Raw genomic sequence first — 52,252 nt, 5'->3', positions numbered from 1 at the left:
GTGGCGCAGCGTCTGGGCGCCGCCTATCGCGAGCTCGGCGATGCTGGTGAAGTCGTTAGCCTGGCCCAGCGCCACATTGCCGCTGCTGGTGAGCGACAGGGCGCCGCCGTGCAGCGCCGCGCCGCTCGCCTGGTTGATCGCGGAGGCGCCGCTCAGCTTGATGATGTCGCCGGTGATCGTGCCCGAATTCTGCAGGATGCTCCCGCGCGAGGTCAGGCTGACGGTATTGCCCGTGCCGCCTGCGGTGACGTCGCCGGCAAGCTTGATGTCGCCGTTGAGGTCGATGCTGATCAGGCCGTCATCGGTGCCGAGATGGCTGAAGCTGCCGATATCGACCGTGAAACCCGTGTTGACCAGGCCAATCCCGGTGCCCGCGGTGATCGACACCGAACTCGCGATCACGTCACCGGTGTTGCTCGCCTGCCCGCTGGTCTCGACGGTGAGGGTGCCGGTGGTGTTGGCCGCGAAGCCGAGATCGTTGTCGCTGCTGAGATGGATGGCGCCGCCACCGCTCGAGGTTGCCCAGAAATTGGCGAAGCCGGAGCCGACGAGCGTGATCGCGCCGGTGGCGTCCGCCGTCGTCGAAAAGGCCTTGATCGAGCCGCCATTGCTGGTGATCGCGCCGTTGGTGGTGGACAGCGTCAGGTTGCTGGTGCCGGTGTCGACCAGGCCGGTCAGCTCGATATTGCCGTTGCTGCCCAGGTAGAAATTGCCGCCGGAGACGGTCACCGCCCCCAGTTTGATGTTGCCCAGCACATCGAAGCCGGCACCGCCGCCCGCAGTCACTTCCAGCGTGCCGGCGGAAAGGTGGCCGGAGTTGGTGTTGATCGCCCCGCTAGTGCCAAGCTGGACCAAGCCAGGCGCACTGATGTCGCCGGCGATATCGAAGCCATTGCCTTCGACGAACATGATGTCGCCGCTGGCGGTGCTGAGCCCGCCCACGGTGGTGACGGTGTTGCCGACGCCGCCGCCATCGAGCCGCAGCCCGGTCGCCGCCTGCGCGATCAGCGTGTCGGCATAGATGCCGCTGCCCTGGCGGATGCTGCCGGCGTCGGAGATCAGCGTCAGCGTGCCGACGGTGATACCGTAGCTGTTATAGCGGAAGTCGCCGATCGCGCGGATCGTGACGTCCTTGCCGGTGCCCGCGGTGAGGTACGGGTCCTGGTAGCCCAGGTTGTTCGCACCACGCAGCAGCAGGTCGGTGGTCGCATGCGCTTCGAGATAATTGCTGGTGCTGATGCTGCCGCTGGCATGCTGGTCGATCGCTCCAGCCGTGGCATTGAGCGTGACGTCGTTGCCGGAGATCGTCGTGCCGGCACCCTGGCCGATCGACGTCCCGGACAGGCTGACATTGGTTCCGGCGACGACGTCGCCCGTCACCGAGAGCGCGCGGTTGGACGTGATTCCAATCATACCGCCGGCGGCCACGGCGCCCAGCGAGTCGATCGCGCCCGAAAGGCCTATCGATCCCCAGGCCGAAGCGGTGATGCGCGATGCGGCGATGGCATTGGGGCTGATGATATCGCCGTTATCGGACGTCAGGTTGAGCTGGCCACCCGCGGTGTAGCCACCGCTCGACACTGGGGTGAGGTTGATCGTGCCGGCATTGCGCAGCGTCAGGTCGCCGCCGACGTGCAGGTCCTGGAGGCTGGTGAAGCTGTTCGCGCTGCCCAGCGTCGCGGTACCGCCGCTGGTGAGCGACAGGCCACCCGTCTGGACGAAGGCGCCGTTGGTCTGGGTGATCGTGCTGTCGGCGTCGAATATGATCGCGCTTGCGGTAATGCTGCCGGAGGACTGCTGGATCGCGCCGCTCCGCGAAGTGAAGCTCGCGGTGCCGCCATTCGCCTGCACGACGCCGCCGAGCCGGAGCACGCCGTCCATCGCGAGCATGATGTTGCCGTTGGCCTGCAAGTCCCCGAACGCGGCGTCACCGCCGTCGGAGCTGAGGTTGATCGCGCCGCCCGCGGTCACGTGCAGACCTCCGGCGATCAGAGCGTTCGTGCCCGAAGACGTCGCATCGCCCCCGACGGTGAACCGCGCGCTCGAGAAGGTGTTCACCTTGAAGTCGAGATTGCCGGTCGCGTTGACCGTGATGTTCTCGCCATCGGCGGAATTGGCCGTAAGGCTGGTGAAGCTGTTGGCCCCACGCAGGTCGATCTCACCAGCGGCATTGGCGACGACGGCGCCCCCGCCCGAGATGAAGCCACCGGTCTCGCGGATCGCGCCGGTGTCCGCAGTCAGCGAGAGCTGGTTGCCGAGCAGCATCCCGAACTCGTTCGACAGCGTGATGCCGCCGGTCGCGTGGACCGTCACCGCCCCTTGGGACTGGCCGTAGCCGATATTGGCGTCGCCATTGACCTTGAACGACCCGCCGCCGCCCAGGGACAGCTCCAGGCTGCCGGCGGTGATCGAGCCAGTCGTAGTATCCATGAAACCGCGCGCGCCGAGCGTGACCTTGCCGGGCGCGCTGATCGCGCCGGTGAGGATGACCCCGTCCTCATCGCCGATATAGGCGAGATCGCCCGTGACGGTGCTGAGCGCGCCGAGCTTGTCGACCCGGTTTGCACTGAACGAATTGAAGTTGATGCCCGTCTGCGCGCTGGCGGTGAGCGTGTCCGCCGTGATCACACCGGCGAACTGCCGGACATCACCATTGTCGCTGCGCAGATCGACAGTGCCGCCCGTCGCAGTCACATCGCCGCGCAACAGGACGCCGTCAGTGCCGAGCACGCTGACCGACGGCGCGACGAGCGCGCCGCCAGAGATCCCGACGAAGCCCGAGCCGGTGCCGGAAACCGGGGCCGCCACCGCGGCGGCGCCCACGATATTGTGGTTCGCGCTAAGCACGATCGCACCGGTTTCGTCGGTTACGGCAGTCGTGGCGGTGATTGTGCCGGTGCTGAGAATATTGGCTTGCAGCCCGGACTTCGAGACCGCCGCGACGAACACGCGGTTGCCGCTGATGTCGCCGGCCAGCGAGATTGCATCGGTGCTCGAAGTGCCGGCGCCGTCCGCCACTTCGAAGCTCAGCAGGTCCATGTCGTCGGTCGAGGTCGGCCGGAAGCTGATCTGGTATTTGGACGCCGAGCCGACGAGCACGTTGCCGCCATCCTGCGCCGAGATGCTCGATCCGGCCTCGGCGGTGACCACCGGCGCCACCAGCGCGATCGCACCACCGTGGCTGGTGATCTGCGCGCCGTTCTGCACGGTGATGTTGCCGGTCCCCGCCCCGGTGAAGCCGAAGCTGGTCGAGCTGCCGTCGAGGAAGCCGCCCGCGCTGCTGTCGGTCGCACGGTCCAGCCCCGCCGTCGTGACGAGCAGGCCGCCGGTGCTCACCCGGGCATTGGCACCGATCACCACGCCATTGGCGTTGTAGATCCAGATATTGCCGCCCACCGCCCCGCCGGTGGAGCCGATCGTACCGTTCAGATTGCCATTGATCGTGCTGCCCGCGCCGCCCACGCGGTTGAGCACGATGTCGCTGCGATTGGCAAAGACGAAGTTGGCGGTGTCGCCCGAATTGATGTCGAACTTGTCCCAGTCGATCACCGTGCGCGATCCGCCCAGCGTCACCGTGGTGGTGTTGGGCACCGACTGGTCGATCGTCGGCGTCGTGCCGTTGCTCTGCGCGGGCGTGGCCCCCTGGACGAGCTGCGCTTGCGCGGGTGCCGCCCAGACCGCGGCGAGCGCGAGCGCGCCGAATGCCGAGGTGGTGAACAGGCGGCGATTGGAGCGGCGGCGGGGAGCGGACATCTATCTATTCCTCAGAAGATCGAGGCGGTGAGGCTGACGAGGAAGCGGTCGCCGGGCTTGGGCGCGCCGGGGGCCACCCGGTCGAAGGGATGCGCCCAGGCGGCATCGACCGAGAACCACGGGCCGATCTGGGCGCGGACGCCGTAGCCGGCGGAACGCAGCGTCACCTGATCGGCGCCCGGCCCGATATTGGTCAGGCGCACGGCGTCGAGGAACGCATAGGGCCGGAACACCGATCGCTTGGCGAACTGTAAGGGCGCGGTACTGATTTCGAGCGAGGAGCCCAGCGCCCGGTCGCCCGAGGCGGCCGAGGGGTCATAGCCCCGGCCGATCGAAAGCCCGCCGGCGGCGAACTCCTCATAGGAGAGCAACGGCGTGTCGGTGTACTGCCAGCTGGTCGAGAGGCTGGCGGTGATCGGGCCGAACAGCCGGGCGCCGACCGACAGGTCCGCGCGTACCACCGTCGCATCCGGACGCCCGCCGAAGCGCGAGGCGACCTTGTTGCCGAACGGCGTCGCGCCCAGGCCGTTTATGCCCTTGCGGATTTCGAGGGAGCCGGTCGCCGCTACCGAGTGCGACGCCAACTCACGCGGGGCGAGATGGCCGTCGAGCTTGGCGAAGAACACGCGCAGCTTGTCGTCGGTCAGCGTGGCGACGCCCCCCCCGAACTCGACCTTCTGGTCGATCCATTCCAAGCCGCCCGACAGGCTCAAATTGTAGCGGCGATGGCGCAGCAGCGGATAGGTCAGCCTGGCATTGCCGGCGAAGCTGTTGCCGAGCAGGTTCAACGGCTTGAGCGCCGCGCCCGGCCGCGTCCGCGCGAACGAGCCGGACAGGTCGAGCTGCAGCCCCTCCCCGCCCAACTTCACGCTCTCGGTCAGCTGGATGACGCGTTGCTCGGGGCTTGTGATCGTGCCGTAGCCGACGATGGTCGTGCGCTCGCCGAACGGGGTGAAGCTGTTGTAATCCACCCGCGCGGTAGCGAGGTCGCGCCCGATCGATTCCGAGCCGCCATTGTTCACGGAGAAGCTGGCGGTGACCGGCGTGCGCGAGATCGCGATGTCGAGGTCGACAGCTCCCTTGCCGCCCGACGCCTGCTTGAGCGAGGCCTGGACGATCACGCCGGGAATATCCGAGGCAAGCAGCAGGTAGCGCTGGGCGACGTTCAGGTCGAACGGCGTCATGCCCTTCAGCTTGTCGAGATAGCGCTCGACCTGACGCTGCGCCGGGCCGACATCGCCGTGATAACTGACCGAGGAAACATGCGCCTCGGTGACCAGCAGGACCAGCTTGCCGTCGGCGATGCGCTGCTCGGGGATCTCCACCGACGCGAGCACGCCGCGCCGCAGGTAGAGCGAGGCCACCCGGTCGCGGATGGTGCAGATCGTGGCGAGCGGCACCTGCTTGCCGATCAGGTCGGCGTAGGCGAGACGCAGCCGGTCGTCGGAGAGCGCGAGCTTGCCGTTATTGCCCTGGAACACGACGTCGGTCAGCGTCACCTGGAGGTCGCTGCCGGCAAAGGGACAAGGCCCAGCTTCCATGTCGCGGAACAACTCGCCGCGCGGCGCCGCCGGGATCGGCGTCTGCTGGGCGGGGTTGAGCTGCTGGCGGTTGGGCAGCACCTGCGCGGCCGCCGGCATGGCGAGGACCGCCGCGCCAAGTAGTAGGGATGTGGCGAGCGCCTTCCGCCCGTAAGGGAGATGCTGCACGGCAACCTTCGGCATCGCTCGGCCTTTTTTTGTCTTGAACTGGAGAACCGGGAGGCCGCTCCACCCCACGACCCGGGCGAGCGATCCTGCGCGTGAATGGTACCGCAGGGCGGATTCGGCGTCTGTCGCTACAACTAGTGACAGCAGCGGAACGACGTCGCGGAACGTCGGACTCCGCGGCCTGGACCTGCGCATCGGCTGCAGTTCCGGGCCTAAGCCACGGTGAAGAAACTCCAATTCCATCGACGCCATCCCCCCGACGCGATCCCGCGCGCACGATCCCGAGGGTGGTTGGTTAAGGAGGCCGATAGGGAGCGAATAGCTCCCATATGGGAGTATCCCTCAGACGAGTCGGAGAGTGGGGACCGACATGGCGAGGCGCACCAGATCCATCTGGCGGTGGCAGTCCGTCTTGGCCTGGATAGTCTTCAGGCGGGTGCGGGCGGTGGAGAGCTGGATGCCCAGTCGCTCCGCCGCTTCGCTCAGCGGCACGCCCGCGATGACCGCCTCTGCCAGCCTCTCTTCCGATGGCGACAAGCCGAACCGGCGCGCGATCCAGGCGACCGCGCCCGGCGGGGTATCGTCCGGATCGGAGACCACGAGGAGAACCTGCCCGGGAAGGCTGGGCAGGTTGAATTCGGCCGCACTGGAAATCGGCCACAGCATCGCGTGCAGCGCGCTTGCCCCGGCGCGGCGCGGCAACATCACCCCGCCTGGATCGTCCACCGCCCGAATCGGCGCATCCGCGCTCGCCCGGCAGGCAGCAAAGGCGGTTTCGAGCGCCCGGCTGCACTTGTCGTCGAAGCTGCGCGGTTGGCCGAACCGGTTGAGCACCAGGCAGTCGCCCCGAATGACCAACGCATCGGCGCGGCGGTTCATCGTCATCACCCGGCCGTCACGATCGAGCACGAAGGCGGCATGCATCCAGCCATCGAATACCGCCTGCTGGGCCTGGCCGGCCATGCGGCTGTCCATCAGCGTGCGCCGCAGCTTGAACGCGCGACCGAAATGCGGCGCGAGCAGGCGGAGCAGCTGCATCTGGTGGTCGCGCCGGTCCACATCATTACGGCGGTCGGCGAGGGAAAGCGAAGCCCAGCCGCCGGGGTCCCGCTCCAGCACCATGCCGGTGCCATATCGGCCAACGCCATGCGGCAGCATGAAGTCGTTATAGTGCTCGGTCCGGAACAGCTCCTCGTCGCTGATGATCGCCTCGGTCCGCACCGGCTGGCCCACGCCGTTGCGGGGCACGAAGTCGACATAGGGGCTGGTCGAGAAATGATAGGCCGAATAGTCGCGCAGCGCCGCTTCGGAGAAGTTCGCCCGGATGTTCAGCGCCGCCGAGGGAACATGGCTCTCATGGCTGAACAGCGCGACCGTGATTTCGGGATAGATCGCCTCGATACGATCGACGAGGCTCTGCCACAGGCACGGGTCGAGCGCGGCCTCGTAGATACCGCCTACCAGTTCCGCGACGAGCATCGGCGTCAGAGGGGCCGGGCTTGGCATGGACGACTCATTCTCTTGCCTGACCTGGGAAACGGAAGGTTAACCCAGCCAGGGTTCCGGAACAAATTGTAACGAGCCCGAAATATTGAGTATGTCGCTATTTATAGGGACAAGGTCGGGGCGTATCCGATGGTACAATCGCGAAAGCCGGGCGTGGCGACACGCCCATCCGATCGCCGCTCTGGCCGCGCCGCTGGAGGCGGGCCGCTTCAGGATGCCCGAATGGCCGATTCCACTCCGCCGCTGCTCAAGGTCGCGCTGGTGGAGGACGACATCGCCTTCCAGAATAGCTTCGCGGCAGCGGTGCGCAGCTCCGGTGACATGCATCTGGTCGGCATGGCGCATAATGTCGCCCAGGCGCGCAGGATGATTGCCGGCGATCCGCTCGACGTGCTGGTCGTCGATCTCGGCCTGCCCGACGGGTCCGGGATCGAGGTGATCCGTGCCGCTCATGATGCCTGGCCCGATTGCGGGATCATGGTCAGCACCACCTTCGCCGACGAGAAGCACGTCATTGCCTCGATCGAGGCGGGTGCCGCCGGCTATCTGCTCAAGGATAGCTCGGCCGAGAAGATCGCCGACGAGATCCGCGCGCTCCATGCAGGCGGCAGCCCGATCAGCCCGCGCATCGCCCGCCAGATCCTGCTGCGCTTCCGCCCCGCCGAGCCGGTACCGGCGGCTGCGGCACTGGCGGAAGTCACGCCGATCGCGAACCCGCTTTCTCCGCGCGAGCGCGAGGCCCTGGAACTGATCACCAAGGGCTTCAGCTATGACGAGATCGCCGAACTGATGCAGGTCTCGCGCAACACGGTGATGACCTTCGTCCGGCGCATCTATCAGAAGCTGGAGGTCACCTCGAAGGCCGAAGCCATCTTCGAGGCCCGCAACCATGGTATCCTCTAGGACCCTACGCGCTATCCTCGTCTATACCGGGATAGCGCTGCTGGTGCTGCTCGCCTGTTACTACGGATCGCGCCCCCGGGGAATCCACCTGACCAGTGCCGATCTGCTGGTGCAGGACACGCTGGGCTATCCGCCACCCTCGCGCACCCAGGACTGGCGCGCGCTGCCCGGCCAGTGGCAACAGGTCCCCCTCCCCCATGCCCCGCGCCCGAGGATGGTGCCGGGCTCGGGCGATGCCGGCCTGCTGCCCACCCAGACGAGCTGGTATCACTTTACCCTCGGCCCGGAGCAGGCCGCACCGGCCGGCGCCTATATCTATGTCCCACGCTGGAAGACCGATGGCGAGCTGGCCATCTATATCGACGGACGGCTCTTCTATCAGACCCACGCCAATCTCCAGTGGAATGGCTCGAATCGCCCGCTGTGGATTCCCCTCGAGGAAGCGGCCGAGAGCACGCCGCCCAAGGACATATTGATCCGCATCCGCCATGTCCGCGGCATCGGCGGAGCACTCTCCACCCTGTGGATCGGCGACTATCGCCAGCTCGGCGCCGCTTACTACATGCGCGCCTTCTTCCAGGCCGAGCTGCCCTATATCAGCTCGGCGCTGTTCCTTGCGACTGGGGTGTTCGCCTTCCTGATCTGGCTGCGTTCGCGGCGCGAAACGCTCTACCTGCTCTATGCGGTGATGACGGTCGCGACCTTCCTGCGCGTGATGCACGCCTATATGGGGGCGGACCGCCTGCCGGTGTCCGACGCGTGGTTCGGCTGGATCACGGTCAACTCCGTGGGCTGGACGGTGCTGATCACCCACCTCTTCCTGACGGCCCTCCATCACCACCATGTCCGCGTGCTGACCTGGATCATCGCCCTGATGTGCGTGGGCTTCGGCGGGATCACCCTGCCGCTGTTCGAAGGCACGACCGACGCCACGATCATCTCGCCGCTTATGTACATCACCATGGTGGCGGTCGGCTCCGTCACCTTCGCCCTTCACATCCTCTGGAGCCGCCGGGCCGGTACGCTCGAGGGTGCCGGGCTGGCGATCTGCGGCCTGCTCTCGTTCATCCTCGGCGCGCGCGACATGCTGCTCCAGAACAACATCATCAACATCGAGAGCCTGTTCGTCTCCTTCTACGCCCAGATCTCGCTGATCATCGTCTTCTGCCAGATCATGCTGAGCCGCTATCTCAAGGCGATGAAGGCGGTGGGGGAAGCGAATGTCGTGCTCGTCCGCAGCCTGGCCGAGCGCGAGGCGGAGCTCACCGCCAGCCACCAGAAACTGCGCGAGGTCGAGCGCCGCGAAGTGCTGTTCCAGGAGCGCCAGCGGCTGATGCAGGACATGCACGACGGGCTGGGCTCGTCGCTCGTCAGCACGCTGCGCATGGTCGAGCATGGCCATATCGACGAGGCCGACATCGCCCAGCTGCTCAAGGGCTGCATCGACGACCTCAAGCTCACCATCGACTCGATGGAGCCGGTGGAGACCGATCTTCTCCTCCTGCTCGGCACGCTGCGCTTCCGCCTCCAGCCTCGTCTGGAATCGACCGGCATCCGCCTGCGCTGGGACGTACGTGACGTGCCGCCGCTCGGCTGGCTCGACCAGCGCCACTCGCTCCACATCCTGCGCATCCTGCAGGAGGCCTTCACCAACGTAATCAAGCATGCCGGGGCCAGCGAGATCATCGTCACCACCGGCGTACGGGACGGATGTGTATGCGTGGGCGTGACCGACAATGGCCAGGGCTTCGACGTGGCGGCAACGGGCGCGGGCCGCGGCCTGGGTAACCAGGCGCGCCGCGCCGAGGTGATCGGCGGCCGGGTGGAGCTGCTGTCCGGACCGCAGGGTACCCGCTTTACGCTGCTGCTGCCGGTAGAGGGAGCGGCGCCGCAGCAAAGTGCCGCCGACTAAACGGAAGAAGGGGTTCCGGGCCGCAACCGCCGCTGATACCTCTGCCCCATGACCCAGACGGGATATGAAAGCCGATCGCTCCTGCGCATCGCCCGCGCCGGCGAACAGGGCCCGGCGGACCGGGACATCGCGGAGGAATGCCCGGTCGCGCTCGAATATCAGGGCATCGGCTATGCGGTGCTGATGGCGACGCCGGCCGACCTGGTCGACCTTGCCTATGGCTTCTCCCTCTCGGAGCGGCTGATCGACCGGGCCGAGCAGATCCTCGATGTCGACAGCTTCCGGGCCGAGAAAGGCTTCATCCTGCGCATCCAGCTGGCGCCAGAAGTGGCGGGCCGGATCACCGATCGCGTCCGCCACCGCGCGAGCGATTCCTCCTGCGGGCTCTGCGGAATCGAGAATCTCGAACAGGCGCTGCGCCCGCTCCCACAGGTGTCGCAGCCCTGCCTGGCGGAAGACGCCGCATGCTTCGCCGCGCTTGCGGCGCTGCCCAAGCATCAGGTGCTCAACCACGCCACCGGCTCGGCCCATGCCGCGGCCGCCTGCTCGGCGGACGGAGAGCCCTGGCTGGTCCGCGAGGATGTCGGGCGCCACAATGCCTTCGATAAGCTGATCGGCGCGATGGCCCGCGCCGGGCGCGGCTGGAACAGCGGCTTCGCCTTGCTCAGTTCACGCTGCTCCTATGAGCTGGTCGAGAAGGCTGCGCTGGCGAACTGCCCGATGCTGGCGACCATATCCGCCCCCACGACTCTGGCGATCGATCGCGCCGCCGGGGCGAGGCTGCGCCTGCGGGTGCTGGTCCGCAGCGACGCCCTGCTGGCGGCCCATCCCTAGAGTAGCGGCAGCTTGGGATAGGCCAGGAAGCGCGGCGCATCCGGCGAGACGCGGAGCCAGTGATCGGCATGCACCACACTGCTCAGGACATGCGAGCGCTGGTCGAGGCCGGTATCGATCCGCACGCGCCCTTCCGCATCGAGCATGCGCCGGCCGCGCAGGAACAGGGTGGTGCCTTCGCGCGGTTCCGCATTCGCCGAGACCAACTCAGCCGCCTCACGCGGCAAGCCGAGCATCCGCCGGACCGCCGCCATCACAAAGAAGCGGAAAGCGACGAATGCCGCCACCGGATTGCCTGGCAGGCCGAAATAGGGCCGCCCGTCAGGCAGTTTCGCGAACAGCAGCGGCTTGCCCGGGCGCATCTGGACACCGTGGAAGCATAGGATCGCGCGCCGCGCCTCCAGTCCGGCGCGGACCAGGTCGAAGTCTCCAACGGACACCCCGCCTGTCGAGATCAGGATGTCCGCGTCGCCGGATGCGAAGACCGTGTCGAGCATCGCCGTCACCGCCTCATGCGTATCTGCCATCCGCCCCTGGAATCGCACCGGCAGGCCTAGGCTTCTCGCGGTGGCAAGGATCATCGGCGCGTTGCTGTCGATGACCTTGGCCTCGCCGGAGAGCGCCGCGGAGCTTGTGGCCAATTCGCTGCCGGAGGAGACAAGCACGATCCGGGGCATGCGCCGGACCGCGAGCCGTTCGATCCCACAGGCTGCCAGCGCGCCAATCGCGTCGGCGGTAATCAGATGGCCGGCACCGATCAGTTGGCCTCCGCGTGCCATGTCCTCGCCCCGGGTACGTACGTTGCGCCATTTGTCGATCGCCCCGCGAACCCGAAGGCGCGCACCTTCTTCGCTTCGTACAATCTCGCCGAGCTCCCGCACGAGGACTGCATCGGCCCCTTCCGGAAGCGGCGCACCGGTGCTGATCGGCACCGCGTGTCCCGCCGCCAAGGCACCCGCCGCGCTGCCGGCGGGCACGGGCGCTCCCAGCGGGAGATCGACGGGGAACTCCCGGGTCGCGGCCAGGACATCGACGCTGCGTACCGCAAACCCGTCCATCGCAGAGGCTGCGAACCGGGGTACGTCCAGCGCGGCAATCGCGGGCTCGGCGGTGATACGGCCCAACGCGTCCGCTGCCGCGACGGTCTCCGAACCAAGCGGCGATACCATCCTCTCTATCATGTCCAGCGCGGCATCGACGCTCGGCCGCGGGCGCCGTTCAGCCATTGCGCCCGGCCAGTCGCGCCAGGTCTTCCGGCGTGTTCACGTTGAGGATCGGCCGCTCGAGGCTGATGCCCCGCGCGCCGAGCCGCCGCGCCCAGCCGCGCATCGAGCGATCCTCGCCGGTCAGGTGTTCGTCCAGCATCTCGGCCATCGCGACCGGCCACAGCCCGATCACCGGCGCATCCTCGACAAAGGCAGGCGCGCCCGCCGCTTCCAGCCGCGCGCGCAAGTCGGGCGGCAGCAACGGCGCATCGCACGGCACACTAAGCACTGCGTCGAAGCCCTGCGCCGCGTGCAGTGCCGCGTTGATCCCCGCCAGCGGCCCAAGCCGACCGAGGGGGCGGTCCGCCAATCCCTCCGGCCCGCACAGCAGCAGGGCATCGACCTGCGGGGCCAGCGCCTCCCGCACCCAGTCGATCAGCGCGCGCCCCTCCAGCACTGCCGCTGCCTTGTTCGATCCAAAGCGCCGCGATTCGCCCCCGGCCAGGATGGCACCCAATATCCGCACGGCTAACCCGTAACGACGCGAACCGGGATCGACTTGGCGGCGGGCGTGCCGCTGATCCTGTCGTAATGATCCAGCGGCAGCAGCGGGTTGAGCTCGGGATAATAGCCCGCCACCGCACCACGCGGCATCGCATAGTCGAGCACGGTCAGCCCCTCCACCCGCCGGGCCAAGCCGTCGCTGCTGATCGTCTCCAGCGCGATCTTCGCGCCCGCCTCGAGCCCGCGCGCGGCACGATCCTCGGCGTTCATGAACAGCACCATCCGGTCGTTGTAGACCCCGCGATAGCGGTCGGAATAGCTGTAGATCGTCGTGTTGAACTGGTCGTGCGAACGCACCGTCGCCAGCCGCAGCATCTGCGGATCGTCCACCGGCGAATCCACTTCCAGTCCCGGCAGGATGAGCATGTTCGCCTTGCCGTTCGGCGTCTTCCAGACGAGCCGGCGCGGCGCGACGTCGAGGTGGAAGCCCTTGGGATTGCGGATCTTCTCCGAGAAGGCCGCATAGATCTCCGGATAGACCTCGGCGATCTTGTCGCGGATCGCTCCATAGTCATGGATATAGCTCGCCCAGTCGACCTTCGAGGCCGGCAGCGTCGCCATCGCCATGCGGCAGACGATCTCCACCTCGGGCATGCAGTCCGGGCTCGCCGGATCGAGCACCCCGCGCGACGCGGTGACGTTCGACATCGAATCCTCGATCGTCACGAACTGCTCGCCGGCCTCGGTCTCGATACGCTCGGAACGCGCGACCACCGGCAGGATCAGCGCATCCTTGCCGTGGATCAGGTGCCCGCGATTGAGCTTGGTCGCGATCCCCACGGTCAGGTCGAGCTTGCGCATCGCGGCATAGGCGCGGTCGGTATCGGGCACCGCGCGGACGAAGTTGCCGCCCAGCCCGATGAACACCCGGGCGGTGCCGTCCAGCATTGCCTCCATCGTCTCGACGGTGTGATGGCCATGCTCGCGCGGCGGCTCGAAGCCGAACACCTCGCGCACCCGGTCGAGATAGGCCTGGCTCGGCTTCTCGTCGATGCCGACGGTGCGATCGCCCTGGACGTTGGAATGGCCGCGAATCGGAGAGATACCGGCGCCGGGCTTGCCGAAATTGCCCTTGAGCAGCAGGACATTGGCGACCTGCTGGAGCAGGCGCGACGACAGCTGATGCTGGGTCAGCCCCATGCCGTAGCAGATCATCGTCGCCTTCGACCGGATATAGACCTCGGCGCAGCGCCGGATCTGCGCTTCCTCGATCCCCGAGACGCGGACAATCTCGTCCCAGTCCTGCGCCATCACATCGGCGCGCAGTTCGTCGAGCCCGACCACATGCTCGGCCAGGAAGGCGCGGTCGAGGATCGGTTCGCCCGCATCCTCGCGCTCGAACATCACCTTCATCATGCCCTTGAGGAAGGCGAGGTCACCGCCGATGCGGATATGGACGAACTCGCTGGCGATCGGCGTCGAGCCGAAGGTCGCCATCTGCACCACGTCCTGCGGCTCGGTGAACTTGATCAGCGCGCGCTCGGGCATCGGGTTGACCACCACGATCGGCACACCGCGCTTCCGCGCCTCGACCAGGTTGGTCATCATCCGCGGCGAATTGGTGCCGGTATTCTGCCCGATGATGAAGATCGCCTCGGTATGCTCGAAATCCTCGAGGATCACCGTGCCCTTGCCCACCCCGATCGCCGGCGGCAGGCCGCGGCTGGTCGGCTCGTGGCACATGTTCGAGCAGTCCGGGAAATTGTTGGTTCCGAATTCGCGCACGAAGATCGAATAGAGGAACGCCGCCTCGTTCGGGGTGCGGCCCGAGGTATAGAATTCCGCGTGGTGCGGGCTGTCGAGCCGGCGCAGGTGATCGCCGATCAGCGCGAAGGCATCGTCCCACGATACCGGCACATAATGATCCGTCGCCGAATCATAGCGCATCGGCTCGGTCAGCCGGCCCTGCATCTCCAGCCAGTAATCGGACTGTTCGTTGAGCGCGGTGACGCTGTGCTGCGCGAAGAAATCGCGGGTGACCCGGAATTTGGTCGCCTCGTGGGCCAGCGCCTTGGCGCCGTTCTCGCAGAATTCGAGCGTCTTCTTGCACTCAGGATCGGGAAAGGCGCAGCTCGGGCATTTGAAGCCCCCGGGCTGGTTCATCGAGAGCAGCGCACGCGATCCCTTGGTGACGACACTCTGTTCGAGCAGCACCTTGGCGGTGGCCGCCGCCGCGCCCCAGCCGCCCGCGGGATGGTCGTAGCGCTTGTACCGTGGCTTGCTCTCGCCCATTCGCTTCACTCCGTCCCGCCCGGCATCGATGCTCTAGCACAGCTAGCCGATCGTGCGCGACGGAGCAGGAGAAACAAAGGTATGGGAATGTCGCGAGGAAGGAACGCGAGCCCAGCATCGCTGCGCCGGCCGCCCGGCGCGGGGCGCCTCGCGGCGCGATCACATCATGCTGGAAAACAAGGAGGGAATGGTGGAGCCGAGGGGGATCGAACCCCTGACCTTCGCAATGCCATTGCGACGCTCTCCCAGCTGAGCTACGGCCCCATTTCCTCGGGAGACGGGCCCTCTAGATGGGCCCTTCGGGTCTGGCAAGGGCCTTTTTTCGACCCTTGCCATTTTCCCGGAAATTACTGCTCTTCGTCGTCGCCGCCGGTCTCGACGCCCAGGTCGTCGTCGCCGCCCAGATCAACGTCGTCGTCCGCCGAGGGCTCCTCGTCGTCGTCGCCGATGTCCAGATCCTCGTCGCCGAGATCACCGTCCTCGGTCTCGGGCTTCTCGCCGTCCTTCTTGACCATCTCGAAGGGAAGCGGCTGCTTCGACTTCAGGATGGGCTCCGGATCCCATGCAAAGCCGCAGTTGATGCAGGTGACGGGTTCGTCCTTGGTCAGATCATAGAAGCGCGTACCGCACTTCGGGCACGCGCGCTTGGTGCCCCATTCCGGCTTCACCATGTGTTGCCTCTTCGCCTTTCAAAATCTCGGATTTCGGGATGTTGTCCCGGAAAGTGGGGCGCGCCTTGCCATGCCGCAAGGGCGCTGTCAAAGCCGCGCGTTATGTCTACCGCCACGCCCCGCCCGCTCGCCGTCTCCTCCCGTGGTCCGCTGAAGGGCCGAGTCACCGTTCCCGGCGACAAGTCGATCAGCCATCGCTCGCTGATGTTCTCGGCGCTCGCGGTCGGCGAAAGCAGGGTCGAAGGGCTGCTCGAGGGCGAGGATGTGCTGGCCACCGCGGCGGCGATGCGCGCGATGGGCGCGACGATCACGCGCGGCGAAGACGGCGTGTGGACGGTCAACGGAGTCGGAGTCGGCGGACTGCTCCAGCCCGAGGGTGCGCTCGACATGGGCAATTCGGGCACCTCGACGCGCCTGCTGATGGGGCTCGTGGCCAGCCATCCGATCACCGTGACCTTCACCGGCGACGCATCGCTCTCCAGCCGCCCGATGGGTCGCGCGATCGAGCCGCTCAGCCAGATGGGCGCCGAGATCACGGCCAGCCCGGGCGGCCGGCTCCCCTTGATGTTGCGGGGCATCAATCCCGCGGTGCCGATCACCTACACCCTTCCCGTCGCCTCCGCCCAGGTGAAGTCGGCCGTGCTGCTCGCCGGCCTCAACACCCCGGGCATCACCCGCGTCATCGAGCCGGTGCCGACTCGCGACCATAGCGAGCGCATGCTCAAGGGCTTCGGCGCCGAGCTGACCGTCGAGGACAGCCCCGAGGGCAAGATCATCTCGATTCGCGGCGAGGCGGAACTCAAGCCGCAGCACATCGTCGTGCCGGGGGATCCTTCCTCGGCAGGCTTCTGGATGGTCGCCGCCTCGATCGTGCCGGGCTCGGACATCACCATCGCCAATGTCTGCATGAACCCGACGCGCACCGGCCTGATCCAGGCCCTGCGCATGATGGGCGCGTCGATCGAGGCGGTCGATTCGCGCGAAGTCGGCGGCGAGCCGGTCGCCGACCTGCGTGTCCGCCATGCCCCGCTCAAGGCCATCGAGGTCCCGCCCGAGCTCGCCCCGAGCATGATCGACGAATATCCGATCCTGTTCGTCGCCGCCTCGGTCGCGGAGGGCCGCACCGTGGCGCGCGGCGCGCATGAGCTGCGCGTCAAGGAATCGGACCGGATCGCGACGATGCGCGCCGCGCTCGAAGCCAATGGCGTGGTGCTCGAGGAGTTTGACGACGGCCTGGCGATCACCGGCACCGGCGGCGCGCCGATCCCGGGTGGCGGCGCGGCGGTCTCGAAGCTCGACCACCGCATCGCGATGAGCATGACCGTCGCTGGCCTGGCCGCCGCCGCGCCGATCGCCATCGACGATGTCGCGCCGGTCCAGACCAGCTATCCCGCATTCTTCGACGTGCTGGACAGCCTGACCGCATGACCCCGATCGGCCGCCGCGCTTTCCTCGGCGGCCTCGCCGCCGGCGCGATCACCCTGCCCGCCTGGGCACGGATTGCCGGCAGCGATATCCGGTTCACGCCGGACCGGGAGCTGATGGTCCCGGTCGAGGGCGGCAGCGTCTATGTCCGGATCAACGGTGACCCCAAGGGCCCGCGCCCGCCGCTGATCTACGCGCATGGCGGCCCCGGCGGCGACCATTCGGGGCTCCTGCCCCTCACCGCGCTCGCCGGCGAGCGTGCGGTGATCCTGTGGGACCAGCTCGACAGCGGCCGCTCGGACGCCCCGCTCGATCCGAAGAACTGGCGGGTCGAGCGCTTCGTCGACGAGATCGACCGGATCCGCGACGCGCTCGGCATCACCCGCTGGCATGTCGGCGGCGGCAGCTGGGGCGGCACGCTCGCGATCGAATATGGCGCCCGCCGGCGGCCCGGCACCGCCAGCCTGATCGTCCAGTCCCCACTGGTCTCGACAAGAAGCTGGATCGCCGACGCCAATCTGCTCCGCGCGCGGATGCCGGCCGAAGTCCGCTCCACGCTGGAGAAGTGCGACACCGCCGCCCCGCCCCCGGAAGCGACCTGCGAGGCCGCGACCTGGGACTTCTACCGCCGCCACGTGATCCGCTCGAAGCGCGCCGACGGCATCGCCGAATACCGTGCCAGGGCACCGCGCGACGCCGGCGATACGCTCTACAACCGGATGTGGGGCAAGGCCGAGTTCGTCTCGACCGGCACGCTGCGCGACTATGACGGCGAGCCGCTGCTCGGGAAGCTGGATGGCCCCAGGACATTGTTCGTCTGCGGCGAATATGACGAGGCCCGGCCCGAGACCGTCGCGAAGTTCGCCGCGCGGGCGCCCGGCGCCACCTTCAAGGAAGTGATGGGGTCGGCCCATTCGATCCTGTCGGATCAACCCGAGGCCTATCTTGCCCTGCTGCGCGACTGGATGTCGCGTCACGACGGTATTTGATGCCGATTCATGTCCGAATCGCTTGACGCCGCGCCCGCGTGCCGCGAACGCTCGGGCATATGATCATCGCAGTCGACGGACCGGCAGCCTCTGGTAAGGGCACCATCGCGCGCGCCCTCGCGCAGCATTACGGGCTGCCGCATCTCGATACCGGGCTGCTCTATCGCGCCGTCGCCGCCACCGTGCTGCGCGAGGATCTCGATCCGTCGAAGGAAGCCGATGCCGTCTCGGCCTGCAGCTTCGAGGATTATCTGCTCGACGATCCCTGGCTGCGCACCGACGAGGTGGGCAAGGTCGCCTCGGTCGTGTCGGCGCACCCGCTGGTCCGCGCCGCGCTGCTCAATCGGCAGAAGAAATTCGCCCGCCAGCCCGGCGGCGCGGTGCTCGACGGGCGCGACATCGGCACGGTGATCGCACCGGACGCCAATGTGAAGCTGTTCGTCAAGGCGACCCCGATGATCCGCGCCCAGCGCCGCCATCTCGAGCTGCGCAAGAACGGCGTGCTCACCAGCCTCGACAAGGTGCTCAGCGACATCCGCGCCCGTGACGAGCGCGATTCCAAGCGTAGCGAGGCGCCGATGCTCCAGGCGCCGGACGCGGCCCTGCTCGACACCAGCTTCCTCTCGATCGACGCCGCCGTGCAGCGCGCGATCGCGATCGTCGAGAGCAAGACCAACTCGACCGCCTGAGACCGCGCGATTCTGGTTAACGCCTTTATAACCATGACTGCTCAGTATTGTCCCGGAGGAACCCCGGGGGATTACCATGCAGATGACGGTGCGCGCGTTCGAGATCGCAGAGCTGCTCGACCAGGCGCCTGACGGGATCGAAGTCCTGTCGCTCGATTGCTTCGACACGCTGATCTGGCGCAACACCCATGCGCCGACCGACGTGTTCGCCGATATCGAGTTCACCGGCGGCGGCGTCGAGCCGCGCATGTGGGCGGAATCGCATGCCCGCAAGCGCGCCTATCTGCGTACCGGCGCCCGCGAAGTGGGCCTCACCGACATCTATCGCGAAATGCTGGGCAATGCCGACGACGCCGAGATCGAGGCCGCGATCGGCCGCGAGCTGGCGATCGAGGCCAATCACGCCTTCGCCTTCGCTCCCACCGTCGCGCTGATGCGCGAGGCCAAGCGCCGTGGGCTCAAGCTGATCCTCGTCTCCGACATGTACCTGACCGAGGCCCAGCTGCGTGCGCACGTCGCCGGTGCCGCGGGCGACGATGTGCTGGCGCTGGTCGACCAGGTTTTCGTCTCCAATGCCTATGGCGAGGGCAAGCGCGACGGGCTGTTCCCGCACGTGCTCGAGGCGCTCGGCGTCTCGCCCGACAAGATCCTGCATGTCGGCGACAATCGCGCCGCCGATTATGATTCCGCGATCGAGCATGGCCTGCATGCCGCGCATCTCGTCCAGTTCGACGCCGATGCCGCCGCGCGGCTGCGCATGGAGGCGGCGACCGCGCTGATGCTCGATCCGCAATGCGGCATCACTCGCCCCGTCGCCCAGCCCCACCGCGCCCAGATCGCGATGCGCCGCTCGGACGATCCTGCCTATATGCTCGGGCACGACATTGTCGGCCCGGGCCTCGCCACCTTCGCGCACTGGCTCAAGAACGAACTGGACGAAGCCAGCGCCAAGGCCGGCAAGCCCGTCCGCCCGCTGTTCGTGATGCGCGACGGCTATCTGCCCTGGAAGGTATTCGACGCGCTCTATCCGGAGATGGGCGCCAGCACGGTCGAGATCAGCCGCTTCGTCGCGCTGCGCGGCAGCATCGCCGACGAGAAGTTCCTCGACCATTATCTCGAGGAATGGACCGAGCGCCTGCCGGTCCGCTCGCTGGCGCGCCAGCTGATGCTGTTCAGCCACGAATATGCCAAATACGACAAGGCGACGGATGCCGACGCGGCCAAGGTGGAGCGCGAGGCGTTCGTGAAGTGGGTGCGCAAGGATCGCGACATCCAGCGCAAGATCTTCACCCGCCGCAACGCCTTCCTCAAGAAGATCGTCGCGCATCTCTCCGCCGCCGGCGTCGAGCGGGGCGATGCGGTGATGCTGGTCGATATCGGCTATAACGGCACGGTCCAGAACCTGCTGACCCCGATCCTCGCCGAGGCGATGAACGTCAGCGTCAGTGGCCGCTACATCTTCCTGCGCGAGAAGCGCCAGTCGGGCCTCGACAAGCGCGGCATGATCGATGTCCGCAACTTCGACTATCGCACGCTGCATGCGCTGTCGCGCTCGATCGTGGTGCTCGAGCAGCTCTGCAATGTCGAACAGGGCTCGACGATCGACTTCGATGCCGATGGCACGCCGGTGCGCGAGAAGACCGATGCCAAGGCCGCGAGCAACGCCACCCGCGGCGTGGTCCAGGCCGCGTGTCTCGACTTCGTCTCGGAAGCCGCCGGCCCCAGCCGCGTGCGCGCGCCCCGCGCCGACGACCTGGACAGCCGCTGCCGCGCCGCCGCCGCCAGCTTCGCGCGCCTGTTCTTCCTGCCCAATGCCGGCGAAGTCGGCGTCTTCGAGAGCTTCGATTTCGACTATAACATGGGCAGCGCCGCGTCGGTGACCCTGGTCGACAAGGGGCGCGGCCGGCATGGCCTGCGCCGTCGCGGCCTCACCTTCTACAACGATCAGCTGCCCCAGTTCATGTCGGCGGAGCTTCAGGCCCAGGGCCTGCCGGTCAGCCTCGCCAACTTCACCGCCTCGCGCTTCAAGCTCGATCTGCGCTCCACCGATTTCGAGGTCGGCGGCATCAAGGTGCCGGTGATCCTGGCCGGTGCCGCGCAGCAGGGGGTGATGGACTTCACGGCCTGGCCGACGGCCGAAGGCTATTATCACGTCCGCGTGCCGGTCGGCCCGCAGCGGCCGGTGGTCGCGGTGCAGCTCGGCCAGATCTGCGAATGGGTCCAGGTCGAGGAGTTCGGCTTCATGCCGCTCGAGGACATGTGGGACGGCAAGACCGCGTCCACCGTTCCCGCCCAGGCGACCGCGGACGCGATGGAGCAGATGAGCCCGGGCCTGTTCCGCGCTGGTCCCACCGGCGTGCTGATCGCAGCCCCGCCGGCGGGCACCGAGCCCATGGTATTGTCGCTGGTGTTCCGCCCCGTCGTCGCCCGCAAGGCAGCAGCGGAGCTGCGCGTGGCGGCCTGACCGGCCGCCCTCGCACTAGCGCCGGAGTTCCACCTCGCCTTCGCCCGGCTCGGTGAAGCCGCGCAGGATCTGCAGCATGCCTTCGGTGCCGAACAGCTGGTAGAGCGTGTTCAATCCCTGGGCGAGATCGCCGCCGAACTGGAAGGAGAAGCGGTCCATCCCGCACTCCGCCATTTCCACCGGTCCGCCGGAATAGTGCAGCCGAACGTCCTTGAAGCTGCAATTCCGGTAGGTATTGCCGTCCAGCGTTACCGTAACCCCTTCAAAATGCTCGTTCTCGTATACCATCTCGAATCCTTGCAACCTGGCCCCAAAGCCCGCACGTCGCATCCCGGCCGCTTCTCCGCAATGCTTGCGGATAAGGGCTGTTTCCGCTAAGGCGCGCGCGTCCGGCGGGCAGTGCCCGCGGAGGAAGGCGCGGAGAGTTGACTCTCACGCGCCCTTTTCGCTTTCACCGGCGGCTAGTCCTTCCTCCGCTTGCTCCTGCGCGACGGATGCCGCGATCGGCGATCGGCCGCCGCGGCGACTCTGGCCCAAAGACCGCCGGATCCAACCGGCTGGCCGGAAAAACATTGTTAGGAACTGAAACCCTTATGGCCACTACGGCAAATCCGAGCCGCGACGATTTCGCGGCTCTCCTCGAACAGACCCTCGGTCAGGCAGACGGCTTCGAAGGCCGCGTCGTGATCGGCACCGTCACCGGCATCGAGAACGACCTCGCGGTCATCGACGTCGGCCTCAAGTCCGAAGGCCGCGTGCCGCTGCGCGAATTCGCCGCGCCGGGCCAGAAGGCTGACCTCAAGGTCGGCGACGAAGTCGAAGTCTATGTCGATCGCGTCGAGAACGCGAACGGCGAAGCGATGCTCAGCCGCGACCGCGCCCGCCGCGAAGCCGCCTGGGACAAGCTGGAAGCCGAGTTCGCCAAGTCGGCTCGCGTCGAGGGCGTGATCTTCGGCCGCGTCAAGGGCGGCTTCACCGTCGACCTCTCGGGCGCAGTGGCCTTCCTCCCCGGCTCGCAGGTCGATATCCGCCCGGTGCGCGACGTCACCCCGCTGATGGACATCCCGCAGCCCTTCCAGATCCTCAAGATGGACCGCAAGCGCGGCAACATCGTCGTGTCGCGCCGCGCCGTGCTCGAAGAGACCCGCGCCGAGCAGCGTTCGGGCCTCATCCAGAGCCTGGCCGAAGGCCAGATCATCGACGGCGTCGTCAAGAACATCACCGATTACGGTGCGTTCGTTGACCTGGGCGGCATCGACGGCCTGCTGCACGTCACCGACCTGAGCTACAAGCGCGTCAACCACCCGTCGGAGATGCTGAACATCGGCGACACGGTGAAGGTGCAGATCATCCGCATCAACCGCGACACCCAGCGCATCTCGCTCGGCATGAAGCAGCTCGAGAGCGATCCGTGGGATGGCGCCGGCGCCAAGTACCCGGTCGGCGCGAAGCTGTCGGGCCGCGTGACCAACATCACCGAATATGGTGCGTTCGTCGAGCTGGAGCCGGGCATCGAAGGCCTGGTCCACGTCTCGGAGATGAGCTGGACCAAGAAGAACGTGCACCCGGGCAAGATCGTCTCGACCTCGCAGGAAGTCGAAGTCGTGGTGCTCGAGGTGGACGCCGAGAAGCGCCGCATCTCGCTCGGCCTCAAGCAGGCCCAGGGCAATCCGTGGGAAGCCTTCGCCGCTGCCCACCCGGTCGGCACCGAAGTCGAGGGCGAAGTCAAGAACGCCACCGAGTTCGGCCTGTTCATCGGCCTGGACAACGACGTCGACGGCATGGTCCACATGTCGGACATCGCCTGGGGCATCTCGGGTGAGGACGCGCTCAACCTGCACCGCAAGGGCGAGGTCGTTAAGGCCATCGTTCTCGCCGTGGAGCCGGACAAGGAGCGCATCTCGCTCGGCATGAAGCAGCTCGAGCGTGGTGGCGTTGCCGCTGCCGGTTCGACCGCCTCGGCCGATCGCCTCAACAAGAACCAGGTCGTCACCGTGGTCATCCTCGAAGTCCGCGACGCGGGCCTCGAAGTGCAGGTTGGCGAAGACGGCGCGACCGGCTTCATCAAGCGCACCGACCTCGGCCGCGACCGCGACGAGCAGCGTCCGGAGCGTTTCGCTGTCGGCCAGAAGCTCGACGCGATGGTCACCGGCTTCGATCGTTCGAAGAAGCCGACCTTCTCGGTCAAGGCGATGCAGATCGCCGAAGAGAAGCAGGCTGTTGCGCAGTACGGCTCGTCCGATTCGGGCGCGTCGCTGGGCGACATTCTCGGCGAGGCCCTCAAGGCCCGCAACGAGAAGAACTAAGACCTTTCGGAACGGGGAGCGGCAAAACCGCTCCCCGTTTTCGATTATTCCCGATTATCATAGGTTAATAAGCAATCTTCGCCTTGATGAAGATTGCTGAACGGGGCTAGAGAGTCCGTAAGGGATTGGTGTTCGCACGGAATCCGCATGTCCGTGTGCGCAAAGGGAGGGTTGCGGATGATCCGCTCGGAACTGGTTCAGTTGCTGGTGCAGGACAATCCGGGCCTCTCGGTCCGTGAGGTCGAGAAGATCGTGTCCGTCTTTTTCGATGAGATCGTCGGCCGCCTCCAGCAGGACGGCCGGGTCGAGCTCCGCGGCTTCGGCGCCTTTTCCACCCGCGCACGCGATGCGCGTACCGGCCGTAACCCGCGCACGGGCGAGACGGTCGAAGTCGACGCCAAGCGCGTCCCCTATTTCAAGCCTGGCAAGGAAATGCGCATCAAGCTGAACGTCTGACGCCGCGCGCCGGATGGCGCGCGTGCTTGACGATGCTTTGCGCATGCGCTTCGTGCGCCTGCACGATGCGGACGTGGCGGAACCGGTAGACGCCGGAGACTTAAAATCTTCTGCCCTTCGGGGCGTGCGGGTTCGAGTCCCGCCGTCCGCACCAGCGCTGAGCCGGCATCCCCGCCACCCCAAGCAGGCGCCACGGCCGGATTGCCCCGACCGTCGCCTCGGCGACCATGATCGCATCGCCGGATCGGCGGGGGTTGGCAGCCCATGCGCGGCGCCATACACCAAGCATACCCCAGCCGGATCCATTCCCCGATGCGCCCAAGCTTCCTTGCCCTGCTGCCCCTGCTCGCGCTTGCGGCGTGTGGCGGCGGTGCGGGTCAGCGGCGCGACAACACCGTCGTGGTGGTGAGCGCCATCGGCAGCGGCAGCACGTTCGCCGATCCCGATACCGGCCCACTGGATCCCGCGCACCGCGTGCTGATGGGCGCGGCTGCGCAGGGACTGGTCCGCTTCGACGCCACCGGCCAGATCGAGCCCGGCCTGGCCGAGCGTTGGATCGTGATCGACGACGGCCGCAGCTACATCTTCCGGCTGCGTGACGACGCGACCTGGCCCGATGGCGAGGCCGTCACCGCCGGCGAAGTCGTCCGTGTCCTGCGCCGCGCCATTCAGCCGCGTTCGCGCAATCCGCTCGCCCCCTTCCTCGCGGTGATCGACGAGATCGTCGAGATGACTCCGCAGGTAATCGAAGTGCGGCTGAAGCGCCCGCGCCCGGACCTGCTCAAGCTGTTCGCCCAGCCGGAGATGGCCGTGTTCCGGCTCGACAAGCTCGATGGCAGCGGCCCGTTCCGCGCCACCCAGAACCGCGCGGGCGTGCTGCTCAGGCCCGTCCCCGAACCCGGAGATCCGGACGAGGCAGCGGCACCGCGCCCCCAGGAGACCCTGCAGTTCCGCGGCGAGCGCGCCTCGATGGCGCTCGCCCGTTTCCGGGAAGGACAGTCCGACCTGGTGCTGGGCGGCAGCTTTGTCGATTGGCCCCTGGTCGGCGTGGTCGGCATCGCTGGCCCGAATGTGAAGCTCGACAACGCACTCGGGTTGTTCGGCCTGGCCGTCGCCTCGCGCGAGGGCTTCTTCGCAGATCAGGCCAACCGCGCGGCAATCGCCATGGCGATCGACCGTCCCACGCTCACCCGTCAGATCCACCCCGATTGGGCCCCGGTCGAGACGCTGCTGCCCAGCCAGCTCGATTCCGCCAGTGCCCCCGCCCAACCGGCCTGGGCATCGCTCGATCTCGACGCGCGCCGGCAGAATGCCCGCAATACCGTAGCCAACTGGCGCCGAAGCCACCCGGGACCGGTCACCATACGGGTAGCCCTGCCCTCGGGCCCCGGCGCCAATCTTGTCTGGTCGCGAATCGCCGAAGCGCTCTACGCTATCCGGCTGACCCCGGTCCGCGTCGCGCAGGACGCCCCCGCCGACCTGCGGCTGATCGATGCCGTCGCGCCCTATGACAGCGCCCGCTGGTTTGTCGCCACCGCGTGCGAGGCCTGCTCGCCCCAGGCCCAGGCGCTGATCGAAGCGGGCCGTGACGCGCCCGACCTCGACGCCCGCGCCGCACGCATCGCCGATGCCGACGCCGCGCTCACCGCCGACATCGCATACATCCCTATCGCCCAGCCCTTCCGATGGTCTATCGTCGCGCTGCGGCTGCAGGCCTGGCAGGGGAACGCCCGGGCGTGGCACCCGTTGAACCACCTGCGCAACGAGACGAGGTGAACGTGGCGAAGACGACGCGGATGGCTTCGGGGGCAAGGGCGGCGGCGAGTGCGCTGCCGCTGGGAACGCATGCGGCCGACGTCCGCAAGCGGATCGAGGCGATGGAGCATCTGCTCGAGCGCAGCGTGCCCATCCCCGGCACCAAGGCCAAGGTCGGCCTCGACGCGATCCTGGGGCTCGTCCCCATCGGCGGCGACGTGATCGCGGCGCTGCTCGGACTCTACATCGTCTGGGAAGCCCGCAACCTGAAGATGCCGAAGACGACGATGATCCGCATGCTCGGCAATGTCGGCTTCGACTGGGCGATCGGCCTGGTGCCCGTGGTGGGCGACGCAGCCGACTTCCTGTTCAAGTCGAACAGCCGCAACCTGAAGCTGATCAAGCGCCACCTCGACCGGCACCACCCGGGCACCTCGACGATCGACCACCGTTAACGGCGGCCGCCACCCCGCCAGATCTTGAGCGCGGCGCCGTCCGCGGCCCCGCCGCTGTTCGGCTTGCAGCGCTCATAGCGCAGCCCGGTGTCGAGGCAGAGCCACAGCTCGTCGAGCCAGTTCTCCTTGGTCACCGTCACGCGGATCGCCTCGGCCGGAATGTTCGGATTGGCGGCAGCGAAGCGCGCCTTGAACTGGCCGACGGTCAGGTTGCCGCGCGACAGCTGGTCCATGTCCGGATAGCGCACCAGGTCGTAGAGCCGCCTGGCCGTGGCGAAATAGGTGGCGGGCGACATGGTCGTGCAGGTGCCGTGCTTGGCCCATTCGTGCTGGATCAGCTGGGCCGAGGGGGTGGCGCACAGCATCTGCTTGATCTGCGTCGGCGGCAGGATGCGCGTATCGGCGCAATATTGCGGCCAGGTCTTGCCCGTCCCGTCGGGCCACAGGCCGTGCAGGGTGAAGCCGAAACGCGCGCTCCGGCTGCAGCGGAAGCGGTTCTCCGGATTGGCAGCATCGGCGCGGCACAGGCCGGGGTTCCAGGTCAGTGCCAGCGTATAGCTGCCGATCGGCAGGATGCGGCGCGGCTGCCTTGCATCGGGCAGGTCCGGACGCGGCCGCTCGACACCCGCGGCGGGGCGGCACATCAGCGCCTGGGCCGATGCCATGCCCGGCAGCAGCGCGAGCCCGGTGCCGGCGATCCCGAGAAGCAGCTTGCGCATCCCCATCTTCCTCATCCTTGGGTGAAATCCAGGCCGATATCGGCGGCGGGAGCCGACTGGGTCAGGCGACCGACGCTGACATAGGTGACGCCGCTTTCGGCAAGCGAACGGATCGTATCGAGCCGCACCCCGCCCGAAGCCTCGGTCGGCACCCGCCCGGAGACCAGCGCCACCGCCTCGCGCAGTGTCTCCGGCCCCATATTGTCGAGCAGCAAGTGGGTGGCGCCGGCTTCCAGCGCCGGCTCGATCTGGTCGATCCGATCGACCTCGACGATGATGTGCTCGATGTCCGCGGCCACCGCGCGGCGCGCCGCCTCGCCCACCGAACCGGCGACGGCGACATGATTGTCCTTGATCATCGCCGCGTCCCACAGGCCCATGCGGTGATTGGTCGCCCCGCCCATGCGCGTGGCATATTTCTCGAGCACGCGGAGACCCGGCAGCGTCTTGCGGGTGTCGAGCAAGGTCGTGCCGGTGCCGGCGATCGCAGCGACATAGGCGCGCGCCATCGTCGCGATGCCGGACAGGTGCTGCACCGTGTTGAGCGCCGATCGCTCGGCGGTGAGCAGCGCGCGGGCCTTGCCGCGCAGCCGCATGAGATCGGTACCGGCGGGCACCTGCTGCCCGTCCTCGACCAGCCGCTCGATCTCCACCTCGGGATCGAGCGCGCGGAAGAACGCCTCGGCGATCGGCAGCCCCGCGACGGTGATCGCGTCGCGGCTGTCCATCACCCCGGTGAACACGGCATCCGCCGGAATCACGGCGGCGGAAGTGATGTCTCCCTTGTCGCCCAGATCCTCGGCAAGGGTGGCGGCGACGAAGGCGTCGAGATCGAAGCGGTCGAGCGTAAAGGCCATGCGCTGCCCTTAGGAGCCATGCCCCGTGGCGGCAATGGCGACCTGCCGAACGGATGCCATTGACCGAAGCCAGCCCGCCGGGTCATCGATAGCCCATGGCCGATGTCGAACCCGCCCTGTTCCCGGATATCCGTGGTCTGCATACATATTGGGAGCGCAAGGCCTGCCATCTCGCCGCGCCGCCCGAAGACTGGCTGGCGGACAAGCTGCTGCTCGACCTGCTGGGGCTGGGGACGGAGCAGGCCATACAATATCTTGCCGTAGAGAGACCGGACTTTGACGGTTTCCGCCGCTGGATCCTCGCCACCGCCGGTTCGCCCGAGCCGCTGGAAATCGCCCGGTTCCACGCCGCGCTGGATGGCGCCCCGCCCCCGCCGGCCGTTGCCGCCCGGCTGGCGGCGATCGATGCGATGCCCGACACGCTGGACTCCACCGACCTCGCCCATTGGGAAGAGCACGGCTATGTGGTGCTGCACGACGCAGTCACGCCCGAGGAAGCGGAAGCGGCCGCGACCCTGCTCTGGGAAACCGTCGGCGCCGACCCGTCCGATCCTGCAACCTGGTATTCGGCGCGCGGCCAGGGGATGATGGTCCAGCTGTTCCAGCATCCGGCGCTCGAAGCGGTGCGGCGGTCGGCCCGGGTGCACAAGGCCTTTGCCCAGCTCTGGGGCACCAGCGACCTGTGGCGCCGCGTCGACCGGATGAGCTTCAACGCGCCGCTGCACCCCAGGCATAGCTTCGCCGCGCCAAGGCTGCACTGGGATGTAAGCCTGGTGCCGCCGATCGCCTTCGCCACCCAGGGGGTGCTGTATCTATCGGACACCAGCGAGGACCAGGGCGCGTTCGAGCTGGTGCCCGGCTTCCATCACGAGTTGCTCGAATGGCTCGACGGATTGGGGGATGCCGATCCACGCAAGGTGGACCTGAGCGATCGCGCGGTGCGCATCCCGGGTCGCGCAGGCGACCTGATCATCTGGCGGCACGACCTGCCGCACGGCGCCAGCCCGAACACGACCGACCGGCCAAGGCTGGCGCAATATGTGAACTTCTATTCGGCGACGATGGGCATCCAGCCGGAATGGCGCTGAGCCACCGCGGCGGCCAGCTTGCAATGTAGGATTTCGTCTGCTGGGCTCGCGCCGCCGGCTCCATGGCCGGCCGCTCTTTGAAGCCGCTGGAAAAATAGGATCACGCGCACGCAATCATGTTGCGGGACGCACGACTTCCCCGGGAAACAGGGAAGACAAGCACCGGCGAAACCCGTTCCAGGCCTGTACTTTGTGTACTTTCGCGAGTCGCAGCCGGACGCGTGTTGGAGCGCGTCGATCGCGCCTTAGTCGCCCTTGGTGGGGTCGCCGCCGATCGCGCCGAGATCGCCCTGCCCGACCGTGCTCGACGCCATCTCCAGCATCCGGTCGAGGCTCTTCTTGGCCTGGAGGCGCAGCCCCTCCTCGATCTCGATGCGCGGAGTGAGATCGCGCAGCGCGAGGTAGAGCTTCTCCATGTTGTTGAGCGCCATGTACGGGCAGATATTGCAGTTGCAGTTGCCGTCGGCACCCGGCGCGCCGATGAAGGTCTTCTCCGGCATCGCCTTCTGCATCTGGTGGATGATGTGCGGCTCGGTGGCGACGATCAGGATATCGCCGTCCATTGCCTGCGAGAATTCCAGGATGCCGCGGGTCGAGCCGACATAATCGGCGTGATCGAGGACATGCGGCGGGCATTCGGGGTGCGCGGCAACCGGAGCGCCGGGATACTGCGCCTTGAGCTTCAGCAGCTCGGTTTCGCTGAACGCCTCGTGCACAATGCATACGCCCGGCCAGAGCAGCATGTCGCGGCCGATCTTGCGCTTGAGATAGCCGCCCAGGTTGCGGTCCGGCCCGAAGATGATCTTCTGGCTCTCGGGAATCTGGGCGAGGATCTTCTCGGCCGAGCTCGAGGTGACGATGATGTCGCTGAGCGCCTTCACCTCGGTCGAGCAGTTGATATAGGTCAGCGCGATATGATCCGGGTGCGCGGCACGGAAGGCGGCGAACTGCTCGGGCGGGCAGCTGTCCTCGAGGGAGCAGCCGGCGTTCATGTCGGGCAGCACCACGATCTTCTCGGGGCTCAGGATCTTCGCCGTCTCGGCCATGAAGCGCACGCCGCAGAAGGCGATCACATCCGCATCGGTCTCCGCCGCCTTGCGGCTGAGGTCGAGGCTGTCGCCGACGAAGTCCGCCAGGTCCTGCAGCTCGGGCTTCTGGTAATAATGGGCGAGGATGACGGCGTTGCGCTCCTTGCGCAGCCGATCGATCTCGGCGCGGAGATCTAGCCCGCTCAAGCTGCCGCCAATGCCGTTGCGCGCGTCCATGCCAACCATACTCCCTTGCCCGCGCCGCACATGGCCCGGCGCGAGCCCGGGTTCAAGGCCGTTCGGGCTCACCACTTGTTGTTGATGACATCCTCGGGCCGGCGCGAGACGTCCCATTGCTCGCTCGGGCGGTTCAGCTCGTCGGGGAACAGCACCTCGACGCTGCCGTCGATCCCGGCGGCCTTGAGCGGCATGGTGAAGCTGCGCTCGATCGCGCGGCGCGTCGCGTCGCGGGCCATGCGCATGTACGGGCCCGAGCGCGCCTGGTTGAGCAGTTCCTGCTGCCCGGCCTTGCGGTTCGCCTCGTCGAGCTTGCCCCCGACATTGGTGACCGAAAGCAGAATGCCGCCATTGTCATACTGGCGGATGGCGTTGAGATCGACTGCGGGATCGGTCGCCTCGACCGCAGGCAGCTTGATGGTGAGCCGCTTGTTCGCCGCATCCCAGGTGACGTCGTCCTGGCCGAGCTTCGACAGATCGACTTCGTAGCGGACGCTGCCCGGCATGATCATGGTCTTCTGCGCGGTAAGACCCAGCTGGCTCTGCTTCGAGGTCACCACCGCGACGAACTTGGCGGCGAAAGCGGACAGGCGGTTCTGCTCGCGCAGCCCCTGCAGGCTGGCCTGGGCAACCGTCTCGGGCGTGGGGCCCTGGAACTGGCGCTTGATCGTGTCGCCGATGAACCAGAATCCGGCGCCAAGCATCAGGGCGATTGCCAGCAAGATCGCCAGCGTCACGCCCAGCAGCTTCAGGCAGCCGCTCCCCTGCTTCACGCTGCCATCTTCCAACTATCGCCCTCCTCGATCACCAGCCCCCGATCGCGCAGGTCGATCAGATGCGCGAGCACAGACCGGCCCGCCGCGCCGTTGAGACGCGGGTCGAGGCCTACATACATGCGCTCGACCATGGCGGGAACCGCGCCGACATCCGCCTTGAGCAGGCGCAGGATCTGGCCCTCGCGCTGCTTGCGGTGGCCGATCAGCCCGCGCACGAACCGGTGCGGCCGCTCGATCGGCTCGCCATGCGCGGGGAAGTAGATGCGGTCCTGCGCGCGCGCCATCAGCACCTCGAGGCTGCGCATATAGGACGCCATGTCGCCATCGGGCGGCGCGACCACGGTGGTCGACCAGCCCATGACATGATCACCGCTGAACAGCGCGCCGCTCTCCGTCAGCGCGAAGCAGAGGTGGTTGGAAGTATGGCCGGGCGTGGCGACGGCGGTGAGCGTCCAGTCGGGGCCGGTGACGGACTCGCCGTCCGCCAGCACCCGATCGGGTGCATAGCCGGTGTCGAAGGCGGCATCGGCGCGCGGGCCGGCATCGGCGAGCGACAGCGGGGCACAACCGATGATCGGCGCCCCGGTCAACGCCTTGAGCGGCGCGGCGGCGGGGCTGTGGTCGCGGTGCGTGTGCGTGCAGAGGATCGCCACCACCTTGCGCCCGGCGATCGCGCCGATCAGTGCGGCGATATGCTCGGGATCGTCGGGGCCCGGATCGATCACGGCAAGCGCGGTCGTGCCGACCAGATAGGTCTGCGTGCCGGTATAGGTGAAGGGCGACGGGTTGGGCGCCAGCACCCGGTTGACCAGCGGATCGAGCGCCATGGCCCGGCCGGTCGGAGCGTCCGTGGGGATGTCCATGCGCCCGAGATGGCCTTTGCGGCGGCGCAGCGCAAGACTGGCCTCGAAAACGAAACGGGGCCGGCTGCGAAGGAGTGGCAGCCGGCCCCGTCGAAGGGCGTTCGTGAAAGGGGCAACAATCCGAACGCCCTTCCCCTCGCGGGTTACTTGTCGGCGTTGGCGCCGCCCTTTTCGAGCTCGGCGATCGCCTCATCGATGCCCTTCAGTGCCTTGGCACGCTGCTCGGAGCTGAGGTCGGGCTGGCTCTCGATCGAGCGGCGGGCAACCTGCAAGCCGATCGTAGCCGAACGCATGCCGACCCGCTTCGCCTCGAACGCGGCCTTCTCGGCCTGGACAGTGATCTTTTCGATCCGGTTCGAGCAGATGATCATGATCTTCTTGCCGTTCCGCTCGAAATTCTCGACGACCGGCTTGCCGTCCGTGGTGTCGGTGCACTTGCTGTTGCGGACTTCCGGAACGCGGGAGCGAAGCTCGTCGATGTCCGGCATGTCCTTCTCGGTCTTGCTGCCGTCAGCGTGGACCATCACGATCTTGGTGACGCGCTTGCCGTCCTTCTTGTCCTTGCCGTCCCCGGTGACCGTATAGCTGTAGGTGCGGACCTTGACCGGGCCTTCCGGCGCTTCCGGGGCCTCGGGTACGGCAGGAACGGCCTGGGGCGAGACCGGCGCGGGCGGTGCCGGCGGCGCGGGCACGTCCTGGTCGAGCTTGATGCCGGTTACCTTCTCCACCTTCACCTTGATGGTCTCGGCAGCCTGGGTACCGGAAGCGGTGAGGCCGAGCGCGGCGAGGCCCAGCGCCGTGGTGCCGACCAGGCCGGCGGCCAGGCGGGCGGGGGAATTCTTGTGGGTCTTCGAAAGCATGCGGAGCCTCCCTTTGACTTCGTTGATTGTGTGCAAGTGACATGCCGCCGAGACCGCACCCCCATGCGCGGACTTGACGATCGCACGGCCATAAGCATGGCGCAGTGCCTGGGCGCGGCCGGCGAGCACCAGGGCGTCGCAGGCCATTTCCTGGTCGGCGCGGAAGGCACGGAATGCCCGCCAGGCGACCGGATTGAACCAGTGGAGCGCGAGGACGATGAGCGCGACCCAGTTGGCGATCAGATCGCCGCGGACATGGTGGCCCAGCTCATGGGCGAGCGCGAGATCGCGCTCCTGCTCATCGTAACGCTCGTTGAAGTCGCACGGGAAGGCGACATATTTGCGCATCACCCCGAAGGCGAGTGGCCCGTGAACCGCGTCGGTCTCGATCACCCGCACCTTGCCCTGGGCGATGGTGCGGTCGATGCGCGCCGCCCGGAGCAGCTTGGCGCAGTGCCGACGGTGCGCGATCAGGTGATAGGCGAGGAACGCCAGCGCGCCGAGCGCCCACAGGCCGATGGCAAGGATCAGCAGGCTGGGCCCGCTCGCACTATAGGTGGGCGCGACCAGCGCCGCCGTGGCGGGATGGCTGCCGCTGCCGATCTCCACGATCGTCACCGCGCTCCTGTCGATCGTGGCGGGCAGTGCCTCGGGCTTGATGATCCCCGTGACGATCCCCGGTACGTCCGCCTCGCGGACGAAGGGAGCGATCAGGCTGGTGAGGGTCCAGTCGCCGGGCAGCGGCGGCATCAGCAGCCGGAGTACCGGCATGGCCCACAGCGCATAGGCCATTTGCGGGCCGAAGGCGCGGCGGACCGGTGCCCGGATGACGAGCACCAGCAGCATCAGCAGCGCGCTCGCGATGAAGGTCTCGACGATCCAGCCGGTCATTGCTTGAGATCCTTCAGCAGTGCCTCGATCTCGGCGATGTCCTGGTCGGTAAGCTCATCGCGCTCGGCGAGATGGGCGACCAGCGGAGTCAGCTTGCCGCCGAACAGCCGGTCCATCAGCTTGCGCGATTCTCCCGCGACATAGTCGCCACGGACGACCAGCGGACGATAGAGGTAGCGACGGCCCTCTTCCTGGTGCCCGATGATGTTCTTGGCGAGCAGGCGGCCGAGCAGGGTCTTGACCGTATTGGCGCTCCAGCCGCGCTCGGTGGGCACGCGCTCGGCAACTTCCTGGGCAGTGAGCGGCGACTCCTCCCAGAGCACTTCCATCACGGCATGCTCTGCATCGCTGATCCGTTCCGTCATCACGTCCCTCTTTTGCTGACTACGCCTGTAATCGTCACGATTACGCTTGTAGTCAAGCGGGTGAACGCTGGCTGAACGGAAACTGACGGCTTTGCTGCTGGATGGTCGGCGCAACCTGCCGAAACTGTCGGAATCGCTTACAAGTCCAACAACAGGTTAACCCTCGCTAACCAGTGAAACCCGCGCAAATCCGGGGTTCGTGAAAACTGGCACGCGGACTGCAAGTATAGGGCACCCCAAGCGTTCAACGCTTCATTTCAGGGTGGGTCGACCGCTACTTTCCCCGGTCTCGCGTCGACCCACCCGACCCGGGTTCCCCAGAACGAATCGAGCAAGTGGCGTCACGACGTCGCATCATGGCGGCGTGCAGCCATGACGTCACGAAAAGGCCGCCACCCGCGAAGGAGTGACGGCCCGATATTCCAGACGCGTGCCGCGAGATCAGGCGGCGGCGTTGTCGGCGAGAAGCTGGGCGAGTTCGCCGCTCTCGTACATTTCCATCATGATGTCCGAACCGCCGACGAACTCGCCGTTCACATAGAGCTGCGGGATGGTCGGCCAGTCGGAGAATTCCTTGATCCCCTGGCGGACACCCTGGTCCTGGAGCACGTCGACGCTCTCGAACTCGGCGCCGAGATGGTTGAGGATCGCCACCGCGCGGCTGGAGAAGCCGCACTGCGGGAAGAGCGGACTGCCCTTCATGAACAGCAGCACCTTGTTGCTGTCGACCAGCTGCTGGATGCGGGCCTGGGTATCGTCGGTCACTTGGTCTTACTCCTCGACAGGCGCTTCGGTGGTGAGCTGGAGCGCGTGGAGCACGCCACCCATCCGCCCGCCGAGCGCGGCATAGACCGCCTGGTGCTGGCGCACCCGCGGCATGCCCTTGAACATCGGCGCGACAACCCGCGCCGCATAATGGTCGCCGTCCCCGGCGAGATCGGTGATCTCGACCCGGGCATCGGGGATGCCGGCCTTGATGAGATCCTCGATCTCGCTGGCCGCCATCGGCATCAGATCTCGCCCATCAGCTGGCGACGTGCCTCGACGGTCTGCTCGTCGAGCGCGCGGCGCACCGCGGCGTCATCGGCCTCGACCCCGGCGGCGAGCAGGTCGCCCAGCACCTTGCGGATCACGTCCTCGTCACCGGCTTCCTCGAAATCGGCCTGGACGACGGCCTTGGCATAGGCGTCGGTCTCTTCCGGGGTGAGCTTCATCTGGGCCGCAGCCCACTGGCCGACCAGCTTGTTGCGGCGGGCCGTGACGCGGAAGGCCATGTCCTCGTCGCGGGCGAACTTCGCCTCGAATGCCTTTTCGCGATCGTCGAACGTGGTCATTGCAGTCCCCTATATGGCGTTTGGTGCGGAGATAGGGGGGCGATGGGCGCTAGGCAAGCGAGTGGGCGCCGAACTCGGCGGGCCGGGGCCACTCCCTCGTCCATGCGCGCACCCCGGCAGGCGCCGCAACGCTTGACGGTCAGCCCGGGAATAATAATAAACAGAGTACTCGCTCTTTTATTGGATTCGCATGCGCACCGTCGATCCCGTCAAACATGCCTTCCAGCGACAGGCCGTCCTCGCCGCGGCGCGGGCCTGCTTCATGCGCGATGGCTTCCATAGAACCAGCACCGAGGCCATCCGCATCGAGGCCGGCACGAGCTCGGGCAAGCTGTTCCACTATTTCCCGAACAAGAAGGCGATCATCCTCGCCGTCGTGGAGGATCAGAGCCGGCAAACCGCAAGCTGGATGGAATCCCTGCGCCGGCAACCGCAATTCCCCGCGGCATTGGCCGCTTTCCTCGACGGGATCCTGCACCTCGCCAGCGACCCGGGCGAGCGACGGCTCATCCTGGAGATTGCAGCGGAGGGCGCGCGCGACGCGGATGTCGCCGCAGCGAGCATGGCCGGTGATCGGCTGCTGGAGGAAGGGCTTGCGGCACTCCTCCGGGACGCAACCGCCCGGGGCCAGGCGCATCCGTTGATCCCGACCGATCATGCCGTCCGCTTCCTCATGGTGCTGGTCGACGGGATCTTCAGCCGCGTCGCCGTCGATGGGAACTTCGATCCCATGGCGGAGCGCGCCGCGCTGACAACCGTGATCCGAGCCATTTTCGGCATCGACGCGACCGATCGCGATGCATGATCGCATCACCAATATCGATGCGGTCCGGGGAAGCGCCCTGTTCGGCATTCTGGTGGTCAACGCCATGGTCTTCTCCTCGCCATGGTACGGGACCGGGCTCATGCCGCCGGGCGGAAGGACCCCGCTGGACGGCGCCCTCGCCTTCGCGATCTCCACGGTCTTCGAGCTGAAATTCTACCTGCTGTTTTCCTTCCTGTTCGGCTACAGCGTCACCCTTCAAATGCAGTCGGCGGAAAGGGCGGAGGCCGCGTTCCTGCCGCGCATGCTGCGCCGTCAGGCCGGGCTGTTTCTGATCGGGGCCTGCCACGCCGTCCTGCTGTTTCATGGCGACATCCTCGCCACCTATGCAGTGCTGGGCCTCCTGCTCCTGATGGCACGACGTTGGCGCGATGCAACCAGGCTATGGCTCGCCGCCGCCATCATCCTGGCGACAGCGGCCTTCTGGTTGCTGCTGGCCCTCCTCCAGGCGAGCGAGCCGATGCGGCAGGATTCCTTGGCACTCCAGCAGCACGCCGAAGCAGTCGCCGCTGCCTTTCGGGGGTTGATGCCGTCGATCGTGGGCCAGCGCCTGGAAGAGCTGCAGTCCTTCCTGCCGATGCTGCTCCTGCTCCAGGCACCCTGTGCACTGGCGATGTTCCTGCTCGGTTTCGTCGCCGGCCGCCGCCGATTCTTCGAGGCGCGCGAAACCTATGGGCCATATCTCGGCCGGGCATCCCGTTGGGGGTTGCTGGTCGGTTTGCCGGGAGGCCTTGCCTATGCGGCGGCGACGCAGCTCGCGCCCGGCTCTCCGCTTGAAACGGCCGCACTGGCCCTCTCCATCGTCACATCGCCATTCCTGACGATGGCGCTGATGGCCGCGATGCTCACGATATTCGATTCCGGCCGGACCGAGCCCTGGCGCGACTATCTGGCAAGCGCCGGCCGCATGGCGCTCTCCAACTACCTCCTGCAATCGCTGGTCTGCGCCTTCATCTTCTACGGCTATGGCCTGGGCCTGATCGGGCGACTGTCCACCGCGCAGACGCTCGGCACGGTCATCCTGATCTTCGGCGCCCAGCTGCTCGCGAGCCAATGGTGGCTTCGGCGCTTCCGTTATGGCCCCGCCGAGTGGCTGTTACGCGCAATGACCATCGGTCAATGGCCGCAATGGCGTGCCGACCGGCATGCCGGCGGGTGAGAAGGCCCGAACCCACCACATCGCCCTGACGTGAAGCAGGGGAAGGGAAAGCTCAGACCCGCACCACGACCTTCCCGATCACCTGGCGCGCGGCCATCTTGGCAATCGCCTTGCCGCCATCGGCGAGCGGGAACGTCTCGGTGACCTTCGGCGCGATCTTGCCCTCGGCCCAGAGGCGGAAGAGATGCTCGACATGGGCCTGGTTCGCCTTGGGATCGCGCGCCGCGAAGGCGCCCCAGAAAACGCCGCACACGTCGCAGCTCTTGAGCAGGGTCAGGTTGAGCGGCAGCTTGGGAATGCCCGCAGGGAAGCCGACCACCAGGTAGCGCCCTTCCCAGCCGATCGCACGCAGTGCCGGCTCGGCATAATCGCCGCCCACGGGATCGTAGACCACGTCCGCACCCTGCGGCCCCAGCGCCGCCTTGAACTGCTCGGCCAGCACCTTGGACTGGTCCCTGTCGAACGGCGCACGGCCGTAGACCAGCGTCTCGTCGGCGCCCGCCGCCTTGGCCGCCGCCGCCTTCTCCTCGGAGGAAACCGCCGCGATCACCCGCGCGCCGAACGCCTTGCCGAGCTCGACCGCCGCCAGGCCGACGCCGCCGGCCGCACCGAGCACGAGCAGGTTATGCCCCTCGCGCAGATGGCCGCGATCGAGCAGCGCGTGGATCGTCGTCGCATAGGTGAGCAGCAGCGCCGCGCCTTCCTCGAAGCTGCGGCCCTCGGGCAGCCTGAACAGGCGGAAGGATTCGATCGCTATCCTTTCGACCAGGCCACCATGGCCCGTCACGGCGATTACCCGGTCGCCAACCGCCCAATCGGTCACGCCCTCGCCGACGCTTTCGATCACGCCGGCGATCTCGCCGCCCGGCGCGAAGGGCCTGGGCGGCTTGAACTGGTACTTGTCCTCGATGATCAGGAAGTCGGGATAGTTGATCGCGCAGGCCTTCACCGCGACCACCACCTGCCCCTTGCCGGCGACCGGATCGGCGACTTCCTCGAGGATTAGAGTGTCAGGTCCGCCCGGCTCCTTCGAGAGCAATGCCTTCATGTCCGCCTCCTACAGCGATCCACGGGCGCTCTGCGGCCACCGCGGATTCGAATTTCGAAATCGCGGTATCCTTTGCCAGCGTCATGCCGATCTCGTCCAGCCCTTCCATCAGGCACTGGCGGCGGAACGCGTCCAGCTCGAAGGCGAAGCGATCCTGGAACGGCGTGGTGACGGTCATCGTCTCGAGGTCGACGGTAATCTCGTCGGTCTTCGCCACTTCGACCAGCCGGTCGACGGCTTCCTGCGGCAGCACCACCGGCACGATGCCGTTCTTGAAGGCATTGCCCGAGAAGATGTCCGAGAAGCTCGGCGCGATCACCGCCTTGATGCCGAGATCGGCGAGCGCCCAGGCCGCATGCTCGCGGCTGGAGCCGCAGCCGAAATTGTCGCCGGCGACGAGCACAGGGGCGCCGGCATAGCGCTCGTCGTCGAACACATTGCCCGGCTGCGCGCGCACGCTTTCGAACGCGCCCTTGCCCAGCCCTTCGCGCGTGGTGGTCTTCAGCCAGTGCGCGGGAATGATGATGTCGGTGTCGATATTCTTGGCGCCCCACGGATAGGCGCGCCCCTCGACCTTGCGAACGGCTTCCACTTATTCTGCCTCCCGGTTCAGCGGGCGGCTGCGGTCTCCGCCTTCGCTTCCATGACCCTGCCGGTCGTTGCATAGGCTGCTGCCAGCCCGCTCAGCACCGTTGCTGCGATCAATGCGACAAGCGCACGCTTCATACTTCATCCCCTTACGCATCCTCCGACATCAGCTCCCTGACATCGGTGAGGCGCCCCCGTATCGCTGCCGCCGCCGCCATTGCGGGTGAAAGCAGGTGCGTCCGCGCCCCAGGACCTTGTCTTCCTACGAAATTTCGATTCGAGGTGGAAGCACAACGTTCGCCGGCGGGGACCTTGTCGGGGTTCATGGCGAGACACATCGAGCAACCCGGCTCGCGCCACTCGAAACCTGCCTCGCGGAAGACGCGGTCCAGCCCCTCGGCCTCGGCCTGGCGCTTGACCAGCCCGGAACCCGGCACGATCAGCGCCTGGCGGATGCGATCGGCGACGTGATGGCCCTTCACCACCGCGGCGGCGGCGCGCAGATCCTCGATTCGGCTGTTGGTGCACGAGCCGATGAAGACATGCTCGATCGATACGTCTTCCATCCGCATGCCGGGGGTGAGCCCCATATAGTCGAGCGACTTCTGCGCGGCGATGCGCTTGGCCGGATCCTCGAAGCTCTCCGGATCGGGCACGGCGCCGGTGATCGGCACCACGTCCTCGGGGCTGGTACCCCAGGTGAGCGAGGGCGCGATGTCGCTGGCCTGCAGGATCACGCTCTTGTCGTAACGCGCGCCGGCATCGGTCGGCAGCGTCTTCCAATAGGCGACGGCTCTGTCCCAGGCCTCGCCCGTCGGTGCCAGCGGCCGGCCCTTGATATAGTCGAAGGTCGTCTGGTCCGGTGCGATCAGGCCCGAGCGGGCGCCGCCCTCGATCGACATGTTCGAGACGGTCAGCCGCCCCTCGATCGACATGGCGCGGATAACCTCGCCGGTGAACTCGATGACATAGCCGGTGCCGCCGGCGGCGCCGATCTTGCCGATGATCGCCAGCACGACGTCCTTGGGGCTCACCCCGAAGCCGAGCGTGCCGTCGACGCGGATCTCCAGCGTCTTGCTCTGCTTCAGCAGCAGCGTCTGGGTCGCAAGGACATGCTCGACTTCGCTGGTGCCGATCCCGAAGGCAAGCGCGCCCAGAGCGCCATGCGCCGACGTATGACTGTCACCACAAACCAGCGTCGTGCCCGGCAGCGTGAAGCCCTGCTCGGGACCGACGACATGGACGATGCCCTGCCGCGCATCGAGCGCGTCGATATAGGGTACGCCGAACTCGGCGACGTTCGCGCGCAGGGCGGAGAGCTGGCCGGCGCTGGCCGCATCGGCGATCGGCAGCTCATGCCCGGCGGCATCGACGCGCGCAGTGGTCGGCAAATTATGGTCGGGAACCGCAAGCGTAAGGTCCGGACGGCGCACCGGCCGCCCCGCCGCGCGCAGGCCGGCAAAGGCCTGGGGGCTGGTCACCTCATGGACGAGGTGGCGGTCGATATAGATCAGACAGGTTCCATCATCCCGGCGCTCGACCACATGGTCGGCCCAGATCTTTTCGTACAGAGTGCGAGGTTGAACGGTCATGCGGGCGCTTTAGTCGATTCTTGCGCACAGGCAAGCGTTCGTGCAATTTTCCATCGCATAGTTGAACTATTCTCCGGTCCGGCAACCGCGCGGTGCCATTGAACCGGAGATAGGAATTGCCGACCGCGACCGCCACTGCGGCCAGGTTCTGCGGCACTCCGTTTCGGCATATCTCGTCACCCCGGCACAAGGCCGGGGTGACGGTAGGGGGAGAGCGATGGCAACCTTCAATCCTGAATGCTGATACGCTCCAGGGGCACGAGCGAGACGGTAGAGAAACCCCGGGCCCTGATGGCGCGCCCTAGCGCCCGCCCTTCGCGGCCTCCGCCTTGAGATAGGCCTGCAGCGCGACGATCTCCTGGTCGGTGAAGGCCGAGAAACCGGCACGGGCGACGACTCCCATCAGCCCCAGGTCACGCTTGCTCATCCCCTGCCCCGTGCGCATCAGCTTGTTGAACGCGGCGGGATCGTAGGAAGCCACCATCGGCGCCAGCGCCGGCACCTTGGTCTTGCCGTCTTCCATCGTGCCGTCCTCGTGCAGCTTGTGGCAGGCCTGGCAGGCGACGCTCGAATAATAGCGGCCGACATCGGCGGGGCGCTTCGCCGCCGAGACATTGGCCGGCGTCGCCATCGCCGGCAGCGCACCGGTGAGCAGCAGGAAACGGCCGATCGGCCCGAACCGGTTCTGCGCCTTGCTGTCCTGCGGGCCAGGCTTGAGCGTGCGGATCCAGGCGATGATCCTGCCGAGATCGTCGTCGGAGATATGCCCCAGCGAGTGGCTGGGCATGATGAAGGTCGAGCTGCCGTCCTTCTTCACGCCGTGGCGGATCAGCCGGGCAAGCTCGGCATCGCTGAGCTGCGCCGCCATCTTGGCGATCGGCGGCGGTGCCACCGTGCCGAACATCGGATCGGAGAAAATCTGCTGCCCCTGCCCCTCTGCCGCATGACAATCGCGGCACATGACGATCTTGGCGAGGCGGCCGCCCTCGGCCACCGACGCGGCATCCTTCGGCACGGCGATCGCGACTTCCGGCACGGCATGGCTGCGGCGGAGCACCCATTCGGAACCCGCAAAGACGATGATGGCAAACAGCACGGCAAGGCCGGCCAGAACGGCCAGTCCACGAAATATCCAGCGCATGTATAATTCCCAAGGCTCAAAAGTGTATCAAGCCACTAATACACAGCCGGCCCCAGCGGATTATGCCGCGGCCGGACCTTCCTTAGGGGAGACGTAAGACGGATCATGCGCGAAAGGCAGTGGCCTCCCGCCGCGCAGCGTATCCAGAACTTCTGCGAACCCGGTCTCACACCGAAAGCCGAGTCTTTGCTCGGCGCGGGCTGCGTCATAGATGCGGCCGATGCTGCTGGGAAGTTCCCATCCCTTTGCACGATATAACTCCGGTGCATCGGGGAAATGACGGGCAATTACCGTAGCGGCATCGTGCTTGAGTTCCGAGCAATCCGCGCGCGAGAAGGGTGTCGGCGCAGAAACGATGCAAGTATCGAAGCCGATTTCCGGCGCCTTCTCCAGCGCAACCAGATGCGCCCGCGCCGCGTCCTCTACCGTGAGACGGCGATTAAGCAGTTCATTCGCCTTCATATTCTCGCCGGACAGCGCATGGTGGGTATCATCATCTTCCGGGAAGAAACGGCTGGTGCGCAGCACGATGCAGTTGAGCCCGTCGTTCAGCCAGGCGAGCCGGCAGAGCTGCTCGGCGGCAAGCTTGGTGACGCCGTAGATGTTGCGCGGCTCGAGCGGGCCCGAAGCCTCATCGAGCCACACCGCCGCGTCGCCGGCCTCGTCGCGGATCGCCTGGCTGATCATCAGCGAGGTGGTGGATGTGAACACGAACCGGTCATGCCCGGCCTTCGCGGCCGCCTCGAGCAGATTGAGCGTGCCGGCGACATTGACGTCGATGAACGCCTGGGCGGGATAGCGGGCGATGTCGGGCTTGTGCAGCGCGCCGCCATGGATCACTGCCTCGATCCCCCGCTCGGCGAAGGTACGATCGACAAGTGCCCGATCAGCGACCGATCCGGCCACATCGGTATCCACGCCCGGGGCGACATCAAGCCCGGTCACCTGGTGGCCATTCGCACGCAGCAAAGGCGCAAGGAAACGGCCGAGCCAGCCGGACGAGCCTGTCAGCAGGATATGCATCGAGGTGGATATGCCCGAGGCATCGCAGTGTCGAAAGCCCCTCCCCTTCGGGAGAGGGGCTTTAGGTCAGGAGAGCACCGGCACCGGCGAAGCCTTGGCCTCGGCCGGCTCCCGCGCGTCCTGCCATTCCGTCCGCCGCTTCACCCGGAAGTTCAGGAACAGCACCGGCAGCTTGAGAAACAGCAGCTCGGAATGAATGAAGGTGTCGATCCCCCGCTCCCACCAACGGGACTCGCGCTTGCCGTTCGCCTTGAGCCAGCCTTCATAGGGGGCCCAGTGGCTCGGCTCATCCTTCTCGATGATCCGGAAGATCTTCATCAGCACCTTGTCGCCGGTCACCAGCGGATGCCTGAGCAGGATCTCCACCTGCTTGTGCCCGCGCTGCTCGGTGAGCGAGATCACCCGGCAGAGCTTCTCGAACTGGTCATCCTCGGCGATGATCCGCCTGGTATCGAGCTCGTCGATCGTCCGGCGGAACATGATCTCGACGAAGCGGTCGATATGGCCGCAGGTCCGATCGACCTGGAGCGGCATCTTGCCCCGCAGCTCGAACCAGCGCTTGAACATGACATAATGCTTGCGCTCGTCGGCGCGGTGCTTCTCGATCGCGGCGATCAGGGCGTGGTCGTCGGGCGCACGCGCCTTCACGGCCTCGAGCACCCGGTCGATGCTCGTATAGCCCCGATGCTCGTTATAGATGTAGATCGAACCGAGCAGGTCGAGGTAGCGGCGGCGGAACCAGTCGATCATGGGCGGAGGCTACGCCCTTGCGCAGCCCCCGGCCAATTAATTCGCGTCCATGCGGCGCTGCAGCAACTTATGCCGTCGCCAGCGCCACTTCGTACTTCGCGGTGGTCTTCGCCGCGACGTCTTCTTCGCTCACGCCCGGTGCCAGCTCGATCAGACGGAAGGGGGAGCCGTGATCGGGGCGCTGGAACACCGCGAGATCGGTGATGATCATGTCGACCACATTCTTGCCGGTAAGCGGCAGGTCGCAGCTCGGCACGAACTTGGGCGCGCCATCCTTGGAGTTGTGCTCCATCACGACGATGATCTTCTTGACGCCGGCGACCAGATCCATCGCGCCGCCCATGCCCTTGATCATCTTGCCCGGGATCATCCAGTTGGCAATGTCACCGGTCTCGCTGATCTCCATCGCGCCGAGCACGGTGAGATCGATATGGCCGCCGCGGATCATCGCGAAGCTCTGCTCCGAGCCGAAATAGACCGACTGGGGCAGCTCGCTGATCGTCTGCTTGCCGGCGTTGATCAGATCGGGATCGACTTCGTCGTCAAAGGGAAACGGGCCGATGCCGAGCATGCCGTTCTCCGACTGGAGCGTCACCTCGACCCCTTCCGGGATATGGTTCGCCACCAGCGTGGGGATGCCGATGCCCAGATTGACGTAGAAGCCGTCCTGCAGCTCCTTCGCGGCGCGCGCCGCCATCTCGTCACGGGTCCAGGCCATTATTTCTTCTCCTCGGCCGGATCGGCCCATTGCTTGTCCTTGGGAAACACCTCGTCCATCCCGCCCTTGAGGCCGGAGCCGTAGACCGGGTTGGGCAGGATGAACCAGCCGCGCCCCCAGAGCGGGGCGATCAGAGTATTGCCGGTGGTGTTGCGTCGCGCCGGCGTCGACAGGTCCCTGGCGTTGAACAGGTCGCTGAAATCACCGAGCTGGTCGCCGCCCATCGCGACGATGCAATAGCGCTCGGCGATCTTCCAACGACGCTCGTCCTTGCCGCTCGGCGCGCTGTCGTCGCGCAGGATCAGCGTGTCGCCCAGGGTCACCGGGCCCAGCCCGGCCTTGTTCAGCGCATCGATCGTGAAGGCCGCGGTGCTGGCCGAGCGATTGGTGTTGTAGATCACGGTGATGCCGTCGCCACGGATCGCCGCGATCGTCTCGGCGGCGCCGGGCACGGCCTCCACCTTGTCGGCGCCGGTCTCTTCCCAGCGCGTCCAGCGGCCCTGGTCATAGCCGGGCCCACGCCTTGCCGCATCGCTTTCGAAGCCAAGGTTGAGCAGCACGGTCTCATCGACATCGAACACCACGGCAAGCGGGCGCTTGCCGCAGGTATCGAACTTGGGCGAGGTCAGGGTGGAATCGCGCGTCATCACCACCGAGCTGATCTGGCTCTTGTCGCGGCGGAAGCGCAACTCGTCATGCAGATAGCGCCACAGCGCGGCATAGGCCTGGAGGCTGAGCGCCGACGCCTCGCCCGAGCCATAGAGGAACTGCATTTCCGGCGGGACCTTGCCCGGCGCGACGGCTGCCGCGGTGGGCGCGCCGCTGGGCGGCGGCAACGCCGTCAGGCCGGTGACCTGCGCCTTCTTGCCGTCCTCGGTGACATAGACATCCCCGGCACGCGGCACGGCCTGCTTCTCGCGCTTGCTCTTCTTGCGCGCCTTGCCGTCCTGCGTGGTCTTGACCACCTGCGCACCGGCCATGAGCGGCACCGCGGCCACTGCCGCGACACAACCCGAAAGGCCGGTCGCGGCAAGCGCCAGGCCGGCTATCGCCAGGCGGCTGGTCACGCCTGCTGCGCCTCGGGGCGCGGCCGGGTGGTGCGGAACTCGATCTTCTTGTCGTAGGGCGCGCCCACGATCAGCCGCTTCACATAGATGCCGGGCAGATGGATCGCGTCATGATCCAGGCTGCCCACCGGCACCACTTCCTCCACCTCGGCGACGCAGATCCTGCCCGCGGTCGCCATCGGCTGGTTGAAGTTGCGCGCGGTCTTGCGGAAGATCAGGTTGCCGCTCTCGTCGGCCTTCCAGCCCTTGATGATCGACAGGTCGCTGCGGATGCCGCGCTCGAGGATATATTCCTCGCCGTCGAACACCTTCACTTCCTTGCCCTCGGCCACCAGCGTGCCGACGCCGGTCTTGGTGTAGAAGCCGGGGATGCCCGCCCCGCCCGCGCGGCAGCGCTCGGCCAGCGTGCCCTGGGGGCAGAATTCCACTTCGAGTTCGCCCGAGAGATACTGGCGCTCGAACTCCTTGTTCTCGCCGACATAGGACGAGATCATCTTCTTCACCTGGCGGGTGCGCAGCAGTTTGCCGAGCCCCTCGCCATCGATGCCGGCATTGTTGGAAGCGATCGTCAGGTCCTTGGTGCCCGCATCGCGGATCGCGTCGATCAGCCGCTCGGGGATGCCGCACAGGCCGAACCCGCCCGCGCAGATCGTCATGCCATCGAACAGCAGCCCTTCCAGCGCTGCTTCTGCGTTGGGATAGAGCTTCTTCATCGGCGATTCTCTCCTGACTTCGCCGGGGCGATAATCCGGGCGCAGCCTGCCGGTCAAGCAAACCTGAACCGACTTTCAACTTCGTGGTGCAGCGGCGGCGCTCAGGGATCGTAGGGCCAGGGGTTGGACCGGGCGCGCGAGCCCTGGCGGATCAACTCCTCATTGGGATCGCCTTCCGTCGGGACGTACCGGCCCTGCCCTTCGTCCCAGCGCTCGGTCGGAGCACGGCCGCGGCGCTCTTCTTCCTCTTCCGCTCTGCGCCGGCTTTCGGCTGCGGTGTGCGCGTTGACCCGGCGCATCTGGCGCCACATCGCCCGCATCAGCAGGAAGGTGAGGCCAAAGACGATGGCCACCCCGGCAAAGGCTGTCAGCTGTTCCCCCATGCGGGCATGCTAGCAAGCCCGTCATGCGCCGCAAGGGCGGCGAGGCTTCTCGGCCAACCTGAACAGAACATGATCGAAAATGGCGGTGTGGCACAAAGGCAACACGCCGAAATTGTAATTAAATTGCCATATTGCACTGCGGAATCGGAGGCCTACGTAGAGCCCCGGATGGCCATCCGAACCTGAGTAAATAAGTCCAAAGTTAGGAAATATAATGCGAATTCTCGCAGTGTCCGCGTTCGCCCTCGTGGCAGCCACCGCAACTCCCGCTTTCGCGCAGGACAGCGCCGCGCCGTTTAACGGCCCGCGCATCGAAGCCGAAGGCGGCTGGGATCACGTCGGCTCCGAGGGTGATGGCCGTTCGGGCTTCGTCTATGGCGGCGCCATCGGCTACGACAAGCAGTTCAACAACATCGTGATCGGTGCCGACGCCGAGATCACCGGCGCGACCACCAAGGAAGGTGGCGTGGAAGCCGGCCGTGACCTCTATGTCGGCGGTCGCGCAGGCTTCGTCGTCGGCGGTTCGACGCTGATCTACGGCAAGGCCGGCTACACCAATGCCCGCATCAGCGTCGGCAACGACGGCATCAACAACGACGGCTACCGTCTGGGCGCCGGCGTCGAGAAGAACTTCGGCCGCTTCTTCGGCAAGGTCGAGTATCGCTACTCGCGCTACGAGAAGATCGACCTGAACCGCGACCAGGTCGTCGCCGGCCTCGGCGTTCGCTTCTAAGCGAACCGATCAAATCCGGACAGCAAGGAGGGCCGCGCGGGCAACCGCGTGGCCCTTTTCCGTTCGGGAGATGCGGCAGGGACAAGCCCCATAACGGCCGCATGTCGGCATTGCCCGTCCCACATACTTCGGGCACGCTCCGGCCGTGCAGTTGCGCCGGCCCACCCTTTTCCGGTTCACCCTCCTGGCACTGGCTTTGGCGGGCGCCCTCGGCGTCGCCTGGCTTTTGCTGCCGCCGGCAACCGCGGATGAGCGGGCGGTCCTCGAGAAGGTGGCGAAGGCACAGCCCGTAACGACCTGCCTGGCGCTCAAGACCAGGCGGCCCTCAGGCTATCACATCCCCTGGCGTGACAAGGTGAGGGACGCCGCGATCCTTCGCGCGGACGAACTTGCCCAATCCAGGGACGTGAGCCTCGCGCTCGATCTGGAAAGCCTCATCGACAATGCGCTGAAACTGGATTGCAGGACCAGGGCCACGCTTTCCACGCCAGCTTTTTCCGGGAGCTTCGCATTCGTCGAAGTGGCCGATAAAAACTCGCGCGATGCGATCGTTCTGCAAAAGAGCGGCAAGGGATGGGAGTTCGTCAGACATTATCCGGCCCCGATCCAGAGCGTGATAGTCTAGCTTCCTCCGACCGCTGGCCCATCTTCCAGCATGATCGAGCGCTGCGCCGTCCGGTCGCCATAGCTGTGCTCGGCCACTTTCGCGCCCGCCGCCCGCAGCGCCTCCGCCCGGTCCGCCGAGCGCACCCCGAAGATAGCCGCCTCAAGCGGCATCGTCCCCGCGAACGCCGGCACCGCGCGGACCCGCTCCAGCCAGTTCGCGGTTCGCGGCCAGCGTTCCGCATCTACCTCGAACCCGGCGAGCGAAGCGTTGCGGAAGAAGCAGGCATAGGTGAAATCAGCGGTGCAGACATGATCGAACAGGAAGCCCTCGCCCGGCGCCCGCGCCTCGATCCAATCGAGCGCCTCGGGCAGGTCCTGCGTCACCGTCTTCTCGACCAGCGCATGGTCGATCTCACGCTTCCACACATAGGGGACGATCGTCTTCTGGTAGAAGAGCCGCCAGATGATCAGGTCGCCCAGCCGGCTGTCGGCAAACTCCTCCATCCAACGCGCCTTTGCCCGGTCGGCGGCGGCGCGCGGCATCAGCGGCGGCTCGGGCCAGCGCTCATCGACATATTCGGCGATCACCGTCGAATCGTTGAGCAGCAGATCGCCGTCGATCAGCACCGGAATCCGGCGCAAGGGACTTACCCGGGTGAATTCCTCGGTTCCGAAGAACGGCACGATCGGATCGATCTCATAGTCGACGCCCTTGTGATCAAGCGCGACGAACACCTTGCGGGCATAGGGCGAGACATGGTTGCCGATGATGAGCATGGGGCCTCCGCACTATCGCCGTTCCTGGATCAGAGCTCTATCTCGAAAAAGCGCAGCGGACCATCGCCCTCCTCCCAGACCGGCTCGCACTGGGCCGCCGCGACAAGGAATGCCGTGAGCCCCGGCGCCAGCACCTGGCGCTCGTCCTCGTCGCTGCCGATCACGATGATCTGCCCATGGCTACCGCCCGGAACCGGCGCGAGATCGACCGCATAGGCATTTCCCCCGCCATCGATTGCGAACGGAAACCAGCCGCGCCGGAAATATTCGCGCGCGACCGGCGGATCGCCCGCGCGCAACGTGATCCATTCGTTCGGGTCACTCTCGTCGCCCCATTCGTCGATGACGTCCACCCAGGTCCGATAATCATCGAGCGCGCGGGAGAGCGAAGCGAATTCATATCCGCCGAACAGGGGCGTCACGATCGTACCGGGCGTGGGATCGATGGGCGCATGGAAGCGCTTCTGCCCGTCCGCCCGCAGGTAGAGTTCCCGCAGGTCGTCGGGGAGGCGGAAGCCGATTTCCGCTTCCACCGCCATGATCGCCGCCCTGGTCGCCGGAGGGTTGAGCTGCGCTTCGGCGACGAAGCCGAGATCGTTCAGAAAGACGAGCCACGCATCGAACGCGGACTTGAAATCGCCAGCCATATCTGTTCCCCTTTCGTACCGTTTTCTATCGTGGGACGGGGACGCCGAACAGCATCGGGCGGGGCAGAAGACTCCGGATCGGACATAGTTCGCGGCCGGGCGCGCCATTGCCTGCGCCTATATGCCGGTAACGATCGCACGGGTTGGTCTGGCCGCGCGGCCTCGCTAGACAAGGCGCATGACCGCGAAACGTACCGGGGGCCGGATCCTCGTCGACAATCTGGTTGCGCAGGGCTGCGACCGCATCTTCCACGTGCCGGGCGAGAGCTTCCTCGCCGTGCTCGACGCGCTGCACGACACGCCGCGGATCGACGTGGTGACCTGCCGCCAGGAAGGCGGAGTCGGCTTCATGGCCTGCGCCGATGGCGCGATGACCGGCAAGCCGGGCGTGGCCTTCGTCACCCGCGGCCCGGGCGCGACCAATGCCTCGATCGGCGTGCATGTCGCGATGCAGGATTCGCAGCCGATGATCCTGTTCATCGGCGATGTCGACCGCGGCATGCGCGACCGCGAAGGCTTCCAGGAAGTCGATTTCCCCGCGATGTTCGCGCCGCTCGCAAAATGGGCGACCAAGATCGAGGACGCCCGCCGCATCCCCGAATATGTCGCCCGCGCCTATGCCGTGGCCATGTCCGGCCGACCGGGCCCGGTGGTGATCGCCCTGCCCGAGGACATGCTGTGCGACGAAGTCGAGGCTGTCGACCGGCCCGAGCTCGCGCCGCCGCTCCAGGCGCCCGACGGCTATGACCTCGACCAGATGTATGCGCTGCTGGAACAGGCCAAGCGCCCGGTCGCGATCGTCGGCGGCGCCGGCTGGGATGCCGAGACCGGCGAGGCCTTTCTCAAGTTCGCCGAGCGCATCGCCCTGCCCGTCGCCGGTGCCTTCCGCCGCCAGGACGCGATCCCCAACACCTCGCCGGTCTGGGCGGGCAATCTCGGCTATGGCCCGAACCCGAAGCTGGTCCAGCGGATCAGGGATGCCGACCTGCTGCTGGTGGTCGGCGCCCGCCTCGGCGAAGCGACGACCGACGGCTATACCTTGGTCACGCCCGATCATCCCGGCCAGACGCTGATCCACGTCCATCCGGACCCGAACGAGCTCAACCGCGTCTATCTCGCCGACCTGCCGATCTGCGCCAAACCGTTCGAGTTCGCGGCGACGCTGGCCGCCGATGAGGACGTCGAGCTTCCGAGCTTCGACGCCGAGCAGGCACATGCCGAGTGGCTCGACTGGTCCACCCCCAAGCCCCGCGACGGCGTGGCGCTCGATCTCGGCCAGTGCGTCGCGGCGATGCGCGCGGCGATGCCGGCGGACACGATCATCTGCAACGGCGCGGGCAATTTCTCGAGCTGGTGGCATCGCTACTGGCCCTATGCTGCCCACCCCTCCCAGCTCGCCCCCACTGCCGGGGCGATGGGCTATGGCGTGCCCGCGGCGGTGGCCGCGGCGATCCGCTTCCCCGATCGCACCGCGGTCGCGCTCGCCGGCGACGGCGACTTCATGATGAACGGCCAGGAGCTTGCCACCGCCGTCCAGCATGACGCCAACCTGATCGTGCTGCTGATCGACAACTCGACCTATGGCACGATCCGCATGCACCAGGAGCGCGAATACCCCACGCGCCTCTCGGGCACGACGCTGAAGAATCCGGATTTCGCCGCGCTCGCCCGCGCCTATGGCGGCTGGGCCGAGACGGTGGAGACGACCGAGCAGTTCGCCCCTGCCCTGGCCCGGGTGCTGGAGCGCGACGGCCTGCGCCTGCTCCACCTCAAGACCGATATCGAGTTCATCACCCCGGGGCTCACCGTCTCGGGCCTGCGGAGCAAATAAAGGCGGCCAGGTGCCGATTCGAAAGGTCCCTGCCCGCTATAATGCTGAAACAGGGATTCAATCGAAGAGGCATGATATGGGCTGGCGGCACCTGCACGTCGGGCGCAAGGGCGACAATCTGACCATCCAGAACCGTCAGGTCTGGAAGGAAGAATGGCGCTGGATCAACGCGGAGACCGTCCGCCTGCCCGATCCGATGGTGCCGGTCGATATCCTCTCGCACATGATCTGCGAGATCGGCCCGAAGACCCGCCCGGTCCGCTTCGCCGCCCACAAGCTGCAGAGCGACCTGTGGAGCTTCTACATCCCGGATTGATCCGGGAGCACAGCCTCAGTCCAGCAACCACGAGCGCTTCGGCGCCGCGCCGGACACCAGCGGATCGTCCGGCTGCGCCAGGCGCAGCTTCGCATCGGCCAGCGGCTTGCCGGTCAGCCGGTCGATCACCATCGGCTCGACCAGCGCATCGGTCTCCATATCGACCAGCCGGCTGGTGCCGCCTTCGCCATTGTGGCGCCGGCCCCATTCGCCGATCACGTGCAATACCGGCAGGAAATCGCGCCCGGCCTCGGTCAGCACATATTCGTCCCGCGGCGGGCGCTCGCTATAGCGCCGTTTCTCCACCAGCCCCGCCTCGCCCAGCGCGCGCAGCCGCGCGGTGAGGATGTTCGGCGCGATCTTCAGGCTCACCCGCAGCTCCTCGAACCGGCGCAAGCCGAGCGAGAGATCGCGCAGGATCAGCATGCTCCACGCATCCCCGACCTTTTCCAGCCCACGGGCGACCGGGCAGCAGGTCCGATTTTTTTCTTCGCTCATATCCATTGCATAATGATAGTGACTCACTATTAAATTGCAAGCGACTCGATCTCCGGGCCGCTTCGGAGACGACCCATGACTGATTCCACCCTTGGCACCGCCCTGATCACCGGCGCTTCCACCGGCATCGGCGCCGTATATGCAGACCGGCTGGCGAAGCGCGGCCATGACCTGATCCTCGTTGCCCGCGATACCGCACGCATGCAGGCGCTGGCCGAGCGCCTCACCGCCGAGACCGGCCATACCGTCGAAGTGTTTCCCGCCGACCTCACCGATGGCGACGATCTCGACCGCGTCGCTAAGCGCCTCGCCACCGACGAAGCGATCACCCTGCTGGTCAACAATGCCGGCATGTCGCTGAACGGCGGGCTGCTCGACAATGAGGGGCCGGCGATCGAGCGGCTGATCGCACTCAACATCACCGCCCCCGCCCTGCTCGCTTCGGCCGCCGGCAAGGCGTTCAAGGCACGCGGGCGCGGTGCGATCATCAACATCGCATCGGTGCTCGCCTTCGTGCCGGAGATGTATGACGGCACCTATTCGGGCTCCAAGGCCTTCCTGCTCAACCTGTCGCTCTCGCTCGCCGGCCAGCTCGAGCCGCTCGGCGTGCGCGTCCAGGCGGTGCTGCCCGGCGCTACCCGCACCGAGATCTGGGAGCGGTCGGGCAAGGACGTCGACAGCTTCCCGGCCGATTTCGTGATGGGCGTGGACGATCTGGTCAACGCGGCGCTGCTCGGTTTCGACCGGGGCGAGACCGTGACGATCCCGCCGCTCGCCGACGAGGGGTTGTACACCGCCTATACCGAGGCTCGCCTCGCCATGGGCCCGCACCTTTCGAAGCGCGACGTCGCGCCGCGTTATCGCGAGGTTGTGGAGGCCTGAGCCCACCACCAACCTGTTCCCCCGGGGGGGGGGGGGGGGGGGGGGGGGGGGGGCGGGGGGGGGGGGGGGGGGGGGGGGGGGGGGGGGGCGGGGGGGGGGGGGGGGCGGGGG

50 protein-coding genes and 2 tRNA genes are annotated in these 52,252 nt (G+C 66.8%); 20 read left to right on the top strand and 32 right to left on the bottom strand.

The window, feature by feature from the left end:
- The 3 genes from AAHM44_RS14460 to AAHM44_RS14450 form a co-directional block, all read right to left on the bottom strand.
- The coding region (locus AAHM44_RS14460) for a beta strand repeat-containing protein (RefSeq protein ID WP_342250418.1) at positions 1–3,753 on the bottom strand (3,753 nt) is incomplete at its 3' end.
- Between the two features lie 11 nt (positions 3,754–3,764).
- Positions 3,765–5,477: a ShlB/FhaC/HecB family hemolysin secretion/activation protein gene (locus AAHM44_RS14455; protein WP_342250417.1), complete on the bottom strand. Its 1,713-nt coding sequence runs from the start codon at positions 5,475–5,477 to the stop codon at positions 3,765–3,767.
- Positions 5,478–5,804: 327 nt separating this feature from the next.
- Positions 5,805–6,968: a helix-turn-helix transcriptional regulator gene (locus AAHM44_RS14450; RefSeq protein WP_342250416.1), complete on the bottom strand. Its 1,164-nt coding sequence runs from the start codon at positions 6,966–6,968 to the stop codon at positions 5,805–5,807.
- Between the two features lie 222 nt (positions 6,969–7,190).
- Between AAHM44_RS14450 and AAHM44_RS14445 the strand changes: the two genes are divergently transcribed.
- From AAHM44_RS14445 to fdhD, 3 genes are read left to right on the top strand one after another with little or no spacing between them, the layout of a single operon-like run.
- Positions 7,191–7,871 carry a response regulator transcription factor gene (locus tag AAHM44_RS14445; protein WP_269574505.1) on the top strand — a complete coding sequence of 227 codons (681 nt, stop codon included), beginning with the start codon at positions 7,191–7,193 and terminating at the stop codon, positions 7,869–7,871.
- Entirely contained in the window at positions 7,858–9,783 is a 1,926-nt protein-coding gene (locus AAHM44_RS14440) for a sensor histidine kinase (RefSeq protein ID WP_342250415.1), read from the top strand. Before AAHM44_RS14445 ends, AAHM44_RS14440 begins: the two co-directional genes overlap by 14 nt.
- 48 nt (positions 9,784–9,831) lie before the next feature.
- The gene (gene fdhD, locus AAHM44_RS14435) at positions 9,832–10,617 is read left to right on the top strand and encodes a formate dehydrogenase accessory sulfurtransferase FdhD (RefSeq protein ID WP_342250414.1); all 786 of its coding nucleotides are present in this window, start codon (positions 9,832–9,834) and stop codon (positions 10,615–10,617) included.
- Here fdhD and AAHM44_RS14430 read toward each other — a convergent pair.
- The 5 genes from AAHM44_RS14430 to AAHM44_RS14410 all read right to left on the bottom strand — a co-directional run bounded on the left by AAHM44_RS14430 (position 10,614) and on the right by AAHM44_RS14410 (position 15,289).
- Positions 10,614–11,843 (bottom strand): molybdopterin molybdotransferase MoeA, encoded by a 1,230-nt coding sequence (locus tag AAHM44_RS14430; RefSeq protein ID WP_342250413.1) that lies wholly within the window; start codon positions 11,841–11,843, stop codon positions 10,614–10,616. The genes fdhD and AAHM44_RS14430 overlap by 4 nt on opposite strands.
- Positions 11,836–12,348 carry a molybdenum cofactor guanylyltransferase gene (gene mobA, locus AAHM44_RS14425; RefSeq protein ID WP_269574501.1) on the bottom strand — a complete coding sequence of 171 codons (513 nt, stop codon included), beginning with the start codon at positions 12,346–12,348 and terminating at the stop codon, positions 11,836–11,838. Before mobA ends, AAHM44_RS14430 begins: the two co-directional genes overlap by 8 nt.
- Before the next feature lie 2 nt (positions 12,349–12,350).
- On the bottom strand, positions 12,351–14,618 hold the full coding sequence (locus AAHM44_RS14420; RefSeq protein ID WP_342250412.1) for an FdhF/YdeP family oxidoreductase: 2,268 nt from the start codon (positions 14,616–14,618) through the stop codon (positions 12,351–12,353).
- 188 nt (positions 14,619–14,806) lie between these two features.
- Positions 14,807–14,882, bottom strand: a tRNA-Ala gene (locus AAHM44_RS14415).
- An 83-nt stretch (positions 14,883–14,965) separates the two neighbouring features.
- Entirely contained in the window at positions 14,966–15,289 is a 324-nt protein-coding gene (locus tag AAHM44_RS14410) for a TIGR02300 family protein (RefSeq protein WP_184169439.1), read from the bottom strand.
- Positions 15,290–15,391: 102 nt separating this feature from the next.
- Here AAHM44_RS14410 and aroA point away from each other — a divergent pair, with 102 nt between their 5' ends.
- The 4 genes from aroA (at position 15,392) to AAHM44_RS14390 (ending at position 20,856) form a co-directional block, all read left to right on the top strand.
- The gene (aroA, locus tag AAHM44_RS14405; protein ID WP_269574499.1) at positions 15,392–16,717 is read left to right on the top strand and encodes a 3-phosphoshikimate 1-carboxyvinyltransferase; all 1,326 of its coding nucleotides are present in this window, start codon (positions 15,392–15,394) and stop codon (positions 16,715–16,717) included.
- Positions 16,714–17,703 carry a proline iminopeptidase-family hydrolase gene (locus AAHM44_RS14400; RefSeq protein WP_342250411.1) on the top strand — a complete coding sequence of 330 codons (990 nt, stop codon included), beginning with the start codon at positions 16,714–16,716 and terminating at the stop codon, positions 17,701–17,703. The genes aroA and AAHM44_RS14400 overlap by 4 nt, the downstream gene beginning before the upstream one ends.
- A 59-nt stretch (positions 17,704–17,762) precedes the next feature.
- Complete coding sequence (locus tag AAHM44_RS14395) at positions 17,763–18,392, top strand: (d)CMP kinase (RefSeq protein ID WP_342250410.1); 630 nt, start codon at positions 17,763–17,765, stop codon at positions 18,390–18,392.
- An 82-nt stretch (positions 18,393–18,474) separates the two neighbouring features.
- A complete protein-coding gene (locus tag AAHM44_RS14390) occupies positions 18,475–20,856 on the top strand; it encodes an HAD family hydrolase (RefSeq protein ID WP_342250409.1) in 2,382 nt (793 codons plus the stop codon).
- A gap of 15 nt (positions 20,857–20,871) precedes the next feature.
- Here AAHM44_RS14390 and AAHM44_RS14385 read toward each other — a convergent pair whose 3' ends face one another.
- Positions 20,872–21,144 carry a hypothetical protein gene (locus AAHM44_RS14385; RefSeq protein ID WP_184169449.1) on the bottom strand — a complete coding sequence of 91 codons (273 nt, stop codon included), beginning with the start codon at positions 21,142–21,144 and terminating at the stop codon, positions 20,872–20,874.
- Between the two features lie 305 nt (positions 21,145–21,449).
- On the opposite strand from AAHM44_RS14385, the gene rpsA reads away from it, so the two are divergent.
- The 5 genes from rpsA (at position 21,450) to AAHM44_RS14360 (ending at position 25,828) form a co-directional block, all read left to right on the top strand.
- Positions 21,450–23,162 (top strand): 30S ribosomal protein S1, encoded by a 1,713-nt coding sequence (gene rpsA / locus AAHM44_RS14380; RefSeq protein ID WP_184169451.1) that lies wholly within the window; start codon positions 21,450–21,452, stop codon positions 23,160–23,162.
- A gap of 177 nt (positions 23,163–23,339) precedes the next feature.
- Positions 23,340–23,618, top strand: coding sequence for an integration host factor subunit beta (locus AAHM44_RS14375; RefSeq protein WP_184169453.1), 279 nt, complete (start codon positions 23,340–23,342; stop codon positions 23,616–23,618).
- A 67-nt stretch (positions 23,619–23,685) separates the two neighbouring features.
- Positions 23,686–23,772: transfer RNA gene (locus AAHM44_RS14370), tRNA-Leu, on the top strand.
- Positions 23,773–23,930: 158 nt separating this feature from the next.
- Positions 23,931–25,394: an ABC transporter substrate-binding protein gene (locus AAHM44_RS14365; RefSeq protein ID WP_342250408.1), complete on the top strand. Its 1,464-nt coding sequence runs from the start codon at positions 23,931–23,933 to the stop codon at positions 25,392–25,394.
- A gap of 2 nt (positions 25,395–25,396) precedes the next feature.
- Positions 25,397–25,828: a DUF4112 domain-containing protein gene (locus tag AAHM44_RS14360; RefSeq protein WP_446745991.1), complete on the top strand. Its 432-nt coding sequence runs from the start codon at positions 25,397–25,399 to the stop codon at positions 25,826–25,828.
- On the opposite strand, the gene AAHM44_RS14355 is transcribed toward AAHM44_RS14360, so the two are convergent.
- Together AAHM44_RS14355 and nadC are read right to left on the bottom strand one after the other, a co-directional pair.
- On the bottom strand, positions 25,825–26,547 hold the full coding sequence (locus tag AAHM44_RS14355; RefSeq protein WP_342250407.1) for a ribonuclease T2 family protein: 723 nt from the start codon (positions 26,545–26,547) through the stop codon (positions 25,825–25,827). The genes AAHM44_RS14360 and AAHM44_RS14355 overlap by 4 nt on opposite strands.
- Before the next feature lie 11 nt (positions 26,548–26,558).
- Positions 26,559–27,404, bottom strand: a complete 846-nt coding sequence (nadC, locus tag AAHM44_RS14350) for a carboxylating nicotinate-nucleotide diphosphorylase (RefSeq protein ID WP_342250406.1) — start codon at positions 27,402–27,404, stop codon at positions 26,559–26,561.
- A gap of 95 nt (positions 27,405–27,499) precedes the next feature.
- Here nadC and AAHM44_RS14345 point away from each other — a divergent pair, with 95 nt between their 5' ends.
- A complete protein-coding gene (locus AAHM44_RS14345; RefSeq protein ID WP_269574492.1) occupies positions 27,500–28,492 on the top strand; it encodes a phytanoyl-CoA dioxygenase family protein in 993 nt (330 codons plus the stop codon).
- 245 nt (positions 28,493–28,737) lie between these two features.
- Here the strand turns inward: AAHM44_RS14345 and nadA are convergent, their stop codons facing one another.
- From nadA to AAHM44_RS14305, 8 genes are all read right to left on the bottom strand, one after another.
- Positions 28,738–29,757, bottom strand: coding sequence for a quinolinate synthase NadA (nadA, locus tag AAHM44_RS14340; RefSeq protein WP_184170664.1), 1,020 nt, complete (start codon positions 29,755–29,757; stop codon positions 28,738–28,740).
- A 68-nt stretch (positions 29,758–29,825) separates the two neighbouring features.
- Entirely contained in the window at positions 29,826–30,545 is a 720-nt protein-coding gene (locus tag AAHM44_RS14335; protein WP_269574490.1) for a DUF4230 domain-containing protein, read from the bottom strand.
- A complete protein-coding gene (locus tag AAHM44_RS14330; protein WP_342250405.1) occupies positions 30,527–31,396 on the bottom strand; it encodes an MBL fold metallo-hydrolase in 870 nt (289 codons plus the stop codon). Before AAHM44_RS14330 ends, AAHM44_RS14335 begins: the two co-directional genes overlap by 19 nt.
- A 143-nt stretch (positions 31,397–31,539) precedes the next feature.
- Complete coding sequence (locus tag AAHM44_RS14325) at positions 31,540–33,147, bottom strand: M56 family metallopeptidase (RefSeq protein WP_342250404.1); 1,608 nt, start codon at positions 33,145–33,147, stop codon at positions 31,540–31,542.
- On the bottom strand, positions 33,144–33,512 hold the full coding sequence (locus AAHM44_RS14320) for a BlaI/MecI/CopY family transcriptional regulator (RefSeq protein WP_184169467.1): 369 nt from the start codon (positions 33,510–33,512) through the stop codon (positions 33,144–33,146). Before AAHM44_RS14320 ends, AAHM44_RS14325 begins: the two co-directional genes overlap by 4 nt.
- 441 nt (positions 33,513–33,953) lie before the next feature.
- The gene (grxD, locus tag AAHM44_RS14315) at positions 33,954–34,277 is read right to left on the bottom strand and encodes a Grx4 family monothiol glutaredoxin (RefSeq protein WP_269574487.1); all 324 of its coding nucleotides are present in this window, start codon (positions 34,275–34,277) and stop codon (positions 33,954–33,956) included.
- A gap of 6 nt (positions 34,278–34,283) precedes the next feature.
- Positions 34,284–34,523, bottom strand: coding sequence for a BolA family protein (locus tag AAHM44_RS14310; protein WP_184169471.1), 240 nt, complete (start codon positions 34,521–34,523; stop codon positions 34,284–34,286).
- Entirely contained in the window at positions 34,523–34,846 is a 324-nt protein-coding gene (locus AAHM44_RS14305; RefSeq protein ID WP_184169473.1) for a DUF1476 domain-containing protein, read from the bottom strand. Before AAHM44_RS14305 ends, AAHM44_RS14310 begins: the two co-directional genes overlap by 1 nt.
- 190 nt (positions 34,847–35,036) lie before the next feature.
- Between AAHM44_RS14305 and AAHM44_RS14300 the strand changes: the two genes are divergently transcribed.
- Both AAHM44_RS14300 and AAHM44_RS14295 read left to right on the top strand, forming a co-directional pair.
- Positions 35,037–35,651 (top strand): TetR/AcrR family transcriptional regulator, encoded by a 615-nt coding sequence (locus AAHM44_RS14300; protein ID WP_342250403.1) that lies wholly within the window; start codon positions 35,037–35,039, stop codon positions 35,649–35,651.
- Complete coding sequence (locus tag AAHM44_RS14295) at positions 35,644–36,828, top strand: DUF418 domain-containing protein (protein ID WP_342250402.1); 1,185 nt, start codon at positions 35,644–35,646, stop codon at positions 36,826–36,828. The genes AAHM44_RS14300 and AAHM44_RS14295 overlap by 8 nt, the downstream gene beginning before the upstream one ends.
- A 52-nt stretch (positions 36,829–36,880) precedes the next feature.
- Here the strand turns inward: AAHM44_RS14295 and AAHM44_RS14290 are convergent, their stop codons facing one another.
- From AAHM44_RS14290 to AAHM44_RS14245, 10 genes are all read right to left on the bottom strand, one after another.
- Entirely contained in the window at positions 36,881–37,876 is a 996-nt protein-coding gene (locus AAHM44_RS14290) for an NADPH:quinone oxidoreductase family protein (RefSeq protein WP_342250401.1), read from the bottom strand.
- Positions 37,839–38,468: a 3-isopropylmalate dehydratase small subunit gene (gene leuD / locus AAHM44_RS14285; RefSeq protein WP_269574483.1), complete on the bottom strand. Its 630-nt coding sequence runs from the start codon at positions 38,466–38,468 to the stop codon at positions 37,839–37,841. Before leuD ends, AAHM44_RS14290 begins: the two co-directional genes overlap by 38 nt.
- A 145-nt stretch (positions 38,469–38,613) precedes the next feature.
- A complete protein-coding gene (leuC, locus tag AAHM44_RS14280) occupies positions 38,614–40,056 on the bottom strand; it encodes a 3-isopropylmalate dehydratase large subunit (RefSeq protein WP_342250400.1) in 1,443 nt (480 codons plus the stop codon).
- Between the two features lie 301 nt (positions 40,057–40,357).
- Positions 40,358–41,197: a c-type cytochrome gene (locus AAHM44_RS14275; protein WP_342250399.1), complete on the bottom strand. Its 840-nt coding sequence runs from the start codon at positions 41,195–41,197 to the stop codon at positions 40,358–40,360.
- Between the two features lie 60 nt (positions 41,198–41,257).
- The gene (locus tag AAHM44_RS14270) at positions 41,258–42,220 is read right to left on the bottom strand and encodes an NAD-dependent epimerase/dehydratase family protein (RefSeq protein WP_342250398.1); all 963 of its coding nucleotides are present in this window, start codon (positions 42,218–42,220) and stop codon (positions 41,258–41,260) included.
- Between the two features lie 66 nt (positions 42,221–42,286).
- Positions 42,287–42,970 carry a ferritin-like domain-containing protein gene (locus tag AAHM44_RS14265; RefSeq protein WP_269574479.1) on the bottom strand — a complete coding sequence of 228 codons (684 nt, stop codon included), beginning with the start codon at positions 42,968–42,970 and terminating at the stop codon, positions 42,287–42,289.
- A 67-nt stretch (positions 42,971–43,037) separates the two neighbouring features.
- Entirely contained in the window at positions 43,038–43,688 is a 651-nt protein-coding gene (locus tag AAHM44_RS14260) for a 3-oxoacid CoA-transferase subunit B (RefSeq protein WP_184169491.1), read from the bottom strand.
- Positions 43,688–44,755, bottom strand: coding sequence for a 5'-nucleotidase, lipoprotein e(P4) family (locus AAHM44_RS14255; protein WP_269574478.1), 1,068 nt, complete (start codon positions 44,753–44,755; stop codon positions 43,688–43,690). The genes AAHM44_RS14260 and AAHM44_RS14255 overlap by 1 nt, the downstream gene beginning before the upstream one ends.
- Positions 44,752–45,468 (bottom strand): CoA transferase subunit A, encoded by a 717-nt coding sequence (locus AAHM44_RS14250; protein WP_269574477.1) that lies wholly within the window; start codon positions 45,466–45,468, stop codon positions 44,752–44,754. Before AAHM44_RS14250 ends, AAHM44_RS14255 begins: the two co-directional genes overlap by 4 nt.
- A 101-nt stretch (positions 45,469–45,569) precedes the next feature.
- On the bottom strand, positions 45,570–45,851 hold the full coding sequence (locus AAHM44_RS14245) for a hypothetical protein (RefSeq protein ID WP_184169495.1): 282 nt from the start codon (positions 45,849–45,851) through the stop codon (positions 45,570–45,572).
- Positions 45,852–46,065: 214 nt separating this feature from the next.
- Between AAHM44_RS14245 and AAHM44_RS14240 the strand changes: the two genes are divergently transcribed.
- A complete protein-coding gene (locus AAHM44_RS14240) occupies positions 46,066–46,584 on the top strand; it encodes an outer membrane protein (protein WP_269574476.1) in 519 nt (172 codons plus the stop codon).
- 145 nt (positions 46,585–46,729) lie between these two features.
- Complete coding sequence (locus AAHM44_RS14235) at positions 46,730–47,209, top strand: hypothetical protein (RefSeq protein WP_269574475.1); 480 nt, start codon at positions 46,730–46,732, stop codon at positions 47,207–47,209.
- On the opposite strand, the gene AAHM44_RS14230 is transcribed toward AAHM44_RS14235, so the two are convergent.
- Both AAHM44_RS14230 and AAHM44_RS14225 read right to left on the bottom strand, forming a co-directional pair.
- On the bottom strand, positions 47,206–47,967 hold the full coding sequence (locus tag AAHM44_RS14230) for a glutathione S-transferase family protein (RefSeq protein WP_269574474.1): 762 nt from the start codon (positions 47,965–47,967) through the stop codon (positions 47,206–47,208). The two genes, AAHM44_RS14235 and AAHM44_RS14230, sit on opposite strands and share 4 nt — an antisense overlap.
- A gap of 29 nt (positions 47,968–47,996) precedes the next feature.
- Positions 47,997–48,614 (bottom strand): SMI1/KNR4 family protein, encoded by a 618-nt coding sequence (locus AAHM44_RS14225; RefSeq protein ID WP_342250397.1) that lies wholly within the window; start codon positions 48,612–48,614, stop codon positions 47,997–47,999.
- A gap of 178 nt (positions 48,615–48,792) precedes the next feature.
- Here AAHM44_RS14225 and AAHM44_RS14220 point away from each other — a divergent pair, with 178 nt between their 5' ends.
- Both AAHM44_RS14220 and AAHM44_RS14215 read left to right on the top strand, forming a co-directional pair.
- Positions 48,793–50,445: a thiamine pyrophosphate-binding protein gene (locus AAHM44_RS14220; protein ID WP_342250396.1), complete on the top strand. Its 1,653-nt coding sequence runs from the start codon at positions 48,793–48,795 to the stop codon at positions 50,443–50,445.
- Between the two features lie 76 nt (positions 50,446–50,521).
- A complete protein-coding gene (locus AAHM44_RS14215) occupies positions 50,522–50,761 on the top strand; it encodes a hypothetical protein (RefSeq protein WP_184169507.1) in 240 nt (79 codons plus the stop codon).
- A 15-nt stretch (positions 50,762–50,776) separates the two neighbouring features.
- Here the strand turns inward: AAHM44_RS14215 and AAHM44_RS14210 are convergent, their stop codons facing one another.
- A complete protein-coding gene (locus tag AAHM44_RS14210; RefSeq protein ID WP_342250395.1) occupies positions 50,777–51,259 on the bottom strand; it encodes a winged helix-turn-helix transcriptional regulator in 483 nt (160 codons plus the stop codon).
- Between the two features lie 75 nt (positions 51,260–51,334).
- Here AAHM44_RS14210 and AAHM44_RS14205 point away from each other — a divergent pair, with 75 nt between their 5' ends.
- Positions 51,335–52,141 carry an SDR family NAD(P)-dependent oxidoreductase gene (locus AAHM44_RS14205; RefSeq protein WP_269574470.1) on the top strand — a complete coding sequence of 269 codons (807 nt, stop codon included), beginning with the start codon at positions 51,335–51,337 and terminating at the stop codon, positions 52,139–52,141.
- The last annotated feature ends 111 nt before the right edge of the window (positions 52,142–52,252 follow it).

The organism is Sphingomonas sp. OTU376 (genome assembly GCF_038440415.1).
In the GTDB taxonomy this organism is placed as follows: domain Bacteria; phylum Pseudomonadota; class Alphaproteobacteria; order Sphingomonadales; family Sphingomonadaceae; genus Sphingomonas; species Sphingomonas kyeonggiensis_A.
The sequence above is the reverse complement of the archived record's forward strand: the minus strand, read 5'-3'. Positions and strand labels throughout refer to the sequence as shown.

Bases quoted from the DNA above. Each gene is read 5' to 3' on its own strand.
- AAHM44_RS14260 (WP_184169491.1), bottom strand. From the start codon at position 43,688: ATGGCCTGGACCCGTGACGAGATGGCGGCGCGCGCCGCGAAGGAGCTG.
- AAHM44_RS14250 (WP_269574477.1), bottom strand. From the start codon at position 45,468: ATGAAGAAGCTCTATCCCAACGCAGAAGCAGCGCTGGAAGGGCTGCTG.
- AAHM44_RS14420 (WP_342250412.1), bottom strand. From the start codon at position 14,618: ATGGGCGAGAGCAAGCCACGGTACAAGCGCTACGACCATCCCGCGGGC.
- AAHM44_RS14410 (WP_184169439.1), bottom strand. From the start codon at position 15,289: ATGGTGAAGCCGGAATGGGGCACCAAGCGCGCGTGCCCGAAGTGCGGT.
- AAHM44_RS14290 (WP_342250401.1), bottom strand. From the start codon at position 37,876: ATGAAGGCATTGCTCTCGAAGGAGCCGGGCGGACCTGACACTCTAATC.
- AAHM44_RS14320 (WP_184169467.1), bottom strand. From the start codon at position 33,512: ATGACGGAACGGATCAGCGATGCAGAGCATGCCGTGATGGAAGTGCTC.
- aroA (WP_269574499.1), top strand. From the start codon at position 15,392: ATGTCTACCGCCACGCCCCGCCCGCTCGCCGTCTCCTCCCGTGGTCCG.
- AAHM44_RS14245 (WP_184169495.1), bottom strand. From the start codon at position 45,851: ATGGGGGAACAGCTGACAGCCTTTGCCGGGGTGGCCATCGTCTTTGGC.
- AAHM44_RS14345 (WP_269574492.1), top strand. From the start codon at position 27,500: ATGGCCGATGTCGAACCCGCCCTGTTCCCGGATATCCGTGGTCTGCAT.
- AAHM44_RS14445 (WP_269574505.1), top strand. From the start codon at position 7,191: ATGGCCGATTCCACTCCGCCGCTGCTCAAGGTCGCGCTGGTGGAGGAC.
- AAHM44_RS14440 (WP_342250415.1), top strand. From the start codon at position 7,858: ATGGTATCCTCTAGGACCCTACGCGCTATCCTCGTCTATACCGGGATA.
- AAHM44_RS14390 (WP_342250409.1), top strand. From the start codon at position 18,475: ATGACGGTGCGCGCGTTCGAGATCGCAGAGCTGCTCGACCAGGCGCCT.
- leuC (WP_342250400.1), bottom strand. From the start codon at position 40,056: ATGACCGTTCAACCTCGCACTCTGTACGAAAAGATCTGGGCCGACCAT.
- AAHM44_RS14230 (WP_269574474.1), bottom strand. From the start codon at position 47,967: ATGCTCATCATCGGCAACCATGTCTCGCCCTATGCCCGCAAGGTGTTC.
- AAHM44_RS14205 (WP_269574470.1), top strand. From the start codon at position 51,335: ATGACTGATTCCACCCTTGGCACCGCCCTGATCACCGGCGCTTCCACC.
- AAHM44_RS14310 (WP_184169471.1), bottom strand. From the start codon at position 34,523: ATGCCGATGGCGGCCAGCGAGATCGAGGATCTCATCAAGGCCGGCATC.
- fdhD (WP_342250414.1), top strand. From the start codon at position 9,832: ATGACCCAGACGGGATATGAAAGCCGATCGCTCCTGCGCATCGCCCGC.
- AAHM44_RS14400 (WP_342250411.1), top strand. From the start codon at position 16,714: ATGACCCCGATCGGCCGCCGCGCTTTCCTCGGCGGCCTCGCCGCCGGC.
- AAHM44_RS14375 (WP_184169453.1), top strand. From the start codon at position 23,340: ATGATCCGCTCGGAACTGGTTCAGTTGCTGGTGCAGGACAATCCGGGC.
- AAHM44_RS14395 (WP_342250410.1), top strand. From the start codon at position 17,763: ATGATCATCGCAGTCGACGGACCGGCAGCCTCTGGTAAGGGCACCATC.
- AAHM44_RS14450 (WP_342250416.1), bottom strand. From the start codon at position 6,968: ATGCCAAGCCCGGCCCCTCTGACGCCGATGCTCGTCGCGGAACTGGTA.
- AAHM44_RS14215 (WP_184169507.1), top strand. From the start codon at position 50,522: ATGGGCTGGCGGCACCTGCACGTCGGGCGCAAGGGCGACAATCTGACC.
- AAHM44_RS14300 (WP_342250403.1), top strand. From the start codon at position 35,037: ATGCGCACCGTCGATCCCGTCAAACATGCCTTCCAGCGACAGGCCGTC.
- AAHM44_RS14430 (WP_342250413.1), bottom strand. From the start codon at position 11,843: ATGGCTGAACGGCGCCCGCGGCCGAGCGTCGATGCCGCGCTGGACATG.
- AAHM44_RS14270 (WP_342250398.1), bottom strand. From the start codon at position 42,220: ATGCATATCCTGCTGACAGGCTCGTCCGGCTGGCTCGGCCGTTTCCTT.
- AAHM44_RS14240 (WP_269574476.1), top strand. From the start codon at position 46,066: ATGCGAATTCTCGCAGTGTCCGCGTTCGCCCTCGTGGCAGCCACCGCA.
- AAHM44_RS14385 (WP_184169449.1), bottom strand. From the start codon at position 21,144: ATGGTATACGAGAACGAGCATTTTGAAGGGGTTACGGTAACGCTGGAC.
- AAHM44_RS14330 (WP_342250405.1), bottom strand. From the start codon at position 31,396: ATGGACATCCCCACGGACGCTCCGACCGGCCGGGCCATGGCGCTCGAT.
- AAHM44_RS14225 (WP_342250397.1), bottom strand. From the start codon at position 48,614: ATGGCTGGCGATTTCAAGTCCGCGTTCGATGCGTGGCTCGTCTTTCTG.
- AAHM44_RS14455 (WP_342250417.1), bottom strand. From the start codon at position 5,477: ATGCCGAAGGTTGCCGTGCAGCATCTCCCTTACGGGCGGAAGGCGCTC.
- AAHM44_RS14265 (WP_269574479.1), bottom strand. From the start codon at position 42,970: ATGATCGACTGGTTCCGCCGCCGCTACCTCGACCTGCTCGGTTCGATC.
- AAHM44_RS14325 (WP_342250404.1), bottom strand. From the start codon at position 33,147: ATGACCGGCTGGATCGTCGAGACCTTCATCGCGAGCGCGCTGCTGATG.
- AAHM44_RS14305 (WP_184169473.1), bottom strand. From the start codon at position 34,846: ATGACCACGTTCGACGATCGCGAAAAGGCATTCGAGGCGAAGTTCGCC.
- nadA (WP_184170664.1), bottom strand. From the start codon at position 29,757: ATGGACGCGCGCAACGGCATTGGCGGCAGCTTGAGCGGGCTAGATCTC.
- AAHM44_RS14355 (WP_342250407.1), bottom strand. From the start codon at position 26,547: ATGCGCAAGCTGCTTCTCGGGATCGCCGGCACCGGGCTCGCGCTGCTG.
- rpsA (WP_184169451.1), top strand. From the start codon at position 21,450: ATGGCCACTACGGCAAATCCGAGCCGCGACGATTTCGCGGCTCTCCTC.
- AAHM44_RS14295 (WP_342250402.1), top strand. From the start codon at position 35,644: ATGCATGATCGCATCACCAATATCGATGCGGTCCGGGGAAGCGCCCTG.
- AAHM44_RS14365 (WP_342250408.1), top strand. From the start codon at position 23,931: ATGCGCCCAAGCTTCCTTGCCCTGCTGCCCCTGCTCGCGCTTGCGGCG.
- AAHM44_RS14220 (WP_342250396.1), top strand. From the start codon at position 48,793: ATGACCGCGAAACGTACCGGGGGCCGGATCCTCGTCGACAATCTGGTT.
- nadC (WP_342250406.1), bottom strand. From the start codon at position 27,404: ATGGCCTTTACGCTCGACCGCTTCGATCTCGACGCCTTCGTCGCCGCC.
- AAHM44_RS14210 (WP_342250395.1), bottom strand. From the start codon at position 51,259: ATGAGCGAAGAAAAAAATCGGACCTGCTGCCCGGTCGCCCGTGGGCTG.
- AAHM44_RS14275 (WP_342250399.1), bottom strand. From the start codon at position 41,197: ATGCGCTGGATATTTCGTGGACTGGCCGTTCTGGCCGGCCTTGCCGTG.